We start from the raw sequence: 57,671 nt of genomic DNA on the forward strand, positions 1-57,671 counted from the left end.
TAAGTTTACCTTTCTAATGATAATCACCTCTGTCTTTAAAATACATGAGGTTTTATTATATACCATAATTAATAAATAGGACATAATCAATTGTGGTACACTAAGACATTATCATAAATCAATCATACAATTTTATTTTTTTTAATAAAGTTATTGACATATGCCCAAAACGTGTTATAATTACATTATGAGCATATGCCCATAACAAATAAATTGAAAGGAGCGAGCTTAATGCCAAGATTAGATGGAACAGGTCCACAAGGTCAAGGACCATTAACTGGAAGAGGTTTAGGAAAATGTACTGATGGGAAAGCTAAGAACTTTAGCGGAAATGGAATAGGTTTTAACAGAAGACAAGGTGATAGATTATTTTTGAGAAGAAGAAACAGAGGAAGACGTTTCTTTGGAAATCAATCAACTAACGATAACTAAACTTTGTAAGCTAAAAAACTTATAGGTGGTGATTAATATTCCTAGACCAAGAAAAGTAAGGCGAATAGGCTGTAGACCACAGTTTATGAATTTCGGGCCACAAGGTCCTAATTATAATAATGAAATCATCACTCTAAAAATTGAAGAATATGAAAGTATTAGATTGATGGATTTAAAAAACCTTGATCAATCTGCATGTGCAGAGCTTATGGGTATTGGGCGATCGACATTTCAACGCATATATAAAGAAGCCAGAACAAAAATTGCTGACAGTATCGTTAATGGAAAACGTCTAATAATTGAGGCTGAACAATTTGACCACCCAGGCGGAAAAGGTCACTGCCACAGGCATTTCAAAGGTAATGATTTTTAGTAAAGGAGCTGTTATGGAAAACAGCTCCTTTTTTCTTTTTAAGGCTGATACAATGGATCTAAGCCCCCTTTAGGTAGTGGTACCAAACTATCATCTCCATCATTGGGGTCCACTTCAATAAAATATCCATCTCCATCATTATCAATTCTAGAAGGATCAGTTGCTACATAGTAATTATTATTTACTGTATAATTTATACCATCAGATGTTTTTATTACAACATCACCACAGACAACAGAATTACCAATATTAGTAGTAGGTTCGCCTCTTTCTGTGAGATAAACATCACTAGTGGCTAATACAAGGTCCATCACACTTTGTCTTGGATGTCCATAAGTATTTCCATCACCTACAGAAATAATAGATACTTCAGGATCTAATTGATTAATAAATGTTGAATTACTAGAATGGTCACTTCCATGATGATTAACAAGATATACATCAACATCCCCTATTTCCTTCGCTACACTAGTTTCAATATCATGATAGGAATAACCGTAATTACTGGTACAAAATTCTCCGTCTAAATCACCACCTATCCATTCATCAAAATCTCCATAACTTATTTTTAATCCAATACTATAATCATTCTCTGATGGTGGATAAGCATCATTGCTGAAATTACCAGGTATAATATCACCATTACCATCACAGGTTAATATATCAACTGTCACTCCGCTACCAAGATCTATAAGATTGGTTCCTTCTACTGCTATCAAGGGATTCAACTTATTTCTCCCTACCCCTTCTAAATAAGTTTTCCAATTACTGAATGTACTGCTAGTCTGTCCTAGATAACTATCATAATCCCTATGAATCATGTGACCGATTGTAAAGTTCTGCTGTTCTACTAGATTCCATAAACCTCCATATCCTATATACCCAATGTGATCACAGTGGAAATGTGTTATTAACACATAATCTATGTACTTACTTCCTAATACGTTCTCTATATATGGACCAATTACATTTGCATCTGCACTACTATTCCAATAAGATTCTCCCACGTCTATAAGTAATGACTTCCCAGTAGGTCCAACTACAAGAGTAGCATTTCCTTGACCGATATTAATATGATGAATTTCAAGATTCCCTGGTGTCCAAGAACCTGAACTAGATGAAGAATTAGAATTTAATGCTTTTGGGGTACCATACCCACATTGATATGTACTCAATGAATTATTCCAATTAGTTGATATATTGCCAGCAACATTAGAATCAATTCTTTCCATTGTGGCTTTAGTGCCATTATTGCCAGCATGCCAGTTATCTACAGAATCAATTAGATTATTATTGCTATCTCTTAATTCAAGTATTTCACCTGAATTTCCCAAAGAACCTGTATATATCTGGTCAGCATTGATATTTGGAACAGAAGTATCATCCGTTCTTTCTAACAAATAATACGATTTGGCAGGTACAATTCCAGATAGATTTATAGAAGGTGTTCCATCAGTAGATATTAAAGTCCATCCATTTAGATTAATATCGTTATTAGTATTATTATAGAGTTCTATCCATTCGTCATAAGCGCTAGTTGTAGTTCCCATCCAACAAATTTCATTAATCACTAGTTCCTTATTGGATGCTGCATAGTTACTAGTATAAAAGAATAAAAAAGATGAAATGAAAATTAGCATAAACAACACTTTAATACTTTTTTTCATCATTAAAAAACCTCCTCATAATAATTAATTACTTATTATGTTAATTACTGAAGTTAGTTAATCAGAAGTATTTTTAAATTAAATTCCAGATAATAATATGTAAATATGAGGATAATTTTAGACTATAAAAAGGAAGTTTGAAGTGAATAAATATGTATCAATATAGTAAAAAAAGATATAATTAGATATTTCTAAATTATATCTTAATGATATCATAATGATTTTTTCATGTCAATTTAAATGGATCTACTAACAGAATAATCACTATTGTTTCCTAATGTCTTTTATTCTAGGAAACACATTAACAACTATTGAAACTATAATTCCAATAAAAGTATCTATTACTCTATTAACTGCATATATATAAGATGGAGTACCCTTCAGATTAGTCATAATAGCTATAAACACAATACAAGCTATCACTATCGAATCACTTTGTTTACAAAGGTTACATAAGTAAATGACTAAAACAATCCCTAACCCAACAACAATTGAAGGATTTCCAAAGATTAAAGTCAAAGCAAGTCCAATTGTTCCACCAATAGTTGTACCTATCATTCTGTTTTTACCTATAACAAAAGAATTCTGGAAATTATTCTTCATACAAATAACCGCAGCTATACATGCATAGAATGGATATGGTCTGTTCAATAATTGAAAAATACTTATACAAATAAAAACTGATATTGCAGTTTTTATATTGCGTGAACCAATTTTCATCATTTCTAGTTAACCTCACTGTCAAATATCAAATAATTATTAGTTTATCACAAAATCAAACCTTTTGCTATATTTTTTATTGAAATTTACTGCATCAACGAGTTTACATACAACATATTAGCATTACTTAAAATCCATCCATTAACAGTTCCGTCCTCATATATTATTGTTCCCTGTGCTAATACCTTAATATCCCCCATATCTGAAATAAATTGGTCAAATTGTTTGATTAGACTACTTATGACCCTATGCTTGAATTCATTATCATCTTCTAATTTGTTAATAGTATTTTGCTCAATTACTATGTTTTTATTATTTCCCCTAGTAACACATCCTAAAGCAAAACATTTTAAAGCTTTATTATTATTAAAAGTTGTTCCAACATGAATATGAACATCTGGAAATAATATCTGGATTTCATTTAATACTGATTTATTGAACTTTTCACCTGTAGCATTATTCATTTTTTGAGTCATATTCAACTTTTTTTCATATCCTGCTTTTGCAAATTTTCTTTTGGTAATCCCCTTTACTGCTTCTATACCCATAATGTAACACCTTCCTTACTAATTTATATGAATTATATCGTCACAATTGTTAGTATAGATAACGAAACAATTAATTTATCCGTTAGGAGAAAAAGTAGGCATTTCCGATAAAATAAAAAAGTCAGTTGCTCAAACAACTGACTTTTCCTATAGTATAACAATGTTATATATACATATATATTAACTTCTACATTTATCACAATAGCCAAAAATCTTCAACCGATATTCTGTACACTGAAATCCTTTTTCTCGTAATATTTTCTCATAAAAATCTTCTTTCAATAATCCTGATACTTCTATGACTTTTCCACATTTTTTGCATATTAAGTGATGATGATTCTTATTTTTTTCTATTTCCAATTCATATTTGGCAGCACTATCACCGAAATCATGTTTTATTACAATTCCTTTATCCAATAGAATATCAATAGTTCTATAAATTGTAGCCATACCTATAACATCATTTTTCACTTTAATTAATGAATATATCTCATTAGCTGTAAGATGCTTATCAATATTATCAATGAGGATACTCAAAATTATTTTCCTTTGATAAGTCATTCTTATATCCATCTTTTCCATTAAATCATTCATGACTTGATTAGCATTTGAACTCGTTTTCACATTACCCCCTCCATTTTTGTGATTACATATATTGTTTGGTAGATATATTGCTGCCATCAATAACTATATCTTCTTCTTCACCTAAGAAACCAGTAACAACTAAATCTATTGCTTGGTCTTCTGTCAATCCTCGACTTCTTAGATAATTAAGTATGTCTTCAGAAATCTTACCTACAGATGCTTCATGAGTCAATGATGCGTCTTTATTTCTATTTATAAGTTTTGGTTCTGCTATTATACTTCCATTTTCGGATAGTAATAATCCCATACAATCCAAATGACCTGTTCCTGCTTTATTACCTATCATATTACTATAGGCTTCTATATGAGATTTTTGTCTTGATATCATTCTTACTCTTGATAAACCATTAGCTCCATCTCCATTAATATAAGTATCGTCATACATTTCGACTTTTCCACGATTCGCTAGTACTGTGGTAACAAAATTAAGAGAAGCTTTTTCATCTAAATAATTACTGTTTTTCATTCTTAACTGCATAGGCACTTCATCACATTTTTGACTATATGATATCTGAGAATTTTTATTTAGTATTAATTCTATAGTTGAATCAACCGTATCATATTTACCCCAAGTATGATAATTATTAATTTCCAATTCTGCTCTCTCTTTGGCGACAATTTTCGTAGTTCCTGTATGTTTGCCATATAAATATTTTTTCCTTGCAGCACATACACTTTTCAATTTAGCGTTAACACCCTTTTCTAGTACAACAAAATTGTTAGTGTTTTGCTCTACATAGAGAGATTCCATAAGTATATTAGTTATAATAGGGTTTTCGATAGATCTCTGAATCCAAATAAAATAACCTTGTTCTGGTCTTTTACAATAAAATCCCCTAATCCATTCATATAACTCGAATGCTTTAGCAATAGGTAAAATAATCACATCTTTTTCTTTATATATCTGTACTTCATTATCTACTTGAAGATAATTTGCATGTTTTACACTTCTCATAGCCACACTCCTCTATTAGTTTCCATATTTTTTCCCAATTCCTAGATGAACAAGTGATTTTCCCGTCTATCATCACATGCGCATAGTCAGGTCTAAAATAATTAAGTGCTTTACCTCTGTGAGTTATTAATAGTATAGTTTTATCATTTAATTGTTCTTTAACTAATAAACTCAGTCTTTCCAGATTTTCAACATCAAGTCCAGCATCTAATTCATCTAATATTATTAAGTCTGGATTCATGCTTATGACTTGAATCACTTCTGAAAATTTTCTTTCTCCACCTGAGAAACCGATATTGACATTTCTCTGCATCAGAGACTCTATTCCTTCTATCTTGACATTTCTTTTACTTATCTTATCTAGTAGATCCTTTAATGTTATATTAATGGCAGGAGGATTCTGGTAAACGGCTGCTATACCTCTCTTCGCTCTTTCTTCAATATTGATATTAGTTATATCCTTATCCTTATAAATGATCTTGCCTTTTTTTATATTATACTTAGGGAAACCCAACAAAGCACTTAGCAATGTTGATTTACCTGAAGCATTTGGACCTAATAATACATGAGTCTCGCCTTTCTGCATATCTAGATTTAAGCCTTCCAACACATTTTTACCTTCAACCTCAACACTTAGATCATCAATCTTCAACAAACTCATTCAATTCACCTCTTTCAGTAATTCTATTATTTATTATTAAAATTCAACCATATAGTCATTAATATCTAAGAATATCGTCATATAATAATAATGATATTCATTATCATTATATAATTATAAATAATGGGCTTTTATTTTTCAAGCCCAATTTTATGTTTTTGTATTTGTATTTTTTAGTTATTCTAATCTTAGTTTAACATATAAACTAATGATATTCAACTAATTGAATACAAATACGTGGTATTTTTTATAATCTTTTTTTGTTTATTTGATTTGCAAAGCAAATTCCACCCCTCCTCATAACCATAGGAAATTAAACGTTTGTGAAACACATTTAGTTGATGATATATTAGGGCTTACACCTCACCAGAGAATAAGCAGGGAATTAGAAGAAAAGCTATTGGAAAACTCAGAGATACATCCTACGAAAGAAATGGTCAAGAATCGGGTGGAGAAATAGTTACGAGACAATTTGTTAAAAATATTGTACATAAATATGAAAAAGACTATCAAGAATAAGAAATAGAAATAATCTAAGTTGAATTGAAAGAGGATTATTGGTCAGCAATAGAGATTTCTTAACAAGAAAATGTAATTGGATGCAGTACGGAGAAACATATAAGCCATGTGTAATCTTCAAGAATGAGTAATCGACCACTGGGGATGGAGTAAAAAGTTGCTGATAAATAGCAAATTAAGAGAATTTACGGAAAATGTTGAAGACATTCGAGATATAATAACACTATTTTGTTACATATTCCCGATTGACAGATTATGTATATAAGAGTACTATGTGAATGTAACTGGTAAGATAGTAATAAAAATCTTGATATTTTTATTACTATTTTATTAGTAACCAATATTTTAACAAAGGAGAAAAAAATATGAAGAATAAGGCGTTATTGTTATTTTTAGTTATGAGTTTGGTATGTGCTCCAATTAGCGTGGCTAATGCAACTGTTTTTTCTGGATCAGAAAGTGAAATTGAGGCTAATTTACAAGAAAAGGTTTATACTGAAGTTCTTAGTGGAAATATAACTAATGAAGCAGATGTAATTAGAGTAGCATTAGCTCAGTATGAAGAAAGAAGTAATAAAAAAAGGTTATCAGCATATAAACAGAATAAAGTAACTGAGGACAATAGCTTAAGTATAACTCAAATTATTGATACCGACATTGATGAAAATGGTAACGTGTTAGAGAACTTTGTGACAACAAATTTATTAGTATTAGATAAAAATAAAAATTTAATTACTGCTGATTCTATAGAAACTGGTTCTGGTCAACTTAGTGAATACCAAATCTATGCTTACATGAATGTAAGTGTTACTAATGAAACAAGAAAATGTAGAGTACGTTTTAACTGGTTTGATACAACATTAGTTTATGGTACTGCTTTAACAGCAGGGAGTTTAATTCAGGCTTCAACGTATTGCCCTGAACCATTTTCGGGATATGATGATAAAACAATTCAAATAAATGCCCCACAAGGGAATGTAGCTTATAAATACGTTCCTAATAATACTGATATGATATATTACAACACTTTAGCTTGTGGAAGAGCTTGTAGGTCAATAATTAATGCGGGTTCAAAATCTTTTATTTTAGGCTATTCCATAAAATGTGAAAATCCACAGGGTAAATGGGAAACTGAATTTAATTAAAAATAAGTATTTAATGAATTTTGATAAACATATACATATGTATATATAATTATCTTTAAGAAAGGAATAAAGATGAAAAAAGTTGCATTTATTATATTTACTACTGTAATATTATTTTGCTCCTGCAGTAAAAAGGCCGATTCTGATTACAAGGAATTTCCAAAAACAAACTGGGGTATGAGCATTACTGAAACACTAAATGCATATGAGATATCAAAAAAAGATACGATTAACTATAGAGAGAATTATTCATTTACCATAGAAGGTTATGAATTATTTGGTGAGAAAACATCTATGATATTATTTAATTTTATATACTTTGAAAAAGAGAACCCTAAACTTTGCGCTGTTAGAGTAAACTATCCGGAAAGTGCTGATATGAATAATGTATTGAAAGAAATGAAAAAAGAATATGGTGAAACGGTTTCTAATATTAGTAATTATTATTTATTTGGGGCATTTGAGAATAAATTACCTGTATACAAATATACAGAATCTGATCATTTAAAATTATGGGCTAATAAGAAATCTGTTATTGAATCTATTCCTGAGAATCAGCATGTAGACTATCGTAATCTTTGGAAAAATTATCAAACTTCATTAAGGGATGATAATTGGGATACGTTTTCTCAAAATGCTAATATGGTGACCGTGGTATGGTCAGATAATGGAGAGTTTCCAGCACGAGAAAATTATGCATTAGATTTTTATGCCTATAACTTAGTTGTATTCAACGAGATAAATCGTCAACTAACCAATCAGTAATAGAAATGAGACAAATTTCAAATTTGATTATTTAGGAAAAAGCTATCTATTGACCAGATAGCTTTTTTACGAAAGAACCTAAGTTGAATTAATTAATTTAATACTTCCGCTTTTGTTATAGTATTATATATTTTCTGCGCAAGATAATGAGCTCCTCTATACCCCATATATGGTGTGTATTGATATCCATTCTCTTGTCCGAAGCTTGGATAATTTATCTGTATTACATTTGGTTTTTTTAATGCTTCTATCCCATCAGAAAAATTGATAATGGATTTTTTATTATCATTGGTTTTTTTGAATCCCAAATCACTCAAATAATCCTCTAGGCATTTATTATGTATATTATTATTTATATATACTCTATTGTTGTCAAGTTTTGATATTCTTCTTTTTAGATCACTTTCTTTATAAGCTATAAGTTCCAATTCATTATTGTCAGTTGAATTATATGATATATTCAATAAGTCACCAATACACTTTAACCACTTTTTAGTACCTTTAATACCATAAGGAGTTACACAAATATATGGTTGATTATATTGTTCTCTCAATATCTCAGCTGCCGCGATTCCTTCTTCATGGATAACTATATTAATCATCGCTCTGGAAGCTTGTTCTATAGATTCTAAATTAGTGTCTAACATAAAAGTTGTAGCCAGTTCAAGAGAAAAATTATCTTTCATTAATCTTCTTATTTCATACAAATCACTAGATCGGTTATAATCATAGATTCCTAAACCAAGTATATTATAATATTGAGATTTCTCTAAAACAGGAGCATTCTTCACTACTTCATCGACTAATATCTTTAATGTCATTTCTACACCATATCTATAGTCATTCTGGAAATCACAATCTGGCAATAAAATTATTTTACTGCGAATCTTGTCCTGTACTTGTAATCTGACACTTTCCAAATCAATACCAATTATTGACGTAATAGACGAACCAATAACAAATAAATATTTTGGTTTTTCAATTAGGTCAACTTCTATAATTGCATCAATGATTCGATCTTCATTACCGAATGTTACATCATGTTCATCCATATGAGTCGTAAAAGTTTTAGCTTTTATATCAATACCGAACTGCATAAGTCCTTCAATTGAAAAATGCGTTGTACCAGCAGGACCGAATTCAATAATTACAGCATCTTCTATGCCATTAAGAGCCCATAGTATACCCATTCTATCTGAAGCTATCGGATTATCTCTATATAATTTCATACTAATGCCTCCTTTCCATTCTGTTTCCATGACTTTTCATCATATCAATCAAAGAATCCTTTTCATCTACTGTTAACAACGCTTCTTTCATTCCTTGTGGCATTTCTTTCATGTTCATTAAAAGATCTTTCATTGGTTTCGGAACGTTCTTTAGATTTTTTATTTTATCTTTTACTTTATCTTCTAATACAATGTTATCTCCACCCATAAGGCTAAAAATACCTTTTTCATTTATTATCGTATCAATAACCTCTGTTATTTTTTCAAATCCTAACTTTTTAGCACAATTATCAGTCACTACTTGAATGATATTGTGTTTTGCAAGTGTCATAGGGCTTTCGTGTCCAAAATAATAATTTGGACTAAGTTCATCATATATCCTTCTTAGTGGTGCAATATTAGCCATTCGCACAATATATGGATCTATCCCTCTATCTATTAATTCATCAATTACTTTCCTATCGTCTTTCATTAACTCTCTACATTGGATTATAATAGGAACCATTCCTAACTCAACCAAAAATAGACAGAATTCAAAACAATTGAAAGGTGTATTCCCATAGATGAATGTTTTGTCCCTTAAATATTGTTTTGCAGTAATCAAATTATCATTGACAGTATTATATTTTTCTTTCACTATATAATCAAAATCAATATCTAAGATATCACCTATCTGTTCATAAGCATCTTTTATCTTATCTACATCAAGAGCCATAGGAAAAACTATATAAGGTATATCTAATTGATTCTTCATTTCCTCAGCAAGCCCCATAGCAGTGGGTTCTACTACTATATTCAATGAACTGGCAACAGCTTTTTGTATAGATTCAATATTAACCTTAGTTGGAATTGTCATAGATATATCTACATTATTTCTTCTTAACTCTTTATATAATTCTGTTTTCTCTATCCCTAGATATTTGAATCCTAATATATTGACGGTTCTTTCTTTTTTTTCCATAGGAATCATAAGTGATGCTAATTGTTCTAACGCTTTTTTTACACCATCAATATGACTATTACATTTAAAATGCTCAGTTTTCACAATAAGTAATTTAGTATCCACTTCTTTTCTTAGACTTCGTAATATGCTCTCTACATCTTCTCCAATAAGTTCAACAACACAAGTTGTTATGACCATCAATGCTTTTGGTTTCTCTTTTCTATCAATTTCTTTAATTATGTTTTTTAAATCTTCTTCACATCCAAAGGTAATATCATGTTGTTCTAGAACAGCTGAGTACACACGGTCTTTACCATTTTGACGTATCATAGCGAAGTCTTTACCATAATATGTACATTCTTCTGTTCCTATTATAAGAAGCGTTAGATCTTCTATATAAGAAGCTGTCATGACTGCTCCAAAAAGTGGACAATGAGGCCCAGGAAACTGAGCTTTACTCAGGGTCTTAATATCTTTATCTTCTACAATATTACTTAATCTATATTCATCACTTAACATTATTTTTCCCTCCTTTAAATACTTTGATGGGTCTTATGTTAACTCTACCATTTTCATCCTGGGCAACAATAGCTTCAACATTATATACATCCCTTAATAAAGTTGAACTAAATATTTTATCAGGTTCCCCTATTCTTACTATACTGCCTTTTTTCATAACACATACTCTATGTGAATATTGACAAGCTTGATTCAAATCATGTAGAACCATAACAACTGTCATATTAAGTTCTCTATTCAATTCCTTAACTAAATCCAATATTTCCAATTGATGGCATATATCTAAATATGTAGTGGGTTCATCCAATAATAATATTTTTGGATTTCTAGCTAATGTCATGGCTATCCATACTCTCTGCTGTTCTCCCCCAGATAATGAATTGACTGGTTTGTCAGCTAAATGCATGACTCCTGTTTTTTCCATGGCAACATCAATTTGTTCTCTATCATAGTCACTCATTGGCTCATACCATTTTTTATGTGGCATTCTTCCATATAACACCAGTTGTCTTACTATAAAATCAGTTGAAGACCTATTATGCTGACTTAATGATGCGAGTTTCTTAGCAATTCTTTTAGGAGATAGATGTTCTATATCATCTTGCTCAATTAAAATTTTTCCTTTTTGATATTCCAGTTTCTTAGTTATATTTTTCAGTATTGTTGATTTTCCAGAACCATTAGGTCCAACAATAGATAATATCTCTCCTTTATTAATTGTCAGATCAAGATCATTAATGAATGGTCTTTCGTTGTATGAGAATGAAATCTGTTTTAACTCTATCATCTTCTAGCACCCCTTCTCAATAAATATAAAAAGAATGGTCCACCCAGCATTGCCATCATAGTACCAACAGGTAACTCAATAGGTGCAGCTATCATTCTAGCTAATGTATCTGCTATTACTAATACTGCCCCTCCCATAATCATACTGAGAGGCAACAGCCATTTGTAATCAGACCCGAATAGTAATCTACATATATGAGGCACAACTAATCCTACGAATCCTATGATTCCAACAAAAGCAACACTTACTCCTGCTAAAAATACTGCTACTAGAGAAATAAGTATCCTAGTTACGTTCACGTTATATCCTAGATTCTTAGCTACATCGTCACCAAGTTGCAATACATTGGCAGGTCTTATACATATAAGTGCTAATATGATACCAATAAAGGAATATATGCCTAATATCTTCACATCTGGCCATGATACGGTAGATAATGAACCATTAGTCCATAACATGACCCCTTGTATTTTATCTGAATTAAGAAGAGAAAGTAATCCTGTGGCTCCACCTAGAATAGCATTAACAGCGACTCCAGCCAGAACGATACGGATAGGTTCAATTTCTCCACCCTTCCATGCCAATCCATAGACTACGGCACAAGCTATGATACCTCCTACGAAAGCAGCTATAGGTACTAAAGATACATAGCTAGGGAACAACAGCAATATGATAATAGCGAATAAACTGGCTCCTGATGATACCCCTGTAATCCCTGGGTCAGCTAATGGATTTCTCATAACGGATTGTAGAAGAGCTCCACTTGCTGACAAATTAGCTCCAACAAATACCGCTATCCATACACGTGGAAGCCTTATGTCATTAATGATTGCTTTATTGACTGTATATTCATCATTGAAGAAACTACTAATTATTTCTTTTAATGATATTCTGACGCTTCCCAAACAAATACCTAACAAAATTGATACTATAAGTACAACTATTATAATTATAAGCTTTGATTTAAGCCATTTTTTAACCATATGTTACTCACCATAAATTATGTCGTATAATGATTCTAAAGCTTCAGAACATCTGATATTAGCAACAACCCCAAAATATTCAGGATCAAGATCGAATACTTGTTCGTTTTTAACTGCATCCAGTGCATTCCATACAGGATTTTCTGAGAATTCTTTTTCAAACATCTGTCTGCTTACTTCTGGATCTGCATGAGTGAATCTAAGGATAACATCTGGATTCATTGATACAACGGACTCTATGCTAAATGGTACGTAAGGACTTTTTATTTCCATATCATCAGTTATATTTTCAAGATTCAAGCGATTAGCCAAATCTCCTATGTAAGACATATCTGTTGCCAACATAAAACTTTCCGGTGTACCAAATATTATCATAACCTTTTTTACTTCTTTTCCTTCTATTTTATCCATAACCTCTTTTTCGGTATTATTCATTTTATCTACGATTCCTTTAGCTTCATCTTCTTTATCAAAAGCTTTACCGATTGTTTCTATAGAGTTTATAATGTCATTGTATCCACTGGTTTGTATAAATTCCGTTCTTATCTTTTTATTCTCTAAACTTTCTTGTAGACTATTTTTTAAAGCACTATCAGTAATGAACACATCCAATTCAAGGCTTTTTAGTTTTTCCATATCTGGTTGCATACTCATTCCTATAGATGGAAGATCCTTATATCGTTCTGGTATATTAGAATCAGAAGAAGGAACACCAACTAGATCTATCCCTAGAACATCAAAAACTTCAACTAATCCTATTGTTCCTACAGCAACTTTATTAGGTATCTCGTCAAATTCTAAAACACTATTTTTCTCTTCCGTTTTGGATGCACTTGTCATATCATCGATTTTTTCATCACCATGTTGCTCAATATTTTTATTATCTTCTTTTTGGTTATTGTCAATATCTTCCTTCACATTAGTATTTGTAGACACATCTTTTTCAGTTACAGCTTTCTTGTTGGAACTGCAACCTACACCTAGTATCAACACCAACACTAATAAACCAACTATCCCTATATTTTTCATTAATTGTTTTCCTCCTAAATAATTTTTTCAGCTAATTCCATATAGACAGAAGACATATCATCCTCAGGAAAAGCTTCTACAACAGTTTTCCCTAGATTTTCTGCCTTTTGGACTATTGGATTTCTTGGAATTCGCTGTATAATAGTTGTTTTTAGTTCTTTACTGAGATTTTCTACTAGCTTTGTTTCATTTTCAATATTTTTGGCATTAAGTATCAATCCACCTAAAGATGCATATTCTCTGTTAGAAAACTGCTTAACTGCTGTTGCAATGTTATTGGCTGCATACATACTCATCATCTCGCCACTAGTAACGATGAATACTTCATCTGAATAACCTTTTCTAAGAGGCATAGCGAATCCACCACAAACCACATCACCTAATACATCATAAATTACCACATCTGGTTTATATATATCATAAGCATTAAGCTCTTCAAGTTTTTCAAATGCTGATATTATACCTCTACCTGCACAACCTATTCCTGGTGTAGGACCTCCTGCCTCTAAACATAATACTCCTCCATCACCAACAACAATAAGATCATTCAACTTTGTATCTTTTTTCTTTTCTTTTAATGTATCTAAAATAGTTGGAATTCTCTTTCCTCCTACAAGACTCTTAGTAGAATCGGCTTTTGGATCACAACCAATCTGCATCACTGTTTTACCTTTGGCTGATAATGCCCTTGATAAATTCGAAACTGTTGTCGATTTACCTATACCACCTTTTCCATAAATAGCTATCTTTTTCATAAACTCACCATCACTTTCTGGTTAATGATATCAATTATCATTTTCATTTACATTTAATATTTTTAGATTTTCTCTAAAAAATTTGTTATTATTATAAAATTATGTTATGATACTAATAATCATTATCATTAATAGGAGGAAGTTATGAATATATTTTTATCAAAGGATAATAAAATTATCTATCCTCATTTGAATCATGTTTTAAAGAGTTATTATTATACTACTAACCGTAGTGTTTATGCTTATGATGGCCATGGTATTTTAATAGATAAAGTAACCAAGGATGATTATACTGACGTCAATGAATATATGGATGATATAGTAAAAAATATCATTATACGTTATTTACATACAGTTATCCTATCCCCTCGTGATTCACTTATTTATGAATTACATAAAAACATATATACCATAATAGCACCGGTATTAAAAGATAATACTCTTATGTGTTTTTTAATCATGGAACCTTTTACTATCATAAATTTATCTACCATGGATAAGAAATGCTATTTTGAAAAATTCTGTACATCTATGAAAACACCTATAACCTACCCTATATTTAAGAAATTCGAATACATCCACAATAATAGAGTCAATTACCTAGGTCAATTATTTCACCATTTGATGACTAAAAGCATATATATTGGAAATCAGCATTTTCAACCCAAGGAATCAATGAATAATACAATATGGGGAAAAGCATTACCCCTTGATTGTTATGATTATACTGATGGTTTTATTAATTTTCCAGCAGTAAAACAGATATGTGACTACTTAGTCATAAAAGATATAGAAAAAGCATTAAAAACATATGATACTTTACAAATCTTTCTACAATTACCTAATCAAAGCAAATGCAATATAAAAATGTTAAAGTATCAGTTGGTAGCTTTTACAACTGTCATTCAATATCATTTATCAAATCATTTTAAAGATATAAACACACAGTTGCATAAAATTTCTAATAAATGCATTTTACATATTGATCAATATTATGATTATAGTTTACTATATCAGATAGGAGAAATGATAATAAAAGAATTTTTTGGCATCATTAAGAACCATACATTAATACAGCTATCTCCTAATATTCTCCAAGCTCTTAAGTATATTAATAATAATTATATGCATAATATAAAATTGTCCGATATAGCGAGTAGTATTCCCATAAACGAAAGCTATTTATCAGCTCAATTCAAGCAGGAATACCATATATCTCTGAAACAATACTTGAATCAATACCGTATTAATCAAGCTACCATTTTAATTAAGAATTCAGATATGAACTTGACAGATATTGCATTGAAAGTTGGATTTGAATCAACTAATTATTTTTCAACAGTATTCAAGAAATATTTGAATATGACTCCAACCGAATACTATAAAAATTATACTTATTCATTATAACAAAAAGGCTCTTCTATTAAGTAAATAACTCAAACCTAACTTATCCTCTATTTGCATTAAATTAAAGGTGGAAAAGTTGAGCAAACAATAAAAGAGTCTTTTTAATTCGACCATGATATATTTAACTATATTCTACATAGCTGTTACTGGATATAATTTGTCAAAGTACCTATTTTCTCAATAGTACAATCAATCTTATCCCCTGATTTCAAATATTTGGGTGGATTGAATCCTATACCTACACCTGAAGGAGTTCCTGTTATTATGATATCTCCTGCTTCTAGTTTAATACCTTGTGATAGCTCTGAAATAATATGAGATATATCAAAAATCATATTTTTAGTATTGGACGATTGACGTATTTCATCATTGACTTTACTACTGATATTCAACGCTACTGGATAAGGAATCTCATCTTTAGTAACTATATACGGCCCCATAGGACAGAATGTTTGAAGACTCTTTCCTCTAAACCATTGCTCATGCTTTTTTTGTATATCTCTAGCAGATATATCATTGACAATTGTATAACCGAATATGTATTCTTCTACGTTTTCTGCATCAATATTAATTCCATCTTTACCAATAATCACTGCTAATTCAACTTCATAATCTATTCCATCAGTTACCTTCTCATGTCTTAATATCTTGTCTTCTGGACCTATCGTTTCGTCTGCTCTTTTAGTGAAATAAATTGGATATTTCGGTATTAACTCTTCTTTGTTCTTAACATAATCCTTTATTTCTAATGCGTGTTCTTCATAATTTTTACCTAAGCATATAATATCTTTCTTAGGATGTTTAATCGGGGAACAAATCTTGACATCCTTCAATAATATTGTCTCACCATTATATTTCTTGATTCTGTTATTTATCAAAACTATTTTATCATCATATCTTGATATAAAATCATTCATATCGTTAATTGATTCGTTAATTAAATTTTCCAATGGAATAATTGATAGTTTATCATTATTAAGAATACCGATTGTTCCTTTGCCTCTATATTCATATGTGCATAAATACATGATCTTACCTCCTATAAGAATTCCTTGCATTTATTTTAACATATAATATTATGTGTTCCAATCTTAATATTTAATTTAGAAATTTATCTACTTATATTAAATTAATGATGAATAAGCTAAGTTAATTATATTATTTTGTTAATTATATCTTGTATATAATTTTTTTCACTTAATAATGCTATTCTACATCTATCACAATAACCAAATATCTTTAGTGTATACCCTGTACATTGAAACCCTTCAGTTGCTAATATTTTCTTTTGAAAATCATCTTTCAGTAATTCTGAAACTTCTATAACCTTTCCACACCTTTTACAAATCAAATGATGATGATTCTTTTTTCTTTCAATTCCTAGTTCATATTTGGGAACACTATCTCCGAAATCATGTTTAACTATTATGTCATTCTTTAATAATATTTCAATGGTTCTATAAATTGTAGCCATCCCGATGAGTTTATTCTTGTCTTTTATCATTTCATACAATTCATTTACAGTAAGATGTTTATCCATGTTTTCAATAAATGTACTTAATATGATTTTTCTTTGGGAAGTCAATCTTATGTTTAATTTTTTCATTATATTTTCCATAATACTTTCAACTTCTAATTTCAATACAACCCCTCCATCCTATATTTTTGTGGAATTAATATGTAAAAACAATTAATATCTTTATTATCGCATACACGTATAGTAGGTATACGTTAAATGTAAAAAAAATTTATATATGTCTTTCTGCCATCTTACTAACTTTTTCAATGAAAGTTATTATTGTATCTAATTCATGTTCATTAAGTCCTTCAAGGTATGTATAAATACCTTTATCAGATACCTTATGATATGTTTCATGGCATAGATATGCTTTGTTGCCTTTATCAGTTAATGTCACTAATAACCTTGTATTATTTGATTCATCAACGTATTTTCTAACTAAACCCTTTCTTTCTAATTTTTTTAAAGTTTGTGAAATTGCACCTTTGGTCACTCCAAATTTCCGTGCTATTTCTGACACATGTAAGTTAGCATAATCACCTATCAATTTAATTATGTGTATTTCACTTTTATAGATGTCTACATCCGTTCCATACTTATCAGGATTTTTACCTGAATTAGATATTTTTTCTGTTAATGTCATAAATTTTTCAATCGCTATATTTATATTATCATTCATACTTTTATCGTATACCAACTATACGTTTTTGTCAACTATTAATTATCATTAATATCATATCTTTTTTTATATATTTGATTAACTCAAAACTCATAATATAACAAGAGGCTACTACAATTATAGTAACCTCTATTTTACTAGTAAATTGATATTTATTATGCTAATTCTTTAGCAGATTCATTAATACTATTCCTTCTTTTTTCATTATCAGTTATCATCTTATGATAAAATTCTTTTGTTATAGGATAAAATGACATTGATATGATAGAACATAAATAACCAGCAGCAGGTAATAGAGCTTTTATACCGACTATCGCCTTCAGTGTCTGTTCTGTTTGAGCTACTCCTTCTTCATAACCTACAGCAGCAAGTAAAATACCTACTATAAATCCTCCTAGTGCCATTCCAACTTTATTTATGAATGTCAATTGTGATGATACAGTACCTTCACCACGTTTTCCTGTAACCCATTCACCATACTCTACACAGTCAGCTAGAATAGCCCAACCTACTACACCAGTAAAAGGTGCGAATGCCGCTGCTAATACAGCTTGAAGTAATATCAATTTTATTGATGTGAAAGGTATGAAGAACAATGATGCACTTATAAATAATAAAACTGTACTACTAAACATATATATTTTTTTCTTGCCGAATTTCTTTGACAAAAAAGGAACGAAAAATGTTATAGGTAATCCGATAACTAGAGCAAAAGCACCAACAACAGCAATAAGATCAGGTCTATTAACTGCATATGTAAAATAATATATATTAACAGCGCTTGCTCCAGCATATGCTATCATATCAGTACCGAAAGCTATCATAAGCATCAACAACGCTTTATTATTGACAATCAGTCTTAGTTGTTCTATAAATTTGATATTTTGATTTTTTCTATTAGTTATTGTTTCATGATTATCATATTCTTTTGCACCTGAAGCACATACGAAAAATGAAATAACAATTATTATAGCACATATGATTCCATATATTTTCCAAGCTCTTGCATCTCCTCCAAGAGCATTAGTAATCGGAACAGCCCCAATAGTAATAAATGCACTTCCTACATTACCAAATATTTGTTTTGTAGTTGCTATGACAGTCCTTTGGTCAGGATCTTCGGATAAAACCGGTGTTAATGAATGATATGGTATGTTAACCACTGTAGAAACTATTGAATAAAGTATATAAGTGATATATATATAAATAAGCTTGCCTGTTGAACTTAAATTAGGTGCTGTAAACATCATGATAACTAAAATTCCTAGTACTGGTGCCCCGAAGATAATCCAAGGTCGAAATTTTCCCCATCTGGATTTAGTCCTATCCGCAATCATTCCCATCAATGGATCTGTAACAGCATCTATAATTCTAGCTACTAGAAATAACCCTCCAACAGCTGCTGCATTGATACCTAGAACATCAGTATAAAAAAACATAAGATACATCATAACTAACATAAATGCAACATTAGAACCTATACCCCCAACACCATATTTTAGCACCTCATTAACTCTTGCTCTTTTATAAATTTTATCCATAACAACTTCCTCCTTAAATTTTGTGATTAATTCATCTAGCGGTAACTATTCCATTTAACTAATTATGAAGTTCTTCCTGATAAATCCATAAAATATAATGCCATATCTTTTTGCTCCTGATCAATTGGTAGGTCTGAAACAAAGTTTTTAACTAAATCTTTTGTTATAACATCTTTATCCATTGCTTCTACAGTACTCTTTAATCCCATAACAACGGAATTTCTCATATTTTCCGGTGTAGTATTAAGGAAAGCCATAACTTGATTATAAACCCCATCTTCATAAGTTAACCCTTCTAATCCTTGAATAATCTCAGACTCCTTAATAGTTTTCTTTTGTTGAATTAACATTTTCTTAGTGTATTCTTCATTTTCAGGTATACCCATACGCACATATTGTTCAGATGGTGAATCGTTAAGATGCATTTTTTTTGCTATTTCATTAGTCAACCTTACTTCCACGTCGAAATCTTCAATTTCATTTTTCTGTAAAGGATCATTTTCTAAATCAAATAATTTAGACCCATATTGTGCCGGATTAATAAATCCTTGTCCTGCTTCAATTTTCATTGTTTTGCATCCTTTTGAGAAATCAAAAGAATTAGATAAATTAATATCCTGAAGTTCGGAAGGATCAAACATACATCTCATGTGAGTAGGCATTAGAGTGTATTCATATAGAGGTTTATTAGTTCTATCAACAGGTCCCCTCATATAAATGTATTTCCCATCAGTAATATTGATATGTCCTCCATGATAACCGAACATCGCTGTCTCTCTTATAGGTTCATCTGACAATATGACATCCTTAACTGGTTTACCTTCCATTGTCCTTGGGATTTCCATATTAAAGAATTCCAACAATGTTGGTGCTATATCTATTGTCTGAACTAAAGATTTCCTCCTTGCGTTCTTAATTCCTAATCTAGGATCCCACACGAAAAAAGGAGTATGTGCTATTTCGTTATATGTAGGCATTATGGATTTCGCCCACCAACCATGTTCTCCCAATAAATATCCATGGTCTGTATTTACAATAAGCATAGTATCTTCCCACATATTATGTCTATCCATTATATCAATAACCTTACCTAGATAAAAATCACACATGCTAAGTAATGCAGCATACCTCTTTTTACCATGCAAAACTACTCCATCACTTTCATTAACATGAGAATAAGGAGGCCAATCGAATTCTTCTTCTTCATAATCATCATCTTTATACATATCTCGAAACCTTTGGGATGCAAAAAAAGGTTCATGTGGATCAAATGTCTCTATCTGTAAAAACCAGTTATCTTCCTCAAAATTATTATTTATGAAATCTATTCCTTTTTCAAAGGTAACAGCTTGTGGCATCTTATCTTCTGTATCCATATACTGTCGATTGATAACATCTTGTCTAAACATATTCATACCCGTTTTTTTAACCATCATTTGTGTCATTGTCTCTGACATCTTAAATGGAGTCTTAAGAATAACAGGATCTTTTACCTGACCTTTCCAAGCATCACCTTCCTGACCTCTACTTATTTCCCATGAATTGTATCTCGTATGATATGTACATCCTCCATCTTCCCAATAATGTTGATGGTCAGAAACTAAATGTGTGTATATCCCATTTTTCTTAAGAATCTCTGGCATAGAATCATCAAAAGGTTCCATTGGTCCCCAGCTTCTATGAAGGAAATTATATCTACCTGTATGAAGTTCCCTTCTTGCTGGTATACATGGTAAACTTCCAGCATAATTATTGTCGAATGTCACTGTCTTCTCTCCTAATCTCTGAAAATTAGGAGCCTTAATCCATTCACAACCATAATTAGGTAGCATATGTCTATTTAGAGAATCAAACATAACCATTATTGCTTTCATAATGAACCTCCTTTTGTATACAGTTACTTCCCTAGCAAACCAAAACGTGTGTAATTACTTGAAAACCAGTAATGTAACTGCTTACATTTTTTCTTAATAATTAACCCCTATTGATCTAATAGGGATTATGTAACTGCTTACATTATACTTCATATAATACTTTATGTCAAATTATACTAATACTTTTTTGTTTCACTTCAATTATTATCAGAATTTCGAAATATTCATCTTCATCAAATAGAAACTCATGTAAATATGCTGTTCTTTCAATCAAAACCTCTATTATAAATAGTGGTTTTGATTGAAAGAACCTACTCCTTATAAAATTACTCTTGGCTCAATTTAATCATTTGAATTTCAATTCTTATATTAAATATAAAAGAATATAAATTAGTTATTGCTTATATTAAAATAATATGATAATATATCTTTTGCAGGGAATGAAGTTCTCCCTTAGCAATAGCTAAAACCGCTTATTAAGCTGATGACTTCTGTGATTATATCGCAGAACCATCAGCTTTTTTTAATAAATAGGGGAATTCTGTCTATTATCACAGAGTTATTCTATTATTATATAAGTTTGCTGACAGCAGACTTTTGTTGTGTTCTGCCAAAGGAGGATAAAGAATGTTATTTAGTTTAGCTTTAATTTTGATCTTAGGATTCATATTGAGTGGAATTCTTAACAAACTCAATATTCCCGGTCTATTGGGTATGATATTAACTGGTATCATACTAGGCCCTTTTGTACTTAACCTTATATCACCAGACATACTTAATATATCTTCAGACCTTAGAGAAATCGCATTAATAGTTATATTGATTAGAGCTGGATTATCTCTTAATATAAGAGATCTGAAAAAAGTTGGAAGACAAGCCATACTTATGTGTTTTATCCCTGCAACTTTTGAACTCACAGCCGTGGTAATACTTGCACCGATATTCTTTAACATCAGTTATGTGGAAGCAGCTATAATGGGTACTGTTCTAGCGGCTGTATCACCTGCTGTAGTAGTTCCACGAATGATTAATCTTATGGAACGAGGATATGGTAACAACAAGAGTATACCACAATTAATAATGGCAGCGTCATCTGTTGATGACATCTACGTAATAATATTGTTTACAGCTTTCCTAGGTATGTATCAGGGAGAAGGCTTCAATACAACCAGCTTGATTTCTGTACCGTTATCAATAATATTCGGATTGCTTCTTGGTATCATTACAGGTATTATCCTTATTTGGGTAGTTAAGAAAATCCATATGAGAGATACGATAAAAGTATTGATAATACTCAGTATTTCATTTTTATTTATAACCCTAGAAAACTTTGTGAAACCATATGGTATTCCTATTTCTGGTCTATTGGCTGTTATGGCTCTTGGTGGAACTTTATCCGAATCATATAATGTTCTTTCAAGAAGATTGATGACTAAATTTTCTAAAATATGGGTAGGAGCAGAAATAATGCTGTTTGTATTGGTTGGTGCCGCTGTAGATATCAGATATCTGGCAGGAGCTGGTTTGATATCTATCCTATTGGTTTTATGTGCATTGGTATTTAGGATATTAGGTGTCAATATATGTCTATTGAAATCTAAGTTGAATAATAAAGAAAGGCTGTTCTGTTCCATAGCATATCTACCAAAAGCTACTGTACAAGCTGCAATTGGTGCAATACCTTTATCTGCTGGTGTAGAATCTGGAAATACAATTCTTACAGTTGCAGTTCTAGCCATAATGATAACTGCTCCTATAGGAGCAATGGGTATTGATTTCACTCATAAAAAGCTTCTGAAACATACAACCTGATAAATAATATGATAGCTTAGCATAAAAAAGAAGTACCCCATGAAATATAATTAGGTACTTCTTTTTTATGCTACTAGACATGAACCATTTTTACTCTTCTCCACTTCAACATTCTATGCATTTACAATAATTAAAATACTATGCAGAATGATAATATAACCTACGCCACTTAACTATCTGCATAAATTAAAGGTTGAAAGTTGGGTGAATTATATATCATATAATTTTACATTTCTGAGTCTAAGAGCATTAGTAACTACTGAAACGGAACTTAGAGACATTGCTGCTGCAGCAATCATAGGATTTAGCAACGGACCATCAAATAAAGTAAGAATACCAGCCGCTACAGGGATTCCAAGTGTATTATATCCGAACGCCCAGAATAAATTCTCTTTGATGTTCCTAATAGTCTTTTTACTAAGTTCTATAGCCTTAATTACATCAACTATACTATCTTTCATCAATACAATATCTGCAGATTCCATGGCAACATCTGTACCAGAACCAATGGCTAATCCAATATCTGCCTGTGCCAATGCAGGGGCATCATTGATTCCATCTCCAACCATGGCCACTCTATAACCTTTATCTTGAAGAGTTTTTACTTCTCTCGACTTATCTTCTGGCAAAACTTCTGCAATAACCATATCAATACCTACTTGTTCTGCAATGGCTTCTGCGGTTTTTTGATGATCACCAGTTATCATGGCAACTTTTATACCCATATCCCTAAGATGTTTTATGGCTTTCTTACTATCTTTTTTTACTGTATCTGCTACTGCAACTATACCTGTGTAATTACCATCAATTGCGATAAACATAGGTGTCTTACCCTGTGAAGCCAATTCTTGACTTTTCTCGATATCATAATTTTCTATATTAAACTGATTCATCATTTTTTCATTGCCCAGAAGTAACTCTTTACCTTCTATATTAGCCTTTATACCTTGTCCAGAGATTGATGCGAAGTCTGAAATGCTACTATTAAGATCAATTCCATCTTCCGTTGCTTTATTGACTATTGCCTCTCCTAGTGGATGCTCCGAACCTTTTTCAGCAGATGCAATGAGTTTCAGAATCTCTCTTTCATCATGTTCATTTATCACAAGGTCAGTAACTTCTGGTTTCCCTTCTGTAATTGTACCTGTTTTATCAAAGACTATCGTATCAATCTTATGTGCTGTTTCCAATGCCACTCCACTTTTTATGAGCACACCTTCATCCGCACCTTTACCTGTTCCAACCATGATAGCTGTTGGTGTAGCAAGTCCTAATGCACAAGGACAAGCAATGACCAATACAGAGATGAATACCTTAAGAGTAACTTCTAGATTACTAGATGATATATACCATATTGCTGCTGATACAAGAGCTATGATAATGACAATAGGCACGAAATATCCAGAAATGATGTCCGCTAATTTGGCTATAGGTGCTTTTGAACTCTGTGCTTGTTCTACCAATTTAATAATCTTGGCTAGGGCTGTTTCAGCTCCTACCTTTGTTGTCTTAACTTTCAGCAAGCCATTTTTATTGATACTTGCACCGACAACCTTAGTTCCTACAGTTTTTTCTACAGGCATACTCTCTCCACTTATCATTGATTCGTCTACTGAACTTTTTCCTTCTATAACTTTACCGTCTACAGGAACACTTTCTCCTGGTTTCACTAATACTATATCTCCTATTTCTACTTCATCAATAGGCATTTTTATTTCTTCTTCCCCATGAAGTACTACTGCTTCTTTCGGTCTGAGTCCAATGAGTTTCTTAATAGCTTGTGACGCTTTTCCCTTAGAACGGTGTTCCAGTGATTTCCCTAACATGATCAACGCTATAATGGTTCCTGCTGATTCGATATAGAGATCATGAACATAATGTACTTGTCCTCTACCTATCTGATAGGTGGCTACTATACCATATATTATCGCAGCTGAAGTACCTACTGCGATAAGAGAATCCATGTTGGGATGTCCGGTAAAAAGAGATTTGAATCCTCTTGTATAGAAATATCGTCCAACTATTACGATAGGAGTCAATAGAACGAATTGTGCTATAGCGAAATTAAGAGGTTCTACATCAGGGTTGATAAAAGAAGGTATAGGCAGACCCATCATATGACCCATTGAAATATATAGTAGTGGGATGACAAAACCTATAGCTATCTTTAATCTGAACCACATTTTCTTCTGTTTTCTATCCTCAGTATCATCACCTTCATTAATGCTTCCTTTTTCTATTTCATGAGGTGTGAATCCTGCTTTTATAATAGCTTTTTTGATTTCTGATAACCTGACTTCTTTTACATCATATCTTACATAGGCTTTATTGGTTAAAACATTTATAGATATTTCCAATATACCTTCTAACTTATTTATTTCCTTTTCGATCGCTGATGCACAAGCCGCACAGTGCATACCTTCTATAGGTATAGTTACACTCTTTTCTTCATAATCATCTGAAGGAGTAAAACCTGCTTTTTTAACAGTATTGAATATAGTTTCTTTTGTCACAACATCACTATCATATTCTATCAGCATTTTTTTGGTGTTGATGTTAACACTTACTGATGATACTCCTTTTAATTTTCTAGTTACACGTTCTACTGTTGATGAACACGCTGCACAATTCATACCATCAATATTATAAGTAGTTTTTACTAACATTGATATTACCTCCTATCATTATTATTTTTCAAATTTCTTGAGACGTTTTGCCACCTCTTCCAAGAAAGTGGCATTACCCCACAATACAAATCTGGCTCTTTTTTCTGTTGAATCATAAATATAATTGAATTTATATTGGTCTTGTCCTTCCATGGACATGATTACATCCGTTATTTCATGAGCAATGGGTTTGGCCTCTTCTTGTTCATTCACATAATAATCGACTATGCTACACACTTGTAGTTTGTCTTCTGTTGTCCTATTTTGTCCATCCATAAAAACACAAAAATCATCTTGACTCACATTAGAGGAACAATGGCATTTTGAATCTTCATAGTATTTATTAAGAGCACTTTCATATATTCTCCACTGTCCTCCTACCTTTAATGCCTGTATTTTCCCACTATATATATATCTTCTTATAGTCTTGGTATGAACTTCAAGTTTCATTGCAACTTCATCTATAGTATAATATTTTTCTTCCATTAGCATCACCTTCCTAATGTTTAATGATTACATTATATCATATTGATAATCATTTTCAAGCACAAATGTATAGTTTTGTCCATTTTTGTTCATTTTGTATATAGAACATATTGTCGTTTATCCCAAAAAAACACATATTCAAATTATCGAATACATGTTTTTTATTAGTTTATACTATTTTATTTTTTTCTATCCAGATTTATTGGTTATTAACTTTTACACTTCAATATTCTATGTAAATATAAGATTAGAAATAAGCTTTATAGAATAAATATAGGTATTTTATTTTTATCTTATCGTTCTTTTTATTTTCACCATTTGAAACATATCTTTATCTATCTTCTCAGCTTTTATTATGAAATCGAATCTATTACAATCAAGGCAAAAATGGAAATCTTGTCTAGGTTGGCTATCTTGTGCATTGTCGTCGTTAAATCTTTCTCCACCATTATTGATAAGTTTTGCTTTCAATGTGCTTAGGTCGAATTCTTCATTCAATAATAAGCTTTTTATATACATTGCACAGAGAACATCTTCTCTTGCTTCACAGACTCCGTTATTACCCATAGCGACAAGTGATACGACACTAGGTTTCTTACTTGAAATATAATCAGCTATTGCCTTGGCATTAACAAAACTTCCAGTAATTATTTCTGACGCACCTACCGCATTGACAATACCTTTTGTACCTGCACTAGTAGTATGAACTACTGTACTACCACTTAGATTATCTCCTTGATTGATATAATAAGGTGAATTACCATATTCAAATCCATCAAGCAGCAATCCATTTCTTTCTCCTACCAATATGTAATCGGGATTTTCTTCTTTCAGTATAAATGCTTTCTGGGTAGTTCCTACAGCATATATATCATTTACTCCTTTATCATATAGATAACATTCTACACTGAAAGCCCTAAATACATCAATAATTACTGTAAGCCCTTCTGCTTGTTTAGCTCCTTCTATATAGTTGAGTATTCTTATGTCCATTTTTCATCCACTCCTGTCTATTAAATCCAATGAAAACGACTTCTGATAACAACTATAATTATAACACTAATTGCAATCTATTACCTAATTTAATAGAAAAAAGGTGAGATTGAATAATCCCACCTTTTTGGTCCATCATAGTAAATCTTACATTATCTATTTCATTATTTCATCATAGCTCTTTGAAGCCATAATATGACTGATTATCTCATCAATATTGTCTATATTATCACAATCATTACTACTTACACTATAATAGATAAACTATCTACAAATGTAATCCTATTGAGTAATATAAACTAGTAATCATATTAGTCTTAATGATTACTTATTGAATCTATTTTTCATCTTGAATAATCTCATCAAAACTCTTGGAATCCATAAGATGCTTCATTACATTCTCAATATCTATTGAGACTTCTTTACCTTCTGGTACATAATAGCCAATTGAATAGTATATATCATTGTCATACCAAGTATAATCAATGTTCTTATCTGGTTCTGTCTGTCCTTCTTCTAGCTCATATGAATCAATTTCTTTTAAGACTTTTCGCCCGTTTATATTTTCCCATTTTCCTTCCATCTTATCAAACCAAGGTTTTTCAGCATCAGCCATTTCAAATTTACCATATTTAACAAATTGATCATAATAATATGGTGCTACAGGTCTTTGGTCTATATTAAAGTCACCTGAACAATTGTATGATATATATTTCATATCTTCATCATAAGTTATATTACTATAGTCACCAAAGTAAGTATCCATAGGTAATTTGAAATCGAATCCTATCATATCTCTAGCTTTTTTCATATCTTTTAAGTTATATATATATTTTACAGCATCTGAATCTACAAATTTATCTGTCTCAATTTCTTCTGGGCTTTTTAATGATTTAATCATTTTTTCAACTTCTGAAAGTGGTAATTCACCATGAACTTCATTACTGTCTTTATATATTTTTTTATACTCTATTACATAGTTAATACCATCTTTTTTGAAAACGAAATTTTTGTATATATAAGGACCAGAAGTGGTTATTACTTCTCCTTTTATTCCACCTATAATCTTAGATTGTTTATCAACTATTGTATCTTTTTTAGCTAGAAATTCCTCAGGATCTGTTGGTGAAATGTTAACTACGAACCAGAATCCTTTACCATTATTGCGATTACTATAATGTAATTTCACTTTATTCTCTTGTGGCATGAAAGCATAACTACATAATCTATAATCATCTTGAGGAATATATTCTGGTATCATAATATTGAAATCAACATCTTCTAGAAGTCTATCTAAACTAGTATATGTTTTATAACCTGTTGTATTTAGAATATTTTCTATCAAATCCTTACCATCTTCATTAACATATTTTAATTGTGGGTCTTGTTGTTTAGCCTTTACTGGGTTAGTAAAAACCACTCCCCCAAATAATAATGCTGCTGATAAGGTTGCTGCTGTGAATTTATATGTATTTTCCTTGAATTTACTAATCATCGTAATTCTCCTCTCTAATTGTTTCTTGGAATTGCTGAAATAACAAGCTAATCCCAACTGTTTATTTCCTGTTATTATTATTCGTGCTACCGCTAACATACTTTTACCATAAGATACTGCGTTGTCTTCACCTAGTTTATCAAGAACGTAAGAATCACAAGCCAATTCAATGTCTGACCTTATTATACTGCTCATTTTCCATATTAGTGGATTAAACCAGTTAATAGATATAGCAATAATACTTAAGATATTATATATTGAGTCTTTTCTCTTATAATGAGCTACTTCATGCATTATGATATGTTCCAGATCTTCTGTTTCTATTTTGATAAGCTGTTCAGGTATATATATTCTTGGTGTAAAGAAACCTATTATGAATGGACTTTTGAATCTGTTTTCCATATATAACTTTACATCTCTCTTAACCCCTAATGTTGTTTTACACTTATCAACTATGTTCAATACATTATTATTATCTATTTCCATGCATAATTTTAATCTATTATTGAATCTCCATTGTAATATACAAGCACCAATCAAAATTATCAAGAATCCTGATAACCATATGACTGATAGTATATCTTTCATACTAATGGCAACATTTCTTGTACCTACATTATCATTAGCATCATATGTATTTTCTTCCAGTTCTTTGTTATAATCAGAATGTGTGTGTTTTTCTATACTATATCTTGGATTTTGTTGTGATTCTATACTTTCAGGAATTATTGTCAAACTCTCTGATATAGTATTTTCAGTATTAAATTGTGGCAAAAGATTAAATATGCTTATGGAACTCTCGGGAACTATTACCAAGCAGAATTTTAATATTATTACGCTCAATAGAACCTGATTAAGTCTCATGTTGATTTTTGATTTAAAGAAATATCTTATCAGTAGTAATATTAGTGCTATTAAGGTTGATGTAAAAGAAGTAAATAATACATTTTCAAAAATCTTATTTATAATACTCATAAACTATTACTCCTTTAATATTATTTACCACTATTTCTTTTCTTTTGTTCTAAAACCTTTTGAAGCCTATCAATATCTTCTACTGCTAAATCTTCTTGATCTATAAAGTTATAGACTAATTTATCCACTGCACCATCATATAAATTCTTAAGGAAACTTTTATTTGCCGATTTTACATATTCACTCTTAGTGATAATTGGATAATACAAATAATTGCGTCCCAGTCTGCTGTATGATACAGCCTTTTTATTAACCAGCCTAGTTATATAGGTCTTTATAGTCTGCGGATTCCTCTTTTTGTTTGCCAAACTACAAATTATTTCCTCTGAAGTGATGGGATTTTCATTCCATATGATTTTCATAACTTCTAGTTCTGCATTTGATATATTCGGAATATTCTTTTTCATAAAAATTCCTCCTTGAGTTTCAATCTACACGTGTAAATCTAATATAAGTTTACACTTGTAGATATTAAATGTCAAGGATTTTTTTTATTTTTTGTAACTTTATTCTATATAACATTAATGGGATATAATTCTTACACAAGACGGTATTTATCCGTTAAGAAAGTTGGGATGTAATGGACAGTTGGTAATCTTTCTGTTATGGTATTCTCCACTTTATATTGTGTTGATAAATTCAGTATGCTTATAGGGCTTTCAGGAACTATAAGCATACTCATTTATCATTTTAAGAATATCCATAGCTATTACTCCTTTGACAATAATTATTTCTTGCTATCTTTTTTCTTATTGTCCAAAATCTCTTGGAGCCTGTCAATGTCTTCTTCTGATAAATCTTCTTCTTCAATGAAATTGCACACTAATCTACCCACAGCTCCATCATACATTTTCTGTAGAAAAGTTCTATTCTCAGCTTTTACATATTCATTCTGTGATGTAATAGGATAATATAAGTAATTACGCCCTTCTCGGTTATAGGAAACAGCTTTTTTCTTGACTAATCTGGTTATGAAAGTCTTAATAGTCTGTGGACTCCACTTCATTCTATCTGCCAAACTATTAATTATTTCATCAGATGTAATGGGGTTTTTCTTCCATATTAACTTCATTACTTCCAATTCAGAATCTGATATACTAGGAATATTCTTTTTCATTATATTTCCTCCTTGTTTAAGATTTACACGCTAGATTCATTTATTATTACTATTGAAAATCGTTAACCAATTAATTTTTTGTTATTTCATCAAAACTCTTGGATTCCATAACGCTCTTAACTATTTTTTCCATTTCTGCATCTTCCATATCTACATTAATATCTTTTGATGGAAATGAAACAAATGTTACAGTATAGTATACATCATTTTCTTCCCAAGTATAGTATATATACTTATTGGCAATTTTAATATTAGTATTTTGCTCTTTTATTTTGTCTTTTCTTACTACTTTAAGGACCTTTGTATTGTTGATATATTGGAAGTTTCTTTCTTTAGTATATTCTCTCGCATTTTCTCCTGTACCAATTTTACCACTTGTATCAGTATCTGTGTATAGAAAAGCTGGTTTTTCTTTTATTATTGACAAATCAAATTTACTACTATAGAAATTAATGGATTTTTCATTATATGATATTGAACTATATTGTTTATTGATTGGTAATCTAAAATCAGTTCCAAACTCTTTTCTAGCATCTTTCATATCTTTTAAATCATATACATGTGTTTTATTAGAAGGAACTTGATAAGCTTCTATATTAATATTCTCTACATAATCAAGTGATTCTATCATTCTAGCAACTTCTGACACAGGTAAATCACCCATATCTCTATAGTCTGAAGATGTATATAAATAACTTATATCATAATATAGACCATCTTTTTGGAATATGAAATGCTTACCTAACATTACTGAGTCAATATCAATAATTATTTCTTGTCCATTCATACCTCCAATAGACATTTCTTTCCTTTTTATTATTGATGGATTGGTATTTCTTTTTTTGTCAATTAACGAATCTGTAGGATCTGTTTTAGATATATTAATATCAAAGTAGATGCACTCACCTTTTGTATTAGTGAAAAATAGGTCAACTTCATCGTCTGCTTTACAATAAGTAAGCATTCCTAACTTATAATCATCTGGTAGATCATTAGGTAACATTAATCTAAAGTCTATACTTTCTGCGAGCCTATCTACATTGAAATATTCACTATTAGAATTCTCTACAATACTCTCTTTTTCATTTATGTCATTGACATATTTTATCTGTGTTTCATCTGTTTTTGCTTTGACAGGGTTGGTAAAAACCAATCCTCCAACTAATAGAGCTGCTGACAAGGATACTGCTGTGAATTTATATGTATTTTTCTTGAATTTACTAATCATTTTTATTCTCCTCTGTAACTGTTTCTTGGAATTACCAAAATAACATGCTAATCCGAACTGTTTATTTCCCCTTATTATTAGACGTGCTACCGCTAACATACTTCTACCATAAGATACTGCCTTGTCTTCACCTAACTTATCTAGAACGTAAGAATCACAAGCTAATTCAATATCTAATCTTATTATACTGCTCATCTTCCACGTTATTGGATTAAACCAATTGATAGCTATAGCAATAACACTTAAGATATTGTATATTGAATCTTTTCTCTTATAATGAGCTAATTCATGCATTATTATGTGTTCCAGATCGTCTGCTTCTAATTTGATGAGCTGTTTTGGTATATATATCCTTGGTGCGAAGAAACCTATTATGAATGGACTTTTGAATCTGTCTTCCATATATATCTTCACATCAGTTTTAACCCCTAATGTCCTTTTACACTTATCAACTATGTTCAACACAAAAGTATCATCTAGTTCCTTGCATAATCTTAATCTATTGTTAAATCTCCCCTGTAATGTGAATGCTCCTATTAAGATTATCAAGAATCCTGATAACCATATGATTGATATTATATCCTTCATACTGACACTTATATGTATTGTATCAACATTATCATTAGCTCCATATAGACGTTCGTCCAAATTTTTGTTATAATTAGTTTGTGTGATTTTTTCTATACTATAATTTGGGGTTTGTTGTGATTCTATACTTTCATGTGTAGTTGACAAACTCTCTGATATAGTATTTTTCGTATTAAGTTGTGGCAAAAGATTAAATATGCTTATAGAACTTTCAGGCACTATGACCATGCAGAATTTTAATATTATGATGGTTAATAGAACTTGATTGAGTTTCATATTTATTTTTGCTTTTAGTAAATATCTTATCAATAGTATTATTAGTGTTATTATGCTTGATGTAAAAGTAGTAAATAATACATTCTCAAAAACATTATTAAGAATATCCATTTATATTACTCCTTATTAGTTGCCACTATGCTATTTTTATCTAGAATCCCCTTGAATCTTACTATAACCTTCTTATAATGAATCTTTCAATGACTTGTTTTGTAATGAATGTTTCAAATCTACGCGTGTAAATCCATTTACTAGTTTACACTCGTAGATCTATAATGTCAAGAGTTTTTTATAAAATAGATAAACCTAATCATAACTACCATTTTTTCAATATTTTATGACTTTTATTATTTATTCTATTTCATAATTTCATCAAAACTCTTAGAATCTATAATGTTTTCAACTGTTTATCAAAAAAAGAGAATTAATTCTCATTATTAAGTGTTTTTTCATAAGATGCTTTAATATTTTGTACATCATCTAGTGATTCTATCATCTTAGTGAGTTCTGATTCAGTTAACTCACCTGTAACATTACCATCTGCATCCATACTCTTATAATCTATATCATAATACATATCATCTTTTTGAAATACGAAATGTTTAGACAAAATTTTCTTGTCTATATCAACAGTTATTTCTTGACCATCAATACTTGCGATACTCGTTTTTTCTTTTCTGTAATTGATGGATTGGTATTATAATTTTCGTCAACTAAATATACATTAGGGTCTGTTTGGGATACAATAAATTAACTGAACTCTTATCTTTGTTATAAGTAAACAGTTCCAATTTATAATCTTCTGGTAAATATGTAGGTAACATTAATTTGAAATCTACATCTTTTGCAAGTTTATCAACCTGTGACATATAATACTTATAATTTTCATCTTGTGATTCATTCATGTCATTGACATATTCTAACTGTGTCTCATTTGTTTTCGCGTTTACATGATTGCTTAAAATCAATCCACCAAATAATAAAGTAGCTGATAGTGATACTGCTGTTATCTTACATGCATTTTTCTTGAATTTGTTAATCATATTTATTCACCTCTAAAATCCTTCCTAGAATTACTAAAATAGCTAATTCAATCAATGTCCAATTTCATAATATCGGGTCATATTTCAATTAGTGAAATATCATATTAATCTCTGTAGCAATGCTACTTAAGATATTATATCTTGTGTGTTGTGTAATTTTTTCCATACTATAACTTTGAGTTTCTTGTGATACTATACTTTCATTAAAATTCTCCCACCATCAAATCTACAGGTGTAAATCTGTTTATCGGTTTACACCTGTAGATTAAAAATGTCAAGAGTTTTTCATTTTTTAAATTCTATTTTAGTAATTTATTGAATGCCGTTAATTGAAAGATAATAAGTCTTTGCAGGATTAAACGAATATTTTAATTGTATCCTATAGCTTCTCAATAATTCTTGATATTTTCTAAAATACATCAATTTGCTTAGAACTCTCATTCGCTACCTCAACTAATGGTCCCTTGACCAAACAATCAAATGCAATATTACTACCACGAACAATTAGTAGTTTATCATCTATACTCAAATCAAAATGGTTCTTGATATCCTCTGTCAATACAATATGTTTTTCATCAATCATTTCTATATGACAATAACTTTTGCCTTTATATGATATAATTTTACCTAATGATTCTTCTGTCTCCAATTCTGGATTATTTTCAATTATTCTTGATAACTTAGAATTTTTTAGAGTTTCTATCCCAGTTATACAAAAACCTCCTGAAATTTTACTGCTTGTAAATAAAATAAGACCTGATTGTTCTATCAATTTATATTCTTCTACAGTTTCTTTTGGAAAACAGAACTTATTATCATCTTTGATGACAGACCAACCGAATACAAATTTTCCTTGATGCCTAAGTTGTGGCATATTCTCAACTCCTCATTATCATTCTTTTTAGATTATTTATAGCCTATTCCCTCATTTTCTCAATCAACGCTATCTGTGCTTCAAGTCCTTGTTTATATATCACTAATAAATCAAGCCTAGCTTTTAATAAACAATTAACTTCGTCTCTATCAATAGTTGTTATAAAAAAAACTGCAATCGAAAAAGGAATAGGGTCATATCCAAATTTCGAATTGTTGCGTAGACCGTTGAATTAGCGGTTTTAATTATTTTATTATGGCTTCTTCCAAAATTCATTTGCACACGAAACATAATGCTCTTCAATAGTGTAATTATCTTTTTGGGTATATATTATTTTATCTTTGTTAAAATAATCCATTGGATTAAGGAAGTAACGAATTTTATCAGTATTATTTGACTCAAAATTGAATTCATAATTACTATAACAATCTAGTTGAAATAAATTCTTTGTCATATATTTAAAATAATCTTTCTTAGTAACTAACTCTCCATCATAATATGCTTCATTAATTGTTATTTCTTTATCTTCAATTATAGCTTGACCCAATTCCTGAAGACTTAGTAATTCATTATTCTCTTTGCAGTAAATTCCCATACTTGCATCTAAAAATACCCATTTATCAAGGTCATATGAATAAATTACATTAACCACATGACAATCTGTAAAATCAAAGCCTATAGGTCTACATGTTATATACCTAGATTTAAACCCCATGGATAGAAATACTTCATTCATAGCTATAGAAATCAATCTGCAATTAACCCCTTCTTCATCATTTATACACTGTTTTAGGATATCAATTGCATTTCGATCACCTTTCGGATATATAGACCCATCATGAATAGTATTCTTATTAAACCAATTAAATAAATTTAAAATACGTGATACTTCATTTCCATCTCCTGCAACTTCCATAAGGTTATATTTATTCCTTAATTTTCTCAAATTAATATCATTACATGATTGATAATTAAAGTCCATCTTTTCTTTTTTCTCTGGACTATAGTCTCTAAATTTTTTTAACAAATATAGATATTCTTCGTAATATTTTTCATGCATTAACATTTCCCCCTACCTTCTAAACATATTAAATAAGTAATTTTTTATATAGTCATCTAATGTTCTATAAAATATCAATGTGTTATTATTAGATAATTATATATCTTTATTTTACTATGGGGTTTAATTCATGTCAAAAAAATGCTTTAAATATAGAATATTAAGAAAATAGATAGGAATTTATACTTTTTTAATATTTACCTGTTTACTCTTATCTACTCCTTTCTCAACTTCCAATATGTACTCATCTAGCTCATTACTTATTTTAACTATTTTTTCCTTAAATAAATTATTCTCACATATGTTGTCATCAAAAATTTTACATAACCTATTAACTTTAACTTTTAAATCAGTTTTTCCATTTATTTTATACATCATATCACCTCTTATGACTTATTTTATATCTTTAGTGACATTTTTGCAACAAAAGGCTATTATATTTTTAGACTTTTATAGATAAAATTCTATTACAGGCTAATAATATAGAAGAGGTGTTTGTGTTGAACAAAGAAAATCTATCAGAAACAATAGGCCATCGCATAATGATCAGAAGAAAGCAACTAGGCTATACACAGGAACAAGCAGCAGAAAAATCCAACCTTAGCCACCAATTTTTTTCAACTGTCGAGACAGGAAAAAAGAATCTTAGAGCAGAAAGTATCATAAAAGTTTCTAATGCACTAAATGTTAGTACAGATTATTTGTTGTTAGGCACTACTAATAAAAAAGACTTTGATAATATTTCTAATATTATTTCTGAACTAAATGGAAAAGAATTGCATTGCTTGGAAGAGATAATAAAAAATTATATTATTGCGTTGGGATATAAATAAATATTTCAATATAATAAGAACCTATCTATTCGCTTTTCTTATAGTATAAAATTCTTCAATATCATACTTAAGAAATTTAGTGATAGGTTCTTTTTATTATTTATAGGAAATAATCACTTTAATAAAAGCTAACTATTTAAAACAATATAAATTAATGCTTATGGTTCATTAAAATAAAAAACCCTAATTCTATTATTTGAGTAAAATTAGGGATAAATCCATTTTTAAAATTTACATATTTATGTATAACTATTAAATAATAATATTTGAGCTTATCATAATTGAAACTTTTCTATTAGTTGTTCCATTGTAGTTGCAATGTCAGCCAATTTTTCTGTGGACCTAGATATTTCTTCCATAGAAGCAGTTTGTTCTTCAACAGAAGCACTTACTTCTTCAGTCGACGCAGCTGATTCTTGGGTGACACCATTTATTTCCTCAACAAATGAAAATGCTTTTTCTTTATTTTCACTTATTTGAACTAATGATTCATTAAGCTTCCTAAATAATTCGATTGTTTTTTTAGTAGAATTCTCAATCACATCATATGTTGAAATAGTTTCATCTAAGTAATTATCAACATTATTAACGATTTCACCTGCTTTAGCCATATTATTATTGGTAACTACAATTTCTTTAGTCATTTTGTTTAATATATCTGATATATCTTCTGTCGCTTCTTTTGTATCATCCGCCAATTTACTTATCTGTTCTGCTACAACTGCAAAGCCCTTACCAGCATCACCTGCTCTTGCAGCTTCAATAGTAGCATTAAGAGCTAATAGATTAGTTTGATTAGCTACATTGGATATGGTTATCAATATGTTTTCTATTAACTTAGATTGTTCTGCTAACTCTTCTGTATTACTATTCACTTTGTTAGCCACATCCATATTCAAGACATATTCTTCTTTTAATTTTTCTATCACTTTTCTACCTTGTATGTTAACTTCCTTTACCTTGCTGGTTCCACTATTGACTGTAATAGATAATTGTTGGGACTCTGCAATTAAATCACCTAATTCAGATAATTCCTTAACAACATTATCTGATTTTCTAGCTTGAATAGTAGCGCCATCTGCAATTACTTCTACTGCTTTTGCTATTTCCTCTGCCGTAGAAGCATTTTCACCTATTGTATTAGACAATTTTTTTGAAGAATCCTTGAGTTGTATTGAATAATTTGAAATATCATTTAGTATTCTCTTGACATTATTAGTTATTATTTCAAATGCTTTTCCTAACTCACCTATTTCATCATTTCTTTTCATTATCTTATCAGGTACACTAACTGTTAAATCCAATTTTGATAATGAAATTGCATGTTTAGTTGCAAGGGCAATAGGTTTTGAAAACAAATTTCCTATAAAATATATGATTACTACTCCTATTAATAATGAAATTACAATTAAACATATTAAATTATTTCTTAATTTTGTTACATCAGACAATGAATCACTTTTAAGAGAATTAATAGCTATACTCCAACCAGTATCACCTATGGGGTGATATCCGCAGTAGTATGTTTTGCCTTCAAAATTGTATTCATCTGTACCTATTTCTCCTTGCACCATTTTACTAATTACGGCTGTCAAGTCACTTTCTTCATTACTTAATACACGATCTTGATTTGATACAATATCAATATTATTACTAGCCATGATATTTCCATTTTGATTCACCACATAAGCTACACCGTTTGCATTACTCATAATATTATTTATTGAATTATTAAGATACTCCGGTTTTAGAAAACCAACTATAATCCCATCTATATCATTATTTTTTATTGGTGATGACACAAAATATTCCATACTATCCATAATGTCACTATCTCTCAATTCACTGAAATATGTATTTTCTTTCATAGCTTCCTTAAAGTATTCTCTATCACTTACATCTGCTGTTTCACCATTAGTAAAATGTGCAGTCCCATTTTTATCTACAATAAACATACCTGAAAATATAGGATTTCCCTTTACTTCTTTTTCAATAGCATCTTTTTGTACTTTCCAATCTAAAGACTTAATTACATTTCTTTTGGCTATACCATCCATTATAGCTTTTGCAATATTAATTTCTGATTCAATATATCTACTATAACCTTGAGCTAGTTCTATTAATTCATTGTCAACTGTACCTTTTAATGCATTAATTGATGATACAGAGGCTAATACTCCAATACCACCACTAATTATTACTATTATTATAGTAAAATATGTCATTAATTTAAATTTTATACTTTTAAGCATATTTATTCCTCCCTGTATATCTCTGTTATTAATAGTTACTTTTAAGTATATAAAAATGTAAATTTATGAATTAAAATTAATCACTTTATGTCATAATTAATATTGCCTATATATTGTGTAATTGCAATATATTAATATTATTGGTAAAAACTAAGTTTACTTTACTAATATGAAATATCCCTGCATAATATCATTTTTCATAAAGCAATTAATATTTTTAGCAACTATATAGATTAAAATGCAAACTATTTAGAGCATATTACTTATTATACCATAAAAAAACCAATCTATAAAGAGTAATTACTCTTGTTAGTTGCTTATTAAAAGTAGTAATTTATCATATCCTATTATTATAGAAGGAGGTGTATTCTTTTAATGAATAATAAAATCATTGATTTAAATATTTTAGGAAAAAATATTAAGCAATATAGAATACAAAAAGAACTAACTCAAGAAAAACTTGCTGGTTTAACAGGACTCTCAATCCAGTACATCGGAAATATTGAAAGAGGTAATACAACAGCTTCTTTAGAAACGATCATGAAAATCTGCTTAGCTTTAGAAATAACACCGAATCAATTGTTAATAACTTCATCCAGTACTACTCCTAATGCATTAGCTGAACAAATAATAGACTCTTTATCAGATAAATCCCCTGAATTTCTTAAACATATAATTGCATATATAGAATTTCTGCAAAAACGCGAACCGTTTTAACACCTTATCATCCCCTAAATATAAGTATTTCAATACAAGTATATTTAGGGGATAAATTTTAATTATATTACTAATTCTTCAGAAGCTATGCGTCTTGCCAAATCTTCTACTTTATCTTTTAGTATATCTCTAGTTTTTCTAAAATCTTCTATGGTACCACCAGATGGATCAATAAGTCCCCAGTCTTCAGTATGCTTACTAGGTAGATAAGGGCAATTGACATTACACCCCATTTTAATTACAATATCAATATCATTGGGTATATCTGTTAATAACTTAGGTTTATGACTACTTATATCTATACCAACTTCTTTCATAACTTGTACAGCCATAGGCTTTACTTGTGGATAATTTTCTGTACCTGCTGAATATACATCCATGACATTTTTATCAAGACTCTTCGCCCATCCCTCTGCCATTTGGCTTCTACATGAATTGTGAACGCAAACAAATGCAACTTTATATTTCATTACAATCTCCTCCATTTTTCAATTTGATTTTATACTATTAAGAAATCTGTTTACCATCCCTAAACCAGTGCTTAGTCTTATTAGCGATATTAACAAGAGTTAGCATTACTGGCACTTCCACCAATACTCCTACAACTGTTGCTAAAGTAGCACCTGACTCCAATCCAAATATTGATATTGAAACTGCTACCGCCAGTTCAAAAAAATTACTTGCTCCTATCATACCTGCTGGTGCTGCAATATTATGTTTAAGTCTTAATAGTCTGGCAGAGCCATAAGCTAATAAGAAAATTAAAAAAGTCTGGATTATGAGAGGTATAGCAATCAGTAAAATATGAATTGGATTATTAATAATAATTTCACCTTGAAAAGAGAATATCATTATTAATGTTAGTAGCAATCCAATAATGGTAGTACTATTGAATTTCTTAAGAAATATATTCTCGTAATAATCGATCCCTTTTATTTTGATAATATATTTTCTGGATAGATACCCTGCTATTAGTGGTATCACTACAAACAATACTACTGATAACAATAATGTATCATATGGAACCGGCACATCACTCACACCTAAAAGTATTGCAACTATGGGAGCAAATGCAAATAGTAGTATAATATCATTTACTGCAACCTGAACCAAAGTATAAGCCGGATCACCTTTAGTGAGATGACTCCATACAAAAACCATTGCTGTACATGGCGCAGCTCCTAATAATACTGCTCCAGCTAAATAATCTTCCGCTAAATTAGAATCAATGAAATTTCGAAATACGACCTTAAAGAAGAACATAGCTATAAGATACATTGTAAAGGGTTTGATTAACCAGTTAGTTATACAGGTTATCGCCAATCCTTTTGGTTTTTTGGTTGCTTTTACAATACTTGAAAAATCCACTTTCAACATCATCGGATATATCATTAACCATATTAATATAGTAACTGGTATAGAAACTTTTGCATATTCAAATTCACTAAGTGTTTTTGGTATTAAAGGAAACCATTTACCAATTAATACACCAATAACTATACATAGTGCAACCCAAATGGTTAGATATCTCCCAAAGAAATCCATTTTATTATTTGGTTTTTTATTGTCCATTTTCCGGCTCCAATCTTATTAATTTCAGTACTTTTTCTTTATCATCAGCTATTAGTTGACAATTGAAACATAATTCTTTGTATTTATCGTATCTTCTCATATCATTCAAAAATAATTTATCTGTTTTGAACTTACTATCAAGATATTTAATCAATAATCTATTTTCTTCTTGAAATTCTTTGCTTAATTTATAATGAACCCATTGTGCCTTTTTAGATGATGTAATGATTCCAGTATTTTTGAGTTTACTTAAATGTCTGGAAACATTTGATTGAGTCATTTCTAGTAGAACTTCAATCTCACATACACATAGCTCATTATTAATCAACAGACTAATAATTCTTAACCTATTTTCATCCCCGAGGGTTTTAAATATTTCTACCATAGCTTACCTCCTTATATGATTATATTCAAATATACTCATATATTATCATGAATTTTATCATAAATCAATAATAATTATTTATTTTTATTTTTCATAATATATTTATGTTTTTTATTGACAACATACAAAACAAATGATATTATATGGTTAATTAGTTAACCAACTAACCATATATGTATAAGCAGGTGATGAAAATTAATATTAATACAAATAGTAATATCCCCATATTCAATCAGATATCAAATATGCTAGAAGACTATATACTGGATGGAACGTATCAAGCTGATGAGGCTATAATATCTACAACTCAGCTATCTAAGTTGTTAAAGATCAATCCAGCTACCGCAATAAAAGGAGTCAGTATTCTTACAGAACAAGGTATACTCTACAAACGACGTGGTATGGGAATGTACGTATCCAAGGAGGCCCAAGATATAATTATGGAAAAAAGAAAAGCTTCACTCAAGAAAGATACCCTCAAAAGATTAATTCAAGAATGTAAAAAACTTAATATAACCAAACAAGCAATAATAACTATGATTGAGGAGGATTGGGATGATTAAATTCAATAATGTATCAAAAAACTATGGAAAAGTTCAAGCTCTCAAAAATATTGATCTTGATATTACGGAAAATAAAATATATTGTCTTCTAGGAGAAAATGGAGCTGGAAAAACTACATTTTTAAGATGTATCTCTGGTTTAACTCAAGTAAGCAACGGAGAATTATTAGTTAATAATTCAAAAGTCAATAAACTATATATGCCAGAAATTGTCTGCTTCGTTGAAGAAAGAGAAAATCATATTAATCTTAGAATTAAAGATCTAATAAAGCTTGCATCAGATTTTCAAGATAATTTTGATATTCAATTCGCTAAAGATATGATAGATAAATTTAATTTAAAACCAAATAAAAAGTTCAAACAGCTGTCATTCGGTATGAAAACTATGGTTAATACTATAATAGGCCTAGCAAGTACTAATAAAATAGTATTATTTGATGAGCCTGTATTAGGTTTTGATGTTATTATGCGTAATAAATTCTATTCCTTATTAGAAGAAAGCTCTAAAAGACATCCAAAAATAATAATTGTATCTACTCACCTTATTGATGAGATCGCAAAAATAGCTGAAGATATTATTATAGTTCATGAAGGTTCTATATTACTGAATACAGATATACTTGATCTTCAAGAAAAATGTTACAGCGTTACTGGACTATCATCAGACGTTGATAGAGCTGTACAGGGCAAAAATATTGTTAACGTCAATAATATAGGAAAATTCAAAACAGTAACCATCTACGATACAAGAATTAAAAATAATGATAAAATAGAAATCGCCAATATTGGTTTACAAGATTTCTTTGCTAATTTAATTGGAGGTGAAATCAATGAATAAAGCTAAAAAAGTTGCTCAGTTCAACTTTAAATATGGATGTAAGGAAACTTACATAATCACAATCAGTATCGTTACATTTACAATAATAAGTATGATAATTAACTTTTTTTTAGGTCAATCTAATACAGAAAACCAATCCATAGGAAATTTATTTGCACTTATTAACATTTTAGCTCCTATCTTCATTATCCTTAAATATTATAGGAAACTTATTAATATTGGTGCAAAAAAACTTGATTTTTTCAAAGGTTGTATACTTAATTATATAGTATTCGCTGTAATTGTATCCATTATTAATATTTTATTTTATTATGTGATTGAGCCTCTAATTTGGGGCAGCAGTTTTAATATTTCTTTTTTACCAGCATTCGATTGGACTTCATCTGGTGTATTTGCCTGCTTTATTTATCAAACAGGATTTTATATACTGATAAGTGTATTTATTCATACATTAGTATTGTATCAAAACATGTGGATTGGCTGGGTTGCTGACGTATTAATAATAACAATAATAAGCGTGTTTACTCCAATAGCTCCACTTAGACAAGTATTGATTACCTTTTTTAGAGCAACAACCCTCAATCCTAGTTTTATAATGCAGTTTATATGGGATATTCTTCTTGCAGGATTATTGTATGTTTCAACATTGTATAACCTTTCAAAAAAATAAAAATCAATATATAAATATTAAATTATTTCATATTAAAAACCTCTATAAATATCATAGAGGTTTTTAATTCGTTTAATAGTCCTGTATTTACATTTAATTTTTCAAATTAGCATTAGATGATTATGGTTCTTCTGTAAATGAGATTAATCTATTATCCACTTTAAATTCTTCAAATTCAAACCAATCATCTACATCTTCTGTGGATGCGAATAGCCCTATCCTTGCATTATCTAATGTAGCATTATCAACATTAGCTACCTCTACCCAGTTTTGTCCATCTTCAGAATAATATCCAGTATAATTGTCATTATTCTTTAATAACTTCAAGTAAATAGTAGCATTTGTATATCCTGCTTTTTCTGGCTTAACATCTTCAACATTATCACCATTACTCCTAGTGTTCATAGCAATTAAAGGATTTCCCATCTTATGCATTCTTGCAATTTGCACAAAATTATCATCATCTTTATAAATCAATAATCCTGCTTGCTCATATCCTGTAGTTGTTACACCTGTCATTTTTACAGTCACACTATAATTTTCATTATCTTGTGCATTTGGCTCTGTAATAAACAAATTATTTCCTTTTGGTTCAAAATTATTCCAATGACAACCTGCTGTTTGTTTAATTGAAATCTTATCAGAACCATCTTGAGCAAATTTCCATAGATTAGAATTTTCTCTAACAATCTCCCAATTTTCACTTAGTTCTTTTATTTCATTTGCATCATCTATATCAATGACAAAATCGACCCAACCATTAGAAGATATATTTATGGTAAATTCTTTCTCTTCTTCATTCCATTCACTTGTAATATTATCATATTGTTTTGAACCGTCATCATTAGTCATACCATCTAATATTCTGATAACTGGTTCTGAATTCAACCCTTTTAACACTAATTTACTTGATCTATATCTATCATCTTTTCTAACATCATCTGGAATGAATTCATTTAGTAGATATTCATCCATTTGAGTATCATGGTCAGAATCCCAATGTGAAGTTGTATCTACATCGTATCCTACCCAAATATCATTTTTATCAACAAGAAAATTATTATGCTGTACTTTTACATGAGTTAAATCCTGTGAATCAATAACGAAATATGAATAAGGAGAAAATTCAATATTTGCATTTATCTTATTTTGAAGTTTGAATGCAGCTGATTGTTTTGAATCTAATTCACTATCCAATCTGCTGTCTATGTTCCAATTATTATTGTATGCAAACCATACATCATCTTTATTGGATACATAAGCATCTCCTGTATAATTTTCTTCATATTTTTCATTGAAATAATTTACTATTCCATCACTATTTTTCAATTCATTCGTTACATAATTATAGTCAATGACATTCTCAAATTTCTCAAGAATCTCTGGTTTCGCCAACTTAGGAATAGTTGGTAGTGTACCATATCTGCCAGTGAAGTAAGTCATCATTGTTGTATCACTATATCCATTATTATTACTATCACCATATAGATAATCCAGTGGATTAAGTTGATTTTGTGATAGCTTCCTTAATGAATAAGGATTTGCTGAATAAGCAACTTTTGTATTCTCAATAACTTCTTCTCTAGTTGGAATATTATAATCTACCATATATTCCATTGCCTTTGCTATAGCAGCTGTAAACGTAGGAGTAAATTGATCTTTTACACTTGTTGAATAATATGGGTGTTCAAATGTGAAGACTGTTGCTCCTACTCTAGCTTGCTGAATCATACGCATTGGATAAAACAATTCTGGGAATGTTACAGGACCACGGCATTCTTCAACACCTTTCCAAACTGAAAATGTATCATTTCCATATAGAGGTCCAAAATTCTCAATAAACCACATCCATGAATCAATAAGTGATCCCCAGTTACCAGCAGCCTCTGCTAACCAAGCTCCTTGTACAACACTTTCATCTGAATTATAGTCATCAGGATCCCATGCTGATGTAGTTTTTGCTATCAATACAAAATTATCGTTATATTTTTCAAGAGCATCATAAAGAATCTCATTATCTATTACACTCTGAATGTAGTCGTTATTGTCGTTCATATCTGAATACACAACATGTCCACCATACATAGCTGCTAACTCTAATTGTCTTGCCATATATAAGGAACGTGCTTCTCTTTCCCAGCTACTTGTAGCGTTATGATTTTCTGAGAAAAATACTCCTATCATATTTGGATATTCCTCATACATTTTATGAGTCCATTCAATTGATGGTGGCTCATATTTTCCTCCGCCAGATGTACCTGAATTAGACACCATAATGAAAAATGGAGCATCATCTGTTATATCTTCCGGTGTATTCATAAGAGTTTTTTCACAAGTTTCCTCGTACCAATCAAGTGTTGATTTATTAGCTTTCACATTACCTGATGCATGAATAATTATAGCTTGATTATCTCTTAAATCTTCTCTCAAAGCATTTCCGTTTTCATCTCCACCAACTATAGCATTCCAGAATCCTTGAATACTATTTCCACCTTGTAAAGGTCCATTTAAACCTTCTGCATTTGATATAACCCTGTACAAATGGTGTAGAAACAATGGATTTTCATTATTGATTTCTATCCTTAACTCTTCAGGTTCTACTTCTCCCTGATATGACTCTCCTAATTCATTTATTATATTATCTATATTATTTGCTGTATAACCAATTCTCCAGCCTTCACCTGTACCTGCAGAATACCATATTCTCATTGTATCATTTTCTATAATAAACGTAGAGCGATAGATGAAGTCACTATCCCAGCTGTCACGATCTACGCGAAGCATAGGGTTTTCGTAATTTGTCCATGTTATACCATCATTTGACCTTGCAAAAAATAGTTCCGTAAATTCTGAATTACCGCCATCTGGATATGCTGGAAAAATAGTAAAATATTCATCTTTCTCTTCAACATATTCAACATCAATATGCCAAGGCTGATATCCCCTCTGTATAAAAGTATCCTTCAATGATACAGGCATTGACCAATTTTTTCCATCACTTGAAGTTCTATAATCTACATGATTAGTTTGATTATTATAACCTCTATCTCCAGTATTTACACACCACATATACCATTCATCATCTGATTTTTTAACTATTGATGGAGATAATATATCATAACGTTTATCAGAAATAACAACGGTTTCTGGTGATGATACACTATATCCTTCATCAGATTTTTTCACTTCAATCAATCTTACCTCTGAAGGCTGAAATCCATCTTGTCCATAAGGTATATCATCTTTTGACCATACATAATAAACACGAAGTGAATCTGAATCCTCATCATACACCAAATCCACATCACAATTATGATAAGGTCTTGGTTCTTCTTTTATACCTGTAAGAGGATTTTCTATATCTTTTGGAACTACCCAGTTCTCTCCATCGTTAGAAGCTACAATACATGGATTCTCAAATTGTGAATTACCTGTTTGATTAGGTGTTACTGCCATCCAATATTTATAACCATTCCAAGAAGTATCAAATTTAATAATATCTGGATGTGTTACTTCACCCTCATTTTTTCCATTAGCCGTAAATGTAGGTATATTCAAATAATTCTCAGCATTATATACCGGTTTTTCTGGTGCTAGCTCTTTTCCATATGCTTCAATTTCAACACAATGCAACCCATAAGCCCATGCTACACTACCTTTTTCAATCATATTATTATTTAAAACACCATTGTAACCTGATTTACCACTTGAATATACTCTTATGTGTTTTACCTGTCTAGGTTCAAAAACAAATTCATAACCATCTTTTGATTCTATATAATCCCATTCGCTACCATTACCAAAGCCATATATGTTATTTTCATCAGCATTCCATATCACATCTTCTTCAGTAAATTCTTCATCCTCTGAAGCAAGAATTACTGTATCATGATAACGGATATCTACACCCCAATATCTGTATAGTTTTATTTTTTCAATACTTACCTGTTCTTCCAACTCTAATTGAAGATAATACTTATCCTTATCCTCAGCACCATCTGGTAACTCTTCTTCTGTTCCAGTAGCTGGTGATGATGTACTTCCTAGCTCTGCATAATTTTCAAATGAAGTCATTTTGTTACTATCAATAACAATTCCATCATTAGCCATAGATGCAGGTCTGTCACTATTCAATTTATTACTATGAAGTGAAACTTTCCCATCAAGAGCAAAATTTCTCCATACTAAAGGTCTTCCGTTGGACATTTTTTCGTCTTCATCTGTTGATATCAAAATATCATTAGAATCTTCCGTAGCATAAACATTAATATTACTAGCAATAAATATCAAAGTAAAAAAAACACACATTATCCTTTTAGTTATTTTTTTCATGTTTAACCTCCTCAGTTTATCTGATTACAGATAGCATTAATATTAACAATAAAATCTTCTACAGATATTTTATTATTAATGACATCATCTAAATTATTACCTATACCATTAAGTACTTTAATATTCCATAACGTTTCTATAGATGGTAATTGAATTGTTGCATTTTCGGATACTTTCAATGCATTACCAAACAGAGGGTCCTTATTTTCCAGCACCTCCATATTAAGATTAGGGTTTTGTGGAGCTTGTTTCGTTTCAAGCGCTATCCTAAGCTGTACTTCTTCACTCATCATATACTTAATGAACCTGATACATGCATCAATTTTTTCCTGACTTTGTTCGTTACTGACTACATATCCTGAAGAAGCCGAAACAAAAGATATTGTATTACCATCATATCCAGGGAAAGTTGCATACTTGATATTATCTTTTATGCTTGAATCCTCTAATTGAATACTATCCCATACACCATTAATATATATTGCGCTATTCCCATTTCTAAAATTATAACGTGTATCATTAATGTTACCATCTAAAATATCTACATTATAATTCTTTAGTCTCTTAATATCTTTAATACTATTGACAAATGGCTCCACATCAAAATCAGTGGGATGTATGATATTCATGAATTCAGTTCCAGAAGTATTATAGCCTGCAACTCTAGCTCCTAAAAATGTACCGACAGAAAAATTATCATGAAGTTCAAAAATCTTGATATCTGTATTGTTCTCAATATTATATTCATTAATCTTATCACATGCCTGCCAGAATTGCTCCCAAGTTTTAGGCACTACAACTTCACCGTCAACACTCCCATCATCGGTAATCTTAGCCTTTCTGAAAATTTCTTCATTATACCAGTACCCTATGATTTCCAACACATCAGGAATCGTATATATTTCCTCATCTTTTGCCCACATTTTTAGTATTTGAGGATGTATATTGTTATTCAGCTCTGCATCAGCAAGTAAATACGGCATTAAATCTAGAGCTTTATGTTTTTTATTTGCATAAGTTAAAAAACTTGAAATCCCACTTGTAAATATAATATCCGGCATTTTATCTACAGCTAACATATCATTAGCTTTTTCTACTATTACATTAGAATAGGGATAAGAATTTATTAAAAACTTAATATCAGGATTCTCCTTTTCAAAATCCTCAAAAATATTTCTCATGGCAACATGATCCTTACCTATGCCATCCCATCCATGCATCAATAAAATCTCCGTTTGATTTTTCTTCACTATTTCTTGTTTACACCCTGTTATAGATATCATTGTTATTAACAGTACCAATAATAATTTATTTTTTTTCATGTTATAAATCTCCCAATAAATATACCTATATTTATAATTTACACTGTCTACTTAAAAAATCAATGAACTTATCTGTTCCACCTCCTATATGATTAACATTAGTTGGAAGTTTCAATGGCTTACTAGAAACATCAAAGAAATCACAATCAATTGTTTGATTGGTTATCATATATGCATCACTTCCTCTGATGTCATCAGTTAAGTATGTAAATTCATCACCGAAAAAGCAGCACTCTTCTTTGGTAATACTATTAGCTGCAATAACTTTATCCATAAAATAATTCACATTATCACTTTTGGTACTAATACCTATTTCCACATATTTTGCATCAGTAGTTACATCTATATTAATACTATATTTATGAGCGATTTCTTTGCAAATATTTATAATATCCGTTAATCCATTTTTTAGTCCATGTTTTTTTAGTAGTGTTTCAGCTTGACTTATTTCATCAATCTGTAAAAATAATTTATCTTTTCTATTCTTATCAACCATTATATCAAGTTTACAATAATTAGGTCTACTGAATACAATATCTGTATTAAGATTATGCTTCTGTAAAAGATATTGATGAACTGAAAAAGTTATCTTATGAATAAGAATCTTCTCCTCAGCATTAGGTAATATGCAATTCATCAAAACTGGTTCTCCTCCTGTAAAACCATAATTATATGCACCTCTTCCTAGCCCCAAATAGAGATTACCTAAATATTCTTGCGGTACCAATGTATGTAATAACCCACCATTTATATTTTCATAAGTCGTACCACTAATAATAATAAGCTTGATTTCCTGTTTTAACAATTCGATCATTGGCTTAATGACTTTATCCGCAGAAGCAGTTCTTGAAACAACTGCCGTTCCATCCCAATCAAAGAAAATAGCTCTATATTTTTTCATTTACTCTCCTTTAAATTCATAGTTAATTTTTTTAATTTCATTGGCTTCACAAGAAAATTGTTTTTCATACACTTGGAAGTCAATAACATTTTTATTGTTTTTATCTGCCTCAATAATAATCTGTCTTTTGTCTATATTTACAGAAAATGTATTGTTTTTAACAGTAAATTTATAAGACAAGCTATTCCATTTCTCAGGTAGTCTAGGAGTCAATTCCACTGAATCTCCCTTCAAATGTAATCCTCCAAACCCCAATACAGCTACCTGCCAAGTTCCTCCATTGGCAGCGGGATGAGTTCCTCCAATATATAAGTCCCCTAAGTATAATTTGTAAGCACCTTGAAGATCTATAGTACCAGTTTTCATAAAATACTTATATGCCCAATCAACTTTTCCTATTTCTGCTGCCAATAGAGCATACACACATGCGCTAAGACTTGAACCATGTTCAGTTCTAGGCTCATAATATTCCCAGTTATCATGTTTTATTTCTCTACTAAACCTATCTCTTAAAATAGTCAGCATCAATATTACATCAGCTTGCTTAATAACCTGTGTATTGACTGCTAATCCTACTGGACTTCCTAAATATTCATTTGGCTTAATAATCCTCTTATATAACTCATCTATAGATAAATCTTCCTGTTTAAAATATCCATCAAATTGTTCTATAATACCATCCTCATTGGGTATTGGCAGATATAATAAATCATTCATTTCTCTAATATGTCTTATATCATCTTCATAATTTAATTTATCAATAATATGTAAGTATTCATCTGGATAGTTTTTTTCTAGATATGTTAAAGTATATACAGCACATTCCAGAGTAATTTTTACCATATAATTAGTATAAGCATTGTTATTAACTCTTTCGTGGTATTCATCAGCACAAGTTACATCAAGTAACTCATATCTGTTCTTAGATTTCTTGTAATAAGAATATGAATAGAAGAATCTTGCACATTCCAGTATAACCTCTGCTCCTCCTTCTAATAGAATATCCTTATCACCAGTAATATCCATATAAGTTTTTATTCCATATACGACATCTGCACTTATATGAATCTGTTTATCTCTAAAATATGTCCGCATTTTCCTTCCTGTAAATATATCCACTAAATTATAATGGGTACACCCTTCTTCTCCCGTTTCTTGACTCTCCCATGGATAAAATGCTCCATCATATCCATATTCTTTTGCTTTTTTTAATGCACCTTGTAAATTGTTTATACGATACATGACTAGATTTTTAGCAACGTCTGGATATGAATATGCAAACAACTGCAACATGTAAATTTCAGTATCCCAGAACATGGCCCCCTTATAGACCTGTCCTGAAAGGCCTCTTGCAGGGATTGCAACTTTGTCCGTATGAAATGGTGCCGATATCAATAATAGATAAATACTATATCTTATCGATAATGCTGCTAAATCGTCTCCTTCAATATTAACATCAAATTTATCCCATCTCTTAGCCCATTTTTCATTATTGTTTTTTATCAAGTTGTCAAACCCTTGTTCATAGGCATCTTGGCATATTCTAATAGAATCATTACACACATTTCTACAATCTGTATCTTTGCAGATTACAGCAAATTTATCAAAATAAAAAGGTATGCCTTTTTGAACCTTGACTAATATTTTTCTTGATAAATTATCTTCACATGTGGCAACACTACATCTATCATCACTACATTTAATTCTTGTAGAAACTGCCACTGCATTACCCTTCTCAATAGTTATAGATTTTACTGTTAATATATCTTGATTGTAATATTTCTCCGATTTACTGAAATGTGGTCCATTTATATCCCAGATATCTTCATCAATCTTAGTTGTAATCTCAATATCCATATCTTCATTAGCAGTTATACAATATTTCATAACTAATAAATTCTTATTATCTATACTCGCTATTTTCTGAGATTCAACAGTGATGATTTTATTATCTGAGGTTATAAATTCTGTACAACGTGTGTGAACACCATTTTTTATATTAAGTGATTGTTTATGACTTTTAATTTGTGACTCAAGAACTGTTAAAGGCGTATTTTTATATTTGATAACTGTATACAAAGGATTTTGAACATTAACAAGCTCTCTCCAGCCATTACCTTTATCATCATATATTTCAGATAATGTACAAGCAGTCAACTGCTCCTTAGTATATTCTTCTAAAGAACCCCTGTAACCGTAATATCCATTACCTATACAGAATTTACTGCCGAAAAATTCAATGTTCTTCTTATCATATCCCTCTTCTTCTATATTCCAATTCATAAACTAATGCCTCCCGTATTATATTTTAACTAGCACTAATCTAATTCTCTTTCCTGAATTTTAATTTATATTCTTTTGGTGAACATTTAGTATATCGTTTAAAAAAATGAGAAAAATATGTTGGATCTTCAATTCCTATCGCATCAGCAACTTCATATATTCTCATATCTGTTTTTTCAAGACATTCTTTTGCCTTTTCTATACGTTTTGTGTTAATAACATTCAATATGGTATTTCCTGTTTTTTCTCTATATAATCTGCTTAGATAGCTATTGCTGACATTGAGATTCTTAGCTATATCATTAACTGAAATATCACTGAAATAATTTTTTTCAATATATTTATTACAATCCATAATTATTATATCTGTATTCCTTTTATATGAATCTATATATTTAGCTGTTGCCTGAACAATATTCTCTAGTAAAATACAATATTTATTGAAAAATTTACAGTTTATTAGCAGACTATAATATTCAACAGTATTTTTAGTAACTTCCATAAGTGTGACATCATGATCAGCTAAAAAAGCACTACACTTATTTTCAATAAGAAGACCGCTACTTTTAATCTGTTTTTCAGAAAAAACGTTATTTACCTCTAATGTAAAAAGTTGTTCTAATAAATTCAATGATTCATCAGCATTACCCTTTTGAATCTGGTGACATAACGCATCTAGTAATTTATCATTTTCCTTTATTAGTGAATAATCAACTTGTTTTATATCTATAATATAGAAATACAACTTATTATCTTCATCCAGAAACCCTTGAGATAAAGCATTATTAGCCTGCTCATAAGCTTCTTTTATATTCATAACATCATTAAATATTTTGCTTACACCGATTTTAAGATTGATTTTCATGAACCCCGTTACAATATCCAGTATTTCGTGACAGATTTTCTTTATCCTATTTAGATATGATCTAGTATCAATATCATATACTACAATTACAAAAGTGTTTTTATTAAAATTGATCAGATAGTTTTTTTGTTTATCGAAACCCATTGAAAAAAAATTATAGAGACTGATATTTATATCTTTAGCAGATTTATCATAATAATTTTCATCATATTCAAAAACCACATTAATAACAATATAATCACCTATATCAAGTTTGAGATCTTTTATGTTTCTTGATATCTCTTCTTCCTCATAGATAGATTCATTGATTATTGATTTTATGAATTTTTCTTTTGAAGCCATTGTATCGACTACATTTTCTTTATTGATAAGTTCCTTTGCTTTTTCTACAGCTTTAATAATTGTATCTACAGAACCTGTTTTTATAACATAATCCACTACATCGTATTTAATGGCTGATTTGGCATATGAAAAATCTGCATAAGCAGTAAAAAGTATAACTTTTATATTTAGCTTATTCTCATATATGTATTTTGATATTTCAACACCATCTTTACCAGGCATCTTTATATCAGATATTATTATGTCAGGTTTATACTTATCAATACTATTCAATAAGTCATTCCCATCAACTGCCTCATAGAGCAATTTACAATCAATCTTACCCCAATTTATAAGACTGACTAATGCCATACGTACCATTGGTTCATCATCTGCAATAATTACTTTAAACACCTTTATCTCCCCTATCAAACGGTATTTTTATATTTACCTTAGTTCCATTTCCATCAGTAAAAATTTCAACACCATAATTATCTCCATAAAAATATTTTATAATTGCATGTGTATTGTTGATACCAATACCATTATGTTTCCTACTAGAACTGTCAACTTCAATCGGTGGAATTATTATACCTTCTTGATCTTTAAACCCATTTCCATCATCAATTACCTCAATAATAATATCCTTTTTGTCTGAATTGATATTTACATTAACTGTACCATAATCAATTTTATTTTCTATACCATGTATTACTGCATTTTCAACCATAACCTGAATAGCCAGTTTAGGGATAAAATAAGTTCGTAGATCTTTATCAATGCAATTTATATTATATTTCAATTTATCTCCATATCTGCTTTTCTGTAAATATAAATAATAATCAACATATGATAATTCTTCTTCTATAGTAATCTTGTCATTGTTTTTGCGATTTATTGTCGCCTGTGACAGATTTGCAAATGAATTAATCATCTTATAGATTTCCATATTACCATCTATCTGAGCTTTGAAGGCAATTGTATTCAAGACATTAAACATAAAATGAGGATTCATCTGAGACTGTAAGAACTTGAAATCCTTCTCCATTATTAATATTTGCTTCTGGTAAACATCTTTTATCAGATAATTGATTTTTTCCGTCATTTTGTTGAATACTAAACTTATGTCAGAGAATTCCATACTTTTATAATCAGGCAATTTTTCCTCAAAATTACCTTCTCCAACATTTCTTATTTTATCTGTGACAACTTTTAGAGGTTTTGTCAAGTTATATATAGCTAAACCTACTACTACAATTAATATTATTGATATGATAGTTAATACTATTATAGGAATCCTAATAGACTTAATCATTAATTTATGTATAATATTCTTAGGTACTCCTCCGATACAGCTGATTCCCATACTAAGTTTGTTAGAATACATAATATACGGTGTAGTGTTGATTTCTTTTATATATGTATTATTATCTGTTAATTCTGGTCCTAATAAATAAGATTGGTATTTATGGAAATCAGTGATGGAAGCTACAATATTATTGTACTTATCTGCAACACACCATACCGTATCATCATATTTATTCATTTCATTCATAACTTCAGTTACTGAACTTATATTTAATGAGAAAAAAGCTGTTCCTATATTATCCATATATTGTGAATAAACAGTATAAGCAATTATGTAATGATCGTCATCTCTAAAAAACTGAACATCTTGTGTATTTTTATTGAATTTTTCATATATTTCTTGATATTTATAATCCATTTGAAAAATATCTTGTTTGATCTGGTCATAATACAGATCTCGAAAGAAATTCCCCTTTTTATCAAATAGATATACTAATTCTACAAATGGTTTCTGTAAATCATTATTATTTTGATTAGAATATATGTTAATGCATTGATTAAGGTTATCAGCAATATGAGAATATTCCATACTATTATGTTTATTATTGGAAATGTCTTCAAGATATTGTGATATTATTTGATTATCCCTTATTTCAAGGAGCATATCTTCAACTAAAATCATTTTGTCCCCTAATTCATCTGTAGTCTTTTTCAAAAAGAACTCTATATCATTAACTATATATTTCGAAAGAGTATTATAGGTTGATATATAAAAAATTATTATACAAAAAAACACAGAGAAAATTATTGCAGTAGTTGTAAATGAAACAATGTTCTTTCGCAGACTGGTTTTTTTGTTTTTTGTTTTTTTCATTTTATCACCTATTATATTACATTTTTTGATATATTTTGATATATATTATATACTCAATCCAATACCAATGCAAACCAAGAGTTATAATATAACTTTTATAATTTTCATTTTATTTTGTTACATTTTCTTGCAATAAATCTATTTCAATAACTGTATCAACAGCAGGTTCAAAAGTGAATGTCATCCACTCTGGTTCTCCATAATTCAAGAACAAATCATTAGAAAATTCTTTTGCTACCCAAGGTGTCATCGCTACCATTTCAAAACCATCCGATAATCTTCTTGCTTTTTTTACTCTATCTTTTTTTATTCCACTTAAACATAGAGCACCAATGGGTTCTTCCAATATATGTGCGTACAATTTATTTCCTTTTTGAGTATATCTGCCCCATTCAGGTTTTGAAAATTCACTTTTACCACATCCATATATGCTTTCTGAATTAATTTCCATCCACTCACCTATTCCATGCAATATGTTCTTCTGAATATCAGGGAAATCCCCTTTCGCTGTTGGTGATAGGTTAAGCAGTAAATTACCGCCTTTACTAGTACATTCAACTATCTTTCTGATTATCTGTTCAGAAGATTTATACATCTTATCATTAGGACAGTAAGCCCAATTGTTATTAAGAGTAAAACATGCTTCCCAAGGTATATCCTTTCCTGTATCAGTTTTCAAACCACATGGAGGTATTATCATTTCAGGACAAGCGAAATCTCCTGCATATTCAGAAGGATTATCAGTCATTATAGAACCATAACTCTCTCCACTCCCTTCAATACGACCGTTCAAAATAATATGAGGCTGATGTTTTTTAACCATTTCTATTAATTCTTTACCTCTCCAATCATCACCTATATGACCTTCATAGGAAAAATCGTACCACATGATATCTATCTTTCCATAATTGGTCGCAAGTTCTTCCACTTGATTATACATATAATCCAAATATCTATCAAAATCATGATAATCATCTCTACGTTTTTCATTTTCTCTGTCAGGATGATACATATCACCATAGGCTGGATAATCAGGATGATGCCAGTCTAATAAGGAATAGTATAATCCTACTTTTAATCCTTCTTGTCTAAATGCCTCTACATATTCTTTGACTATGTCTCTCTTAAAAGGAGTATTAGTCACCTTGAAATCAGTATATTTACTGTCAAAAAGACAGAATCCATCATGATGTTTAGCCGTTAACACTGCATATTTCATACCTGCCTGTTTAGCCATCTTAGCCCATTTTACCGCATCAAATCTTACTGGATTGAATTCTTCAAAGTATTCTTTATAATTATCTACAGATACTTGTTTATCACTAGG

General features: G+C 30.1%; 51 protein-coding genes and 1 riboswitch (1 of these 52 running past the window's edge). Of the genes, 11 read left to right on the forward strand and 40 right to left on the reverse strand.

The window, feature by feature from the left end; translation table 11 throughout:
• Positions 1–231 precede the first annotated feature (231 nt).
• Positions 232–432 (forward strand): DUF5320 domain-containing protein, encoded by a 201-nt coding sequence (locus QMG30_RS00005; RefSeq protein ID WP_281810894.1) that lies wholly within the window; start codon positions 232–234, stop codon positions 430–432.
• Between the two features lie 28 nt (positions 433–460).
• Entirely contained in the window at positions 461–805 is a 345-nt protein-coding gene (locus QMG30_RS00010; RefSeq protein ID WP_281810896.1) for a DUF134 domain-containing protein, read from the forward strand.
• 38 nt (positions 806–843) lie between these two features.
• Here QMG30_RS00010 and QMG30_RS00015 read toward each other — a convergent pair whose 3' ends face one another.
• From QMG30_RS00015 to QMG30_RS00040, 6 genes are all read right to left on the reverse strand, one after another.
• Positions 844–2,475 carry a lamin tail domain-containing protein gene (locus tag QMG30_RS00015; protein WP_281810898.1) on the reverse strand — a complete coding sequence of 544 codons (1,632 nt, stop codon included), beginning with the start codon at positions 2,473–2,475 and terminating at the stop codon, positions 844–846.
• A gap of 261 nt (positions 2,476–2,736) precedes the next feature.
• Complete coding sequence (locus QMG30_RS00020) at positions 2,737–3,195, reverse strand: FUSC family protein (protein ID WP_281810901.1); 459 nt, start codon at positions 3,193–3,195, stop codon at positions 2,737–2,739.
• Positions 3,196–3,278: 83 nt separating this feature from the next.
• Complete coding sequence (locus QMG30_RS00025) at positions 3,279–3,740, reverse strand: hypothetical protein (protein WP_281810903.1); 462 nt, start codon at positions 3,738–3,740, stop codon at positions 3,279–3,281.
• Positions 3,741–3,920: 180 nt separating this feature from the next.
• Positions 3,921–4,364, reverse strand: coding sequence for a Fur family transcriptional regulator (locus QMG30_RS00030; RefSeq protein ID WP_281810905.1), 444 nt, complete (start codon positions 4,362–4,364; stop codon positions 3,921–3,923).
• A gap of 22 nt (positions 4,365–4,386) precedes the next feature.
• Positions 4,387–5,340: a SufB/SufD family protein gene (locus QMG30_RS00035; protein WP_281810907.1), complete on the reverse strand. Its 954-nt coding sequence runs from the start codon at positions 5,338–5,340 to the stop codon at positions 4,387–4,389.
• The gene (locus QMG30_RS00040; RefSeq protein WP_281810909.1) at positions 5,300–6,001 is read right to left on the reverse strand and encodes an ABC transporter ATP-binding protein; all 702 of its coding nucleotides are present in this window, start codon (positions 5,999–6,001) and stop codon (positions 5,300–5,302) included. Before QMG30_RS00040 ends, QMG30_RS00035 begins: the two co-directional genes overlap by 41 nt.
• 884 nt (positions 6,002–6,885) lie before the next feature.
• On the opposite strand from QMG30_RS00040, the gene QMG30_RS00045 reads away from it, so the two are divergent.
• Together QMG30_RS00045 and QMG30_RS00050 are read left to right on the forward strand one after the other, a co-directional pair.
• Positions 6,886–7,665 (forward strand): hypothetical protein, encoded by a 780-nt coding sequence (locus QMG30_RS00045; RefSeq protein WP_281810911.1) that lies wholly within the window; start codon positions 6,886–6,888, stop codon positions 7,663–7,665.
• Positions 7,666–7,737: 72 nt separating this feature from the next.
• A complete protein-coding gene (locus QMG30_RS00050; protein ID WP_281810913.1) occupies positions 7,738–8,430 on the forward strand; it encodes a hypothetical protein in 693 nt (230 codons plus the stop codon).
• 92 nt (positions 8,431–8,522) lie between these two features.
• On the opposite strand, the gene QMG30_RS00055 is transcribed toward QMG30_RS00050, so the two are convergent.
• From QMG30_RS00055 to QMG30_RS00080, 6 genes are read right to left on the reverse strand one after another with little or no spacing between them, the layout of a single operon-like run.
• A complete protein-coding gene (locus QMG30_RS00055) occupies positions 8,523–9,659 on the reverse strand; it encodes a nitrogenase component 1 (protein WP_281810915.1) in 1,137 nt (378 codons plus the stop codon).
• Between the two features lies 1 nt (position 9,660).
• Positions 9,661–11,121, reverse strand: a complete 1,461-nt coding sequence (locus QMG30_RS00060; protein ID WP_281810917.1) for a nitrogenase component 1 — start codon at positions 11,119–11,121, stop codon at positions 9,661–9,663.
• Positions 11,111–11,908, reverse strand: a complete 798-nt coding sequence (locus QMG30_RS00065; RefSeq protein WP_281810919.1) for an ABC transporter ATP-binding protein — start codon at positions 11,906–11,908, stop codon at positions 11,111–11,113. The genes QMG30_RS00060 and QMG30_RS00065 overlap by 11 nt, the downstream gene beginning before the upstream one ends.
• Positions 11,905–12,891: a FecCD family ABC transporter permease gene (locus tag QMG30_RS00070; RefSeq protein WP_281810921.1), complete on the reverse strand. Its 987-nt coding sequence runs from the start codon at positions 12,889–12,891 to the stop codon at positions 11,905–11,907. Before QMG30_RS00070 ends, QMG30_RS00065 begins: the two co-directional genes overlap by 4 nt.
• A 3-nt stretch (positions 12,892–12,894) precedes the next feature.
• Positions 12,895–13,920, reverse strand: a complete 1,026-nt coding sequence (locus QMG30_RS00075) for an ABC transporter substrate-binding protein (RefSeq protein WP_281810923.1) — start codon at positions 13,918–13,920, stop codon at positions 12,895–12,897.
• A 14-nt stretch (positions 13,921–13,934) separates the two neighbouring features.
• Positions 13,935–14,675: a nucleotide-binding protein gene (locus QMG30_RS00080; RefSeq protein ID WP_281810925.1), complete on the reverse strand. Its 741-nt coding sequence runs from the start codon at positions 14,673–14,675 to the stop codon at positions 13,935–13,937.
• Positions 14,676–14,819: 144 nt separating this feature from the next.
• Here QMG30_RS00080 and QMG30_RS00085 point away from each other — a divergent pair, with 144 nt between their 5' ends.
• Complete coding sequence (locus tag QMG30_RS00085) at positions 14,820–16,082, forward strand: helix-turn-helix transcriptional regulator (RefSeq protein ID WP_281810927.1); 1,263 nt, start codon at positions 14,820–14,822, stop codon at positions 16,080–16,082.
• Between the two features lie 143 nt (positions 16,083–16,225).
• On the opposite strand, the gene QMG30_RS00090 is transcribed toward QMG30_RS00085, so the two are convergent.
• The 5 genes from QMG30_RS00090 to QMG30_RS00110 all read right to left on the reverse strand — a co-directional run bounded on the left by QMG30_RS00090 (position 16,226) and on the right by QMG30_RS00110 (position 21,695).
• A complete protein-coding gene (locus QMG30_RS00090) occupies positions 16,226–17,110 on the reverse strand; it encodes a fumarylacetoacetate hydrolase family protein (protein ID WP_281810929.1) in 885 nt (294 codons plus the stop codon).
• A 125-nt stretch (positions 17,111–17,235) separates the two neighbouring features.
• Entirely contained in the window at positions 17,236–17,724 is a 489-nt protein-coding gene (locus QMG30_RS00095) for a Fur family transcriptional regulator (protein ID WP_281810931.1), read from the reverse strand.
• A gap of 106 nt (positions 17,725–17,830) precedes the next feature.
• Positions 17,831–18,280, reverse strand: a complete 450-nt coding sequence (locus tag QMG30_RS00100) for a MarR family winged helix-turn-helix transcriptional regulator (protein WP_281810933.1) — start codon at positions 18,278–18,280, stop codon at positions 17,831–17,833.
• A 155-nt stretch (positions 18,281–18,435) separates the two neighbouring features.
• Entirely contained in the window at positions 18,436–19,821 is a 1,386-nt protein-coding gene (locus QMG30_RS00105) for an MFS transporter (RefSeq protein WP_281810935.1), read from the reverse strand.
• Between the two features lie 62 nt (positions 19,822–19,883).
• The gene (locus tag QMG30_RS00110) at positions 19,884–21,695 is read right to left on the reverse strand and encodes a sulfatase (protein ID WP_281810937.1); all 1,812 of its coding nucleotides are present in this window, start codon (positions 21,693–21,695) and stop codon (positions 19,884–19,886) included.
• Between the two features lie 427 nt (positions 21,696–22,122).
• Positions 22,123–22,196, forward strand: a riboswitch (Fluoride riboswitch).
• A 126-nt stretch (positions 22,197–22,322) separates the two neighbouring features.
• On the opposite strand from QMG30_RS00110, the gene QMG30_RS00115 reads away from it, so the two are divergent.
• Positions 22,323–23,507: a cation:proton antiporter gene (locus QMG30_RS00115; RefSeq protein ID WP_281810939.1), complete on the forward strand. Its 1,185-nt coding sequence runs from the start codon at positions 22,323–22,325 to the stop codon at positions 23,505–23,507.
• Between the two features lie 209 nt (positions 23,508–23,716).
• Here QMG30_RS00115 and QMG30_RS00120 read toward each other — a convergent pair whose 3' ends face one another.
• The 12 genes from QMG30_RS00120 to QMG30_RS00175 all read right to left on the reverse strand — a co-directional run bounded on the left by QMG30_RS00120 (position 23,717) and on the right by QMG30_RS00175 (position 36,683).
• On the reverse strand, positions 23,717–26,173 hold the full coding sequence (locus tag QMG30_RS00120; RefSeq protein WP_281810941.1) for a heavy metal translocating P-type ATPase: 2,457 nt from the start codon (positions 26,171–26,173) through the stop codon (positions 23,717–23,719).
• A 21-nt stretch (positions 26,174–26,194) separates the two neighbouring features.
• Positions 26,195–26,659, reverse strand: a complete 465-nt coding sequence (locus QMG30_RS00125) for a helix-turn-helix domain-containing protein (protein ID WP_281810943.1) — start codon at positions 26,657–26,659, stop codon at positions 26,195–26,197.
• Between the two features lie 288 nt (positions 26,660–26,947).
• Entirely contained in the window at positions 26,948–27,652 is a 705-nt protein-coding gene (locus QMG30_RS00130) for a 2-phosphosulfolactate phosphatase (protein WP_281810945.1), read from the reverse strand.
• Positions 27,653–27,989: 337 nt separating this feature from the next.
• Positions 27,990–30,122, reverse strand: coding sequence for a M56 family metallopeptidase (locus QMG30_RS00135; RefSeq protein WP_281810947.1), 2,133 nt, complete (start codon positions 30,120–30,122; stop codon positions 27,990–27,992).
• A gap of 20 nt (positions 30,123–30,142) precedes the next feature.
• Entirely contained in the window at positions 30,143–30,529 is a 387-nt protein-coding gene (locus QMG30_RS00140; RefSeq protein WP_281810949.1) for a BlaI/MecI/CopY family transcriptional regulator, read from the reverse strand.
• A gap of 320 nt (positions 30,530–30,849) precedes the next feature.
• The gene (locus tag QMG30_RS00145) at positions 30,850–31,239 is read right to left on the reverse strand and encodes a BlaI/MecI/CopY family transcriptional regulator (RefSeq protein ID WP_281810951.1); all 390 of its coding nucleotides are present in this window, start codon (positions 31,237–31,239) and stop codon (positions 30,850–30,852) included.
• Positions 31,240–31,309: 70 nt separating this feature from the next.
• A complete protein-coding gene (locus QMG30_RS00150; protein WP_281810953.1) occupies positions 31,310–33,442 on the reverse strand; it encodes a M56 family metallopeptidase in 2,133 nt (710 codons plus the stop codon).
• Between the two features lie 313 nt (positions 33,443–33,755).
• Complete coding sequence (locus QMG30_RS00155; protein ID WP_281810955.1) at positions 33,756–33,941, reverse strand: hypothetical protein; 186 nt, start codon at positions 33,939–33,941, stop codon at positions 33,756–33,758.
• Positions 33,942–34,044: 103 nt separating this feature from the next.
• Positions 34,045–34,374, reverse strand: coding sequence for a hypothetical protein (locus QMG30_RS00160; protein WP_281810957.1), 330 nt, complete (start codon positions 34,372–34,374; stop codon positions 34,045–34,047).
• A 409-nt stretch (positions 34,375–34,783) separates the two neighbouring features.
• Positions 34,784–35,248, reverse strand: coding sequence for a hypothetical protein (locus QMG30_RS00165; protein ID WP_281810959.1), 465 nt, complete (start codon positions 35,246–35,248; stop codon positions 34,784–34,786).
• A gap of 253 nt (positions 35,249–35,501) precedes the next feature.
• Positions 35,502–36,308: a transglutaminase-like domain-containing protein gene (locus tag QMG30_RS00170; RefSeq protein ID WP_281810961.1), complete on the reverse strand. Its 807-nt coding sequence runs from the start codon at positions 36,306–36,308 to the stop codon at positions 35,502–35,504.
• Between the two features lie 180 nt (positions 36,309–36,488).
• Complete coding sequence (locus QMG30_RS00175; RefSeq protein ID WP_281810963.1) at positions 36,489–36,683, reverse strand: Spo0E family sporulation regulatory protein-aspartic acid phosphatase; 195 nt, start codon at positions 36,681–36,683, stop codon at positions 36,489–36,491.
• Positions 36,684–36,805: 122 nt separating this feature from the next.
• On the opposite strand from QMG30_RS00175, the gene QMG30_RS00180 reads away from it, so the two are divergent.
• The gene (locus QMG30_RS00180; protein WP_281810965.1) at positions 36,806–37,141 is read left to right on the forward strand and encodes a helix-turn-helix domain-containing protein; all 336 of its coding nucleotides are present in this window, start codon (positions 36,806–36,808) and stop codon (positions 37,139–37,141) included.
• A 275-nt stretch (positions 37,142–37,416) separates the two neighbouring features.
• On the opposite strand, the gene QMG30_RS00185 is transcribed toward QMG30_RS00180, so the two are convergent.
• The gene (locus QMG30_RS00185; protein WP_281810967.1) at positions 37,417–39,393 is read right to left on the reverse strand and encodes a methyl-accepting chemotaxis protein; all 1,977 of its coding nucleotides are present in this window, start codon (positions 39,391–39,393) and stop codon (positions 37,417–37,419) included.
• A 375-nt stretch (positions 39,394–39,768) separates the two neighbouring features.
• Between QMG30_RS00185 and QMG30_RS00190 the strand changes: the two genes are divergently transcribed.
• Positions 39,769–40,110, forward strand: a complete 342-nt coding sequence (locus QMG30_RS00190) for a helix-turn-helix domain-containing protein (RefSeq protein WP_281810969.1) — start codon at positions 39,769–39,771, stop codon at positions 40,108–40,110.
• 62 nt (positions 40,111–40,172) lie between these two features.
• Here QMG30_RS00190 and QMG30_RS00195 read toward each other — a convergent pair whose 3' ends face one another.
• Genes QMG30_RS00195 through QMG30_RS00205 form a run of 3 tightly spaced genes read right to left on the reverse strand, consistent with a single transcriptional unit; the run spans position 40,173 to position 42,067 of the window.
• Positions 40,173–40,580, reverse strand: a complete 408-nt coding sequence (locus QMG30_RS00195) for an arsenate reductase ArsC (RefSeq protein ID WP_281810971.1) — start codon at positions 40,578–40,580, stop codon at positions 40,173–40,175.
• 37 nt (positions 40,581–40,617) lie between these two features.
• Positions 40,618–41,682 (reverse strand): ACR3 family arsenite efflux transporter, encoded by a 1,065-nt coding sequence (gene arsB, locus QMG30_RS00200; protein ID WP_281810973.1) that lies wholly within the window; start codon positions 41,680–41,682, stop codon positions 40,618–40,620.
• Positions 41,672–42,067, reverse strand: a complete 396-nt coding sequence (locus QMG30_RS00205) for an ArsR/SmtB family transcription factor (RefSeq protein WP_281810975.1) — start codon at positions 42,065–42,067, stop codon at positions 41,672–41,674. The genes arsB and QMG30_RS00205 overlap by 11 nt, the downstream gene beginning before the upstream one ends.
• Positions 42,068–42,255: 188 nt before the next feature.
• On the opposite strand from QMG30_RS00205, the gene QMG30_RS00210 reads away from it, so the two are divergent.
• From QMG30_RS00210 to QMG30_RS00220, 3 genes are read left to right on the forward strand one after another with little or no spacing between them, the layout of a single operon-like run.
• Positions 42,256–42,630, forward strand: coding sequence for a GntR family transcriptional regulator (locus tag QMG30_RS00210; RefSeq protein WP_281810977.1), 375 nt, complete (start codon positions 42,256–42,258; stop codon positions 42,628–42,630).
• A complete protein-coding gene (locus QMG30_RS00215; RefSeq protein ID WP_281810980.1) occupies positions 42,623–43,468 on the forward strand; it encodes an ATP-binding cassette domain-containing protein in 846 nt (281 codons plus the stop codon). The genes QMG30_RS00210 and QMG30_RS00215 overlap by 8 nt, the downstream gene beginning before the upstream one ends.
• Complete coding sequence (locus tag QMG30_RS00220) at positions 43,461–44,138, forward strand: hypothetical protein (protein WP_281810982.1); 678 nt, start codon at positions 43,461–43,463, stop codon at positions 44,136–44,138. The genes QMG30_RS00215 and QMG30_RS00220 overlap by 8 nt, the downstream gene beginning before the upstream one ends.
• Positions 44,139–44,258: 120 nt before the next feature.
• Here the strand turns inward: QMG30_RS00220 and QMG30_RS00225 are convergent, their stop codons facing one another.
• The 7 genes from QMG30_RS00225 to QMG30_RS00255 form a co-directional block, all read right to left on the reverse strand.
• Positions 44,259–48,470: a glycoside hydrolase family 98 domain-containing protein gene (locus QMG30_RS00225; RefSeq protein WP_281810984.1), complete on the reverse strand. Its 4,212-nt coding sequence runs from the start codon at positions 48,468–48,470 to the stop codon at positions 44,259–44,261.
• A gap of 11 nt (positions 48,471–48,481) precedes the next feature.
• Positions 48,482–49,792 carry an ABC transporter substrate-binding protein gene (locus QMG30_RS00230; protein WP_281810986.1) on the reverse strand — a complete coding sequence of 437 codons (1,311 nt, stop codon included), beginning with the start codon at positions 49,790–49,792 and terminating at the stop codon, positions 48,482–48,484.
• 31 nt (positions 49,793–49,823) lie between these two features.
• Positions 49,824–50,693, reverse strand: coding sequence for an HAD family hydrolase (locus tag QMG30_RS00235; protein WP_281810988.1), 870 nt, complete (start codon positions 50,691–50,693; stop codon positions 49,824–49,826).
• Positions 50,694–52,976 (reverse strand): glycosyl hydrolase family 65 domain-containing protein, encoded by a 2,283-nt coding sequence (locus tag QMG30_RS00240; protein WP_281810990.1) that lies wholly within the window; start codon positions 52,974–52,976, stop codon positions 50,694–50,696.
• A 40-nt stretch (positions 52,977–53,016) separates the two neighbouring features.
• Entirely contained in the window at positions 53,017–54,576 is a 1,560-nt protein-coding gene (locus tag QMG30_RS00245) for a response regulator (RefSeq protein WP_281810992.1), read from the reverse strand.
• Positions 54,569–56,344, reverse strand: coding sequence for a sensor histidine kinase (locus tag QMG30_RS00250; RefSeq protein WP_281810994.1), 1,776 nt, complete (start codon positions 56,342–56,344; stop codon positions 54,569–54,571). The genes QMG30_RS00245 and QMG30_RS00250 overlap by 8 nt, the downstream gene beginning before the upstream one ends.
• A gap of 109 nt (positions 56,345–56,453) precedes the next feature.
• A protein-coding gene (locus tag QMG30_RS00255; protein ID WP_281810996.1) for an alpha-L-fucosidase crosses the window boundary here: on the reverse strand, positions 56,454–57,671 show its 3' portion. 117 nt of this gene lie beyond the right edge of the window; the window shows 1,218 of its 1,335 coding nt (coding positions 118–1,335); its start codon lies off the right edge, out of view; it ends in the stop codon at positions 56,454–56,456.

Source organism: Vallitalea longa, assembly GCF_027923465.1.
Lineage (GTDB): Bacteria > Bacillota > Clostridia > Lachnospirales > Vallitaleaceae > Vallitalea > Vallitalea longa.

Bases quoted from the DNA above. Each gene is read 5' to 3' on its own strand.
- QMG30_RS00005 (WP_281810894.1), top strand. From the start codon at position 232: ATGCCAAGATTAGATGGAACAGGTCCACAAGGTCAAGGACCATTAACT.
- QMG30_RS00015 (WP_281810898.1), bottom strand. From the start codon at position 2,475: ATGATGAAAAAAAGTATTAAAGTGTTGTTTATGCTAATTTTCATTTCA.
- QMG30_RS00020 (WP_281810901.1), bottom strand. From the start codon at position 3,195: ATGATGAAAATTGGTTCACGCAATATAAAAACTGCAATATCAGTTTTT.
- QMG30_RS00025 (WP_281810903.1), bottom strand. From the start codon at position 3,740: ATGGGTATAGAAGCAGTAAAGGGGATTACCAAAAGAAAATTTGCAAAA.
- QMG30_RS00035 (WP_281810907.1), bottom strand. From the start codon at position 5,340: ATGAGAAGTGTAAAACATGCAAATTATCTTCAAGTAGATAATGAAGTA.
- QMG30_RS00040 (WP_281810909.1), bottom strand. From the start codon at position 6,001: ATGAGTTTGTTGAAGATTGATGATCTAAGTGTTGAGGTTGAAGGTAAA.
- QMG30_RS00045 (WP_281810911.1), top strand. From the start codon at position 6,886: ATGAAGAATAAGGCGTTATTGTTATTTTTAGTTATGAGTTTGGTATGT.
- QMG30_RS00050 (WP_281810913.1), top strand. From the start codon at position 7,738: ATGAAAAAAGTTGCATTTATTATATTTACTACTGTAATATTATTTTGC.
- QMG30_RS00055 (WP_281810915.1), bottom strand. From the start codon at position 9,659: ATGAAATTATATAGAGATAATCCGATAGCTTCAGATAGAATGGGTATA.
- QMG30_RS00060 (WP_281810917.1), bottom strand. From the start codon at position 11,121: ATGTTAAGTGATGAATATAGATTAAGTAATATTGTAGAAGATAAAGAT.
- QMG30_RS00065 (WP_281810919.1), bottom strand. From the start codon at position 11,908: ATGATAGAGTTAAAACAGATTTCATTCTCATACAACGAAAGACCATTC.
- QMG30_RS00070 (WP_281810921.1), bottom strand. From the start codon at position 12,891: ATGGTTAAAAAATGGCTTAAATCAAAGCTTATAATTATAATAGTTGTA.
- QMG30_RS00075 (WP_281810923.1), bottom strand. From the start codon at position 13,920: ATGAAAAATATAGGGATAGTTGGTTTATTAGTGTTGGTGTTGATACTA.
- QMG30_RS00080 (WP_281810925.1), bottom strand. From the start codon at position 14,675: ATGAAAAAGATAGCTATTTATGGAAAAGGTGGTATAGGTAAATCGACA.
- QMG30_RS00085 (WP_281810927.1), top strand. From the start codon at position 14,820: ATGAATATATTTTTATCAAAGGATAATAAAATTATCTATCCTCATTTG.
- QMG30_RS00090 (WP_281810929.1), bottom strand. From the start codon at position 17,110: ATGTATTTATGCACATATGAATATAGAGGCAAAGGAACAATCGGTATT.
- QMG30_RS00100 (WP_281810933.1), bottom strand. From the start codon at position 18,280: ATGAATGATAATATAAATATAGCGATTGAAAAATTTATGACATTAACA.
- QMG30_RS00105 (WP_281810935.1), bottom strand. From the start codon at position 19,821: ATGGATAAAATTTATAAAAGAGCAAGAGTTAATGAGGTGCTAAAATAT.
- QMG30_RS00110 (WP_281810937.1), bottom strand. From the start codon at position 21,695: ATGAAAGCAATAATGGTTATGTTTGATTCTCTAAATAGACATATGCTA.
- QMG30_RS00115 (WP_281810939.1), top strand. From the start codon at position 22,323: ATGTTATTTAGTTTAGCTTTAATTTTGATCTTAGGATTCATATTGAGT.
- QMG30_RS00120 (WP_281810941.1), bottom strand. From the start codon at position 26,173: ATGTTAGTAAAAACTACTTATAATATTGATGGTATGAATTGTGCAGCG.
- QMG30_RS00125 (WP_281810943.1), bottom strand. From the start codon at position 26,659: ATGGAAGAAAAATATTATACTATAGATGAAGTTGCAATGAAACTTGAA.
- QMG30_RS00130 (WP_281810945.1), bottom strand. From the start codon at position 27,652: ATGGACATAAGAATACTCAACTATATAGAAGGAGCTAAACAAGCAGAA.
- QMG30_RS00135 (WP_281810947.1), bottom strand. From the start codon at position 30,122: ATGAGTATTATAAATAAGATTTTTGAAAATGTATTATTTACTTCTTTT.
- QMG30_RS00140 (WP_281810949.1), bottom strand. From the start codon at position 30,529: ATGAAAAAGAATATTCCGAATATATCAAATGCAGAACTAGAAGTTATG.
- QMG30_RS00145 (WP_281810951.1), bottom strand. From the start codon at position 31,239: ATGAAAAAGAATATTCCTAGTATATCAGATTCTGAATTGGAAGTAATG.
- QMG30_RS00150 (WP_281810953.1), bottom strand. From the start codon at position 33,442: ATGGATATTCTTAATAATGTTTTTGAGAATGTATTATTTACTACTTTT.
- QMG30_RS00160 (WP_281810957.1), bottom strand. From the start codon at position 34,374: ATGATTAACAAATTCAAGAAAAATGCATGTAAGATAACAGCAGTATCA.
- QMG30_RS00165 (WP_281810959.1), bottom strand. From the start codon at position 35,248: ATGCCACAACTTAGGCATCAAGGAAAATTTGTATTCGGTTGGTCTGTC.
- QMG30_RS00170 (WP_281810961.1), bottom strand. From the start codon at position 36,308: ATGCATGAAAAATATTACGAAGAATATCTATATTTGTTAAAAAAATTT.
- QMG30_RS00175 (WP_281810963.1), bottom strand. From the start codon at position 36,683: ATGTATAAAATAAATGGAAAAACTGATTTAAAAGTTAAAGTTAATAGG.
- QMG30_RS00185 (WP_281810967.1), bottom strand. From the start codon at position 39,393: ATGCTTAAAAGTATAAAATTTAAATTAATGACATATTTTACTATAATA.
- QMG30_RS00190 (WP_281810969.1), top strand. From the start codon at position 39,769: ATGAATAATAAAATCATTGATTTAAATATTTTAGGAAAAAATATTAAG.
- QMG30_RS00195 (WP_281810971.1), bottom strand. From the start codon at position 40,580: ATGAAATATAAAGTTGCATTTGTTTGCGTTCACAATTCATGTAGAAGC.
- arsB (WP_281810973.1), bottom strand. From the start codon at position 41,682: ATGGACAATAAAAAACCAAATAATAAAATGGATTTCTTTGGGAGATAT.
- QMG30_RS00205 (WP_281810975.1), bottom strand. From the start codon at position 42,067: ATGGTAGAAATATTTAAAACCCTCGGGGATGAAAATAGGTTAAGAATT.
- QMG30_RS00210 (WP_281810977.1), top strand. From the start codon at position 42,256: ATGAAAATTAATATTAATACAAATAGTAATATCCCCATATTCAATCAG.
- QMG30_RS00215 (WP_281810980.1), top strand. From the start codon at position 42,623: ATGATTAAATTCAATAATGTATCAAAAAACTATGGAAAAGTTCAAGCT.
- QMG30_RS00220 (WP_281810982.1), top strand. From the start codon at position 43,461: ATGAATAAAGCTAAAAAAGTTGCTCAGTTCAACTTTAAATATGGATGT.
- QMG30_RS00225 (WP_281810984.1), bottom strand. From the start codon at position 48,470: ATGAAAAAAATAACTAAAAGGATAATGTGTGTTTTTTTTACTTTGATA.
- QMG30_RS00230 (WP_281810986.1), bottom strand. From the start codon at position 49,792: ATGAAAAAAAATAAATTATTATTGGTACTGTTAATAACAATGATATCT.
- QMG30_RS00235 (WP_281810988.1), bottom strand. From the start codon at position 50,693: ATGAAAAAATATAGAGCTATTTTCTTTGATTGGGATGGAACGGCAGTT.
- QMG30_RS00240 (WP_281810990.1), bottom strand. From the start codon at position 52,976: ATGAATTGGAATATAGAAGAAGAGGGATATGATAAGAAGAACATTGAA.
- QMG30_RS00250 (WP_281810994.1), bottom strand. From the start codon at position 56,344: ATGAAAAAAACAAAAAACAAAAAAACCAGTCTGCGAAAGAACATTGTT.